This is a genomic window from Microbacterium rhizosphaerae (genome assembly GCF_034120055.1).
In the GTDB taxonomy this organism is placed as follows: domain Bacteria; phylum Actinomycetota; class Actinomycetes; order Actinomycetales; family Microbacteriaceae; genus Microbacterium; species Microbacterium rhizosphaerae.
Map to the genome: position 1 here is coordinate 2,057,045 of NZ_CP139368.1, position 57,267 is coordinate 2,114,311.

The 57,267-nt window shown below is 69.7% G+C and carries 49 protein-coding genes, 1 tRNA gene and 1 other RNA gene (2 of these 51 only partly in view); 27 read left to right on the forward strand and 24 right to left on the reverse strand.

Annotated elements, in window-relative coordinates:
* A protein-coding gene (locus SM116_RS09090) for a GmrSD restriction endonuclease domain-containing protein (protein WP_320940674.1) crosses the window boundary here: on the reverse strand, positions 1–6 show its 5' portion. It extends 1,998 nt beyond the left edge of the window; only the first 6 of its 2,004 coding nucleotides appear in the window; its start codon is at positions 4–6; its stop codon lies beyond the left edge, outside the window.
* Between the two features lie 209 nt (positions 7–215).
* Here SM116_RS09090 and SM116_RS09095 point away from each other — a divergent pair, with 209 nt between their 5' ends.
* Positions 216–989: a hypothetical protein gene (locus tag SM116_RS09095; RefSeq protein ID WP_320940675.1), complete on the forward strand. Its 774-nt coding sequence runs from the start codon at positions 216–218 to the stop codon at positions 987–989.
* Between the two features lie 69 nt (positions 990–1,058).
* Here SM116_RS09095 and SM116_RS09100 read toward each other — a convergent pair whose 3' ends face one another.
* Positions 1,059–2,987, reverse strand: coding sequence for a S53 family peptidase (locus SM116_RS09100; protein ID WP_320940676.1), 1,929 nt, complete (start codon positions 2,985–2,987; stop codon positions 1,059–1,061).
* A gap of 226 nt (positions 2,988–3,213) precedes the next feature.
* On the opposite strand from SM116_RS09100, the gene SM116_RS09105 reads away from it, so the two are divergent.
* Entirely contained in the window at positions 3,214–3,717 is a 504-nt protein-coding gene (locus tag SM116_RS09105; RefSeq protein WP_320940677.1) for a DUF3145 domain-containing protein, read from the forward strand.
* A 173-nt stretch (positions 3,718–3,890) separates the two neighbouring features.
* On the opposite strand, the gene SM116_RS09110 is transcribed toward SM116_RS09105, so the two are convergent.
* From SM116_RS09110 to aceE, 6 genes are all read right to left on the reverse strand, one after another.
* Positions 3,891–5,129, reverse strand: a complete 1,239-nt coding sequence (locus SM116_RS09110; RefSeq protein ID WP_320940678.1) for a beta-ketoacyl-[acyl-carrier-protein] synthase family protein — start codon at positions 5,127–5,129, stop codon at positions 3,891–3,893.
* Between the two features lie 55 nt (positions 5,130–5,184).
* Positions 5,185–5,433 (reverse strand): acyl carrier protein, encoded by a 249-nt coding sequence (locus tag SM116_RS09115; RefSeq protein ID WP_320940679.1) that lies wholly within the window; start codon positions 5,431–5,433, stop codon positions 5,185–5,187.
* A gap of 74 nt (positions 5,434–5,507) precedes the next feature.
* A complete protein-coding gene (locus SM116_RS09120) occupies positions 5,508–6,509 on the reverse strand; it encodes a beta-ketoacyl-ACP synthase III (RefSeq protein WP_320940680.1) in 1,002 nt (333 codons plus the stop codon).
* Positions 6,506–7,426, reverse strand: coding sequence for an ACP S-malonyltransferase (locus tag SM116_RS09125; protein ID WP_320940681.1), 921 nt, complete (start codon positions 7,424–7,426; stop codon positions 6,506–6,508). Before SM116_RS09125 ends, SM116_RS09120 begins: the two co-directional genes overlap by 4 nt.
* Positions 7,427–7,514: 88 nt before the next feature.
* On the reverse strand, positions 7,515–8,711 hold the full coding sequence (locus SM116_RS09130) for a PucR family transcriptional regulator (RefSeq protein ID WP_320944144.1): 1,197 nt from the start codon (positions 8,709–8,711) through the stop codon (positions 7,515–7,517).
* A 28-nt stretch (positions 8,712–8,739) separates the two neighbouring features.
* Entirely contained in the window at positions 8,740–11,466 is a 2,727-nt protein-coding gene (gene aceE / locus SM116_RS09135; protein ID WP_320940682.1) for a pyruvate dehydrogenase (acetyl-transferring), homodimeric type, read from the reverse strand.
* Between the two features lie 143 nt (positions 11,467–11,609).
* On the opposite strand from aceE, the gene SM116_RS09140 reads away from it, so the two are divergent.
* The 4 genes from SM116_RS09140 (at position 11,610) to rnpB (ending at position 14,524) form a co-directional block, all read left to right on the forward strand.
* Positions 11,610–11,682 (forward strand) — tRNA-Val (locus SM116_RS09140).
* Between the two features lies 1 nt (position 11,683).
* The gene (locus tag SM116_RS09145) at positions 11,684–12,415 is read left to right on the forward strand and encodes a zinc ribbon domain-containing protein (protein WP_320940683.1); all 732 of its coding nucleotides are present in this window, start codon (positions 11,684–11,686) and stop codon (positions 12,413–12,415) included.
* Positions 12,373–14,133, forward strand: a complete 1,761-nt coding sequence (locus SM116_RS09150; protein WP_320940684.1) for a bifunctional 3'-5' exonuclease/DNA polymerase — start codon at positions 12,373–12,375, stop codon at positions 14,131–14,133. The genes SM116_RS09145 and SM116_RS09150 overlap by 43 nt, the downstream gene beginning before the upstream one ends.
* A gap of 29 nt (positions 14,134–14,162) precedes the next feature.
* Positions 14,163–14,524, forward strand: an RNA gene (gene rnpB / locus SM116_RS09155) — RNase P RNA component class A.
* A gap of 148 nt (positions 14,525–14,672) precedes the next feature.
* Here the strand turns inward: rnpB and ppgK are convergent.
* Positions 14,673–15,434 carry a polyphosphate--glucose phosphotransferase gene (gene ppgK, locus SM116_RS09160; RefSeq protein ID WP_320940685.1) on the reverse strand — a complete coding sequence of 254 codons (762 nt, stop codon included), beginning with the start codon at positions 15,432–15,434 and terminating at the stop codon, positions 14,673–14,675.
* Between the two features lie 76 nt (positions 15,435–15,510).
* Here ppgK and SM116_RS09165 point away from each other — a divergent pair, with 76 nt between their 5' ends.
* The 4 genes from SM116_RS09165 to SM116_RS09180 are packed head-to-tail and all read left to right on the forward strand — an operon-like array spanning position 15,511 to position 20,656.
* Positions 15,511–15,696: an SPOR domain-containing protein gene (locus SM116_RS09165; RefSeq protein WP_320940686.1), complete on the forward strand. Its 186-nt coding sequence runs from the start codon at positions 15,511–15,513 to the stop codon at positions 15,694–15,696.
* A gap of 44 nt (positions 15,697–15,740) precedes the next feature.
* The gene (locus SM116_RS09170; protein WP_320940687.1) at positions 15,741–17,078 is read left to right on the forward strand and encodes a glutamine synthetase family protein; all 1,338 of its coding nucleotides are present in this window, start codon (positions 15,741–15,743) and stop codon (positions 17,076–17,078) included.
* A 7-nt stretch (positions 17,079–17,085) separates the two neighbouring features.
* Complete coding sequence (locus SM116_RS09175) at positions 17,086–20,085, forward strand: bifunctional [glutamine synthetase] adenylyltransferase/[glutamine synthetase]-adenylyl-L-tyrosine phosphorylase (protein WP_320940688.1); 3,000 nt, start codon at positions 17,086–17,088, stop codon at positions 20,083–20,085.
* Positions 20,078–20,656 (forward strand): pyridoxine/pyridoxamine 5'-phosphate oxidase, encoded by a 579-nt coding sequence (locus tag SM116_RS09180; RefSeq protein ID WP_320940689.1) that lies wholly within the window; start codon positions 20,078–20,080, stop codon positions 20,654–20,656. The genes SM116_RS09175 and SM116_RS09180 overlap by 8 nt, the downstream gene beginning before the upstream one ends.
* 306 nt (positions 20,657–20,962) lie before the next feature.
* On the opposite strand, the gene SM116_RS09185 is transcribed toward SM116_RS09180, so the two are convergent.
* Positions 20,963–21,331: a type II toxin-antitoxin system death-on-curing family toxin gene (locus tag SM116_RS09185; RefSeq protein WP_320940690.1), complete on the reverse strand. Its 369-nt coding sequence runs from the start codon at positions 21,329–21,331 to the stop codon at positions 20,963–20,965.
* Positions 21,328–21,531, reverse strand: coding sequence for a ribbon-helix-helix protein, CopG family (locus SM116_RS09190; RefSeq protein WP_320940691.1), 204 nt, complete (start codon positions 21,529–21,531; stop codon positions 21,328–21,330). The genes SM116_RS09185 and SM116_RS09190 overlap by 4 nt, the downstream gene beginning before the upstream one ends.
* A gap of 220 nt (positions 21,532–21,751) precedes the next feature.
* Between SM116_RS09190 and SM116_RS09195 the strand changes: the two genes are divergently transcribed.
* Positions 21,752–22,444, forward strand: a complete 693-nt coding sequence (locus SM116_RS09195; RefSeq protein ID WP_320940692.1) for a tyrosine-type recombinase/integrase — start codon at positions 21,752–21,754, stop codon at positions 22,442–22,444.
* 246 nt (positions 22,445–22,690) lie between these two features.
* Here SM116_RS09195 and glnA read toward each other — a convergent pair whose 3' ends face one another.
* Positions 22,691–24,115, reverse strand: a complete 1,425-nt coding sequence (gene glnA / locus SM116_RS09200; RefSeq protein ID WP_320940693.1) for a type I glutamate--ammonia ligase — start codon at positions 24,113–24,115, stop codon at positions 22,691–22,693.
* 148 nt (positions 24,116–24,263) lie between these two features.
* On the opposite strand from glnA, the gene SM116_RS09205 reads away from it, so the two are divergent.
* Positions 24,264–24,647, forward strand: a complete 384-nt coding sequence (locus SM116_RS09205; protein ID WP_320944145.1) for an RDD family protein — start codon at positions 24,264–24,266, stop codon at positions 24,645–24,647.
* A 21-nt stretch (positions 24,648–24,668) separates the two neighbouring features.
* Here SM116_RS09205 and SM116_RS09210 read toward each other — a convergent pair whose 3' ends face one another.
* The gene (locus tag SM116_RS09210) at positions 24,669–25,379 is read right to left on the reverse strand and encodes a DUF4191 domain-containing protein (protein WP_320940694.1); all 711 of its coding nucleotides are present in this window, start codon (positions 25,377–25,379) and stop codon (positions 24,669–24,671) included.
* Between the two features lie 121 nt (positions 25,380–25,500).
* Here SM116_RS09210 and SM116_RS09215 point away from each other — a divergent pair, with 121 nt between their 5' ends.
* Positions 25,501–26,892, forward strand: a complete 1,392-nt coding sequence (locus SM116_RS09215; RefSeq protein WP_320940695.1) for a hypothetical protein — start codon at positions 25,501–25,503, stop codon at positions 26,890–26,892.
* Positions 26,893–26,902: 10 nt separating this feature from the next.
* Here the strand turns inward: SM116_RS09215 and sucB are convergent, their stop codons facing one another.
* The 3 genes from sucB to SM116_RS09230 all read right to left on the reverse strand — a co-directional run bounded on the left by sucB (position 26,903) and on the right by SM116_RS09230 (position 31,643).
* On the reverse strand, positions 26,903–28,714 hold the full coding sequence (gene sucB, locus SM116_RS09220; protein ID WP_320940696.1) for a 2-oxoglutarate dehydrogenase, E2 component, dihydrolipoamide succinyltransferase: 1,812 nt from the start codon (positions 28,712–28,714) through the stop codon (positions 26,903–26,905).
* 65 nt (positions 28,715–28,779) lie between these two features.
* Positions 28,780–30,153, reverse strand: coding sequence for a dihydrolipoyl dehydrogenase (gene lpdA / locus SM116_RS09225; protein ID WP_320940697.1), 1,374 nt, complete (start codon positions 30,151–30,153; stop codon positions 28,780–28,782).
* A complete protein-coding gene (locus SM116_RS09230; protein WP_320940698.1) occupies positions 30,150–31,643 on the reverse strand; it encodes a leucyl aminopeptidase in 1,494 nt (497 codons plus the stop codon). The genes lpdA and SM116_RS09230 overlap by 4 nt, the downstream gene beginning before the upstream one ends.
* A gap of 87 nt (positions 31,644–31,730) precedes the next feature.
* On the opposite strand from SM116_RS09230, the gene SM116_RS09235 reads away from it, so the two are divergent.
* From SM116_RS09235 to SM116_RS09245, 3 genes are all read left to right on the forward strand, one after another.
* Positions 31,731–32,648, forward strand: coding sequence for a proteasome assembly chaperone family protein (locus SM116_RS09235; RefSeq protein ID WP_320940699.1), 918 nt, complete (start codon positions 31,731–31,733; stop codon positions 32,646–32,648).
* A 229-nt stretch (positions 32,649–32,877) separates the two neighbouring features.
* Positions 32,878–34,227: an RNA polymerase sigma factor gene (locus tag SM116_RS09240; RefSeq protein WP_320940700.1), complete on the forward strand. Its 1,350-nt coding sequence runs from the start codon at positions 32,878–32,880 to the stop codon at positions 34,225–34,227.
* Positions 34,224–34,922, forward strand: a complete 699-nt coding sequence (locus SM116_RS09245) for a coenzyme F420-0:L-glutamate ligase (RefSeq protein ID WP_320940701.1) — start codon at positions 34,224–34,226, stop codon at positions 34,920–34,922. The genes SM116_RS09240 and SM116_RS09245 overlap by 4 nt, the downstream gene beginning before the upstream one ends.
* 45 nt (positions 34,923–34,967) lie before the next feature.
* On the opposite strand, the gene SM116_RS09250 is transcribed toward SM116_RS09245, so the two are convergent.
* Entirely contained in the window at positions 34,968–35,990 is a 1,023-nt protein-coding gene (locus tag SM116_RS09250; RefSeq protein ID WP_320940702.1) for a sugar-transfer associated ATP-grasp domain-containing protein, read from the reverse strand.
* 46 nt (positions 35,991–36,036) lie between these two features.
* On the opposite strand from SM116_RS09250, the gene SM116_RS09255 reads away from it, so the two are divergent.
* On the forward strand, positions 36,037–36,729 hold the full coding sequence (locus SM116_RS09255) for an alanine racemase C-terminal domain-containing protein (RefSeq protein ID WP_320940703.1): 693 nt from the start codon (positions 36,037–36,039) through the stop codon (positions 36,727–36,729).
* A complete protein-coding gene (locus SM116_RS09260) occupies positions 36,726–37,763 on the forward strand; it encodes an alanine racemase (protein ID WP_320940704.1) in 1,038 nt (345 codons plus the stop codon). Before SM116_RS09255 ends, SM116_RS09260 begins: the two co-directional genes overlap by 4 nt.
* Position 37,764: 1 nt before the next feature.
* Here the strand turns inward: SM116_RS09260 and SM116_RS09265 are convergent, their stop codons facing one another.
* Entirely contained in the window at positions 37,765–37,989 is a 225-nt protein-coding gene (locus tag SM116_RS09265; RefSeq protein ID WP_320940705.1) for a DUF7455 domain-containing protein, read from the reverse strand.
* A 166-nt stretch (positions 37,990–38,155) separates the two neighbouring features.
* Between SM116_RS09265 and SM116_RS09270 the strand changes: the two genes are divergently transcribed.
* Both SM116_RS09270 and SM116_RS09275 read left to right on the forward strand, forming a co-directional pair.
* On the forward strand, positions 38,156–40,228 hold the full coding sequence (locus SM116_RS09270) for a DNA gyrase/topoisomerase IV subunit B (protein ID WP_320944146.1): 2,073 nt from the start codon (positions 38,156–38,158) through the stop codon (positions 40,226–40,228).
* Positions 40,225–40,692 (forward strand): GNAT family N-acetyltransferase, encoded by a 468-nt coding sequence (locus tag SM116_RS09275; protein ID WP_320940706.1) that lies wholly within the window; start codon positions 40,225–40,227, stop codon positions 40,690–40,692. The genes SM116_RS09270 and SM116_RS09275 overlap by 4 nt, the downstream gene beginning before the upstream one ends.
* Before the next feature lie 10 nt (positions 40,693–40,702).
* On the opposite strand, the gene SM116_RS09280 is transcribed toward SM116_RS09275, so the two are convergent.
* A complete protein-coding gene (locus SM116_RS09280) occupies positions 40,703–43,168 on the reverse strand; it encodes a DNA gyrase/topoisomerase IV subunit A (RefSeq protein WP_320940707.1) in 2,466 nt (821 codons plus the stop codon).
* A gap of 62 nt (positions 43,169–43,230) precedes the next feature.
* Here SM116_RS09280 and SM116_RS09285 point away from each other — a divergent pair, with 62 nt between their 5' ends.
* Positions 43,231–44,364 (forward strand): alkaline phosphatase family protein, encoded by a 1,134-nt coding sequence (locus SM116_RS09285; RefSeq protein ID WP_320940708.1) that lies wholly within the window; start codon positions 43,231–43,233, stop codon positions 44,362–44,364.
* A 6-nt stretch (positions 44,365–44,370) separates the two neighbouring features.
* Here the strand turns inward: SM116_RS09285 and sepH are convergent, their stop codons facing one another.
* Complete coding sequence (sepH, locus tag SM116_RS09290) at positions 44,371–45,486, reverse strand: septation protein SepH (protein ID WP_320940709.1); 1,116 nt, start codon at positions 45,484–45,486, stop codon at positions 44,371–44,373.
* A 232-nt stretch (positions 45,487–45,718) separates the two neighbouring features.
* Here sepH and SM116_RS09295 point away from each other — a divergent pair, with 232 nt between their 5' ends.
* Positions 45,719–46,012, forward strand: a complete 294-nt coding sequence (locus SM116_RS09295; RefSeq protein ID WP_320940710.1) for a DUF4193 domain-containing protein — start codon at positions 45,719–45,721, stop codon at positions 46,010–46,012.
* Here SM116_RS09295 and SM116_RS09300 read toward each other — a convergent pair.
* Entirely contained in the window at positions 45,987–46,484 is a 498-nt protein-coding gene (locus SM116_RS09300) for a DUF3093 domain-containing protein (protein WP_320940711.1), read from the reverse strand. The genes SM116_RS09295 and SM116_RS09300 overlap by 26 nt on opposite strands.
* 12 nt (positions 46,485–46,496) lie before the next feature.
* On the opposite strand from SM116_RS09300, the gene dut reads away from it, so the two are divergent.
* From dut to dxs, 5 genes are all read left to right on the forward strand, one after another.
* Entirely contained in the window at positions 46,497–46,952 is a 456-nt protein-coding gene (gene dut, locus SM116_RS09305) for a dUTP diphosphatase (protein ID WP_320940712.1), read from the forward strand.
* A complete protein-coding gene (locus SM116_RS09310) occupies positions 46,949–47,548 on the forward strand; it encodes a DUF3710 domain-containing protein (protein WP_320940713.1) in 600 nt (199 codons plus the stop codon). Before dut ends, SM116_RS09310 begins: the two co-directional genes overlap by 4 nt.
* The gene (locus SM116_RS09315; protein ID WP_320940714.1) at positions 47,545–48,291 is read left to right on the forward strand and encodes a DUF3159 domain-containing protein; all 747 of its coding nucleotides are present in this window, start codon (positions 47,545–47,547) and stop codon (positions 48,289–48,291) included. The genes SM116_RS09310 and SM116_RS09315 overlap by 4 nt, the downstream gene beginning before the upstream one ends.
* 139 nt (positions 48,292–48,430) lie before the next feature.
* Entirely contained in the window at positions 48,431–51,241 is a 2,811-nt protein-coding gene (acnA, locus tag SM116_RS09320; protein WP_320940715.1) for an aconitate hydratase AcnA, read from the forward strand.
* Positions 51,242–51,400: 159 nt separating this feature from the next.
* Positions 51,401–53,353 carry a 1-deoxy-D-xylulose-5-phosphate synthase gene (gene dxs, locus SM116_RS09325; RefSeq protein WP_320940716.1) on the forward strand — a complete coding sequence of 651 codons (1,953 nt, stop codon included), beginning with the start codon at positions 51,401–51,403 and terminating at the stop codon, positions 53,351–53,353.
* A 55-nt stretch (positions 53,354–53,408) separates the two neighbouring features.
* On the opposite strand, the gene SM116_RS09330 is transcribed toward dxs, so the two are convergent.
* From SM116_RS09330 to SM116_RS09340, 3 genes are all read right to left on the reverse strand, one after another.
* A complete protein-coding gene (locus SM116_RS09330) occupies positions 53,409–55,571 on the reverse strand; it encodes a 3-hydroxyacyl-CoA dehydrogenase NAD-binding domain-containing protein (RefSeq protein WP_320940717.1) in 2,163 nt (720 codons plus the stop codon).
* Positions 55,572–55,582: 11 nt separating this feature from the next.
* Positions 55,583–56,788: a thiolase family protein gene (locus tag SM116_RS09335; RefSeq protein WP_320940718.1), complete on the reverse strand. Its 1,206-nt coding sequence runs from the start codon at positions 56,786–56,788 to the stop codon at positions 55,583–55,585.
* A 72-nt stretch (positions 56,789–56,860) separates the two neighbouring features.
* Positions 56,861–57,267, reverse strand: the end of a protein-coding gene (locus SM116_RS09340; RefSeq protein ID WP_320940719.1) for a ribonuclease D. It continues 790 nt past the right edge of the window; only the last 407 of its 1,197 coding nucleotides appear in the window; its start codon lies beyond the right edge, outside the window — the gene reads right to left on this strand; the stop codon is at positions 56,861–56,863.

A 57,267-nucleotide genomic window follows, 5' to 3' on the forward strand; every position in this document is an offset into this window, starting at 1 on the left:
GGCCATCGTGGTGCTCGTCTCCCGGCTTTCGTGTGTGCTCTCCGTGCCCGCTCGCGCCGGCCACGCCGCATCCCAGTCTATTCGCGGGGATTCGCGCGGCCCTCGGTGCGCTTATTCACGGTCCATCGTTCCGGGGCCGGCAAGGACCCCGGGATAGGCTTGCCTTACCCGGGGCCTGTAAAAACTTCGCTCGCCCCCGACGAAAGGTGATCCGCATGGGTTACATCAAATCCGCAGCCCTCGAGGAGACCGGCTACGTCGTCCTCGACAGCTACAACCAGGAGCTCGACCCCAAAGAGTGGCTCGACATCGAGTACAACGACTGGAAGTCCTCCGGCGACACGCGCTTCGCGCCGCTGGCCAGCGCCTTCGGCGAGATCGAGTGCAACGGCTTCTGGAACCACAAGCCGCCGCGCACCGACAAGGACGGCGTCTGGATCCCGTCGCAGGTCGAGAAAGCGCCCAACCTCACCCGTCGCGCGCAGGAGCCGGGCGCGAACGTCGGCCGCTGCCGCGTCATCGAGCTGCAGCCCAACACGTACGGCGACTGCCTGTACAACCTGCACCAGGACGACAACAACCGCCTGAACCCGGACGGCACCGGCTGGGTCGTGCGCGGCTTCTTCAACCTCACCGACGACAAGGACAGCTTCTTCGTCCTGCGCGAGAACCGCACCGACCCGGCGGGCGAGGTGCGCATCGCCCTCCCGGCGGGCGCCCAGCTCATCGTCGACACGCAGCGTCTGTGGCACGCCGCGACCCACCCGGGCCCCGACCCGCGCTACTGCCTCATCACCTCGTGGACGTCCGGCCCGGAGCTCGACGCGTACATCGAGAAGTACCACGGAGTGAACCGGGTCGAGAGCTACCCCGTGTCGCAGGACATCCTCGACGCCGGCTACGCCGAGCAGGCGCGGAAGGATGCGGCTCGTGCCGCGTACTACGCCGCCAAGGGCCAGGCCGAGGTCCAGGCCATGAGCGAGGCCTGATCCTCGCACCCCGCGAAACGGCGGCCCCGGTCGAAAGACCGGGGCCGCCGTTCCCTGTGAGATGCGGGTCTACGGTGCCGGAGCAAGCCACCCGGCACGGGCGCTGCCCCAGCCGGTCGAGGAGTCCCAGCCGGGCCCGACGGTCAGGGACGTCGCGGCCCCGTTGAACGTGCGAACCGAGTAGAGGTACCCGCCGGATGCGTCCAGTCCGTTGGCGAAGTCGACGCGGATGTCGCCGGCATCCACCCCGGCCCCGGTGACGTCCTGGAATCCCGTGTGGTTCTTGTAGATGAGCTGGTTCAGGAGGCCGAGGCCGCCTCCGCTCGCCTGTGCCTTGATCGCCGTCATCCCGGCGAACAGCGGGGCGGCCAGGCTGGTCCCGCCGATGCGGTACGTGTCGTAGGCCGCCGTGCCGGTGAAGGACTGGGTCTGGCCGACGAGCATGCCCGTCGTCGGGTCGGCGTCCATCGAGACATCCGGCAGCGCACGCCCGCCGTTCGGGCTCACGATGCCCGCATCGGTCTGGTACGTCGGCTCGGGGAAGTTCGACGAGTAGCCGCCGCCGCCGCCGTAGAGGAAGTCGGTGACGAGTGACCAGTCGGAGGCGCCCTTCGCGAGCGAGTACTTGCTGGTCTGCCAGCCCGTCTCGCCGACGACGCCCGCCTGCGTGATCTCCGTGGACGTTCCGCCCACGCCGGTGACGTAGGGATCGGATGCCGGGAAGTCGGTCTGCGGCGAGCCGAGCGCGGTCGCCTCATCGCCGTTGTCGCCGGTGGAGAACACGTAGCTGATGCCCTCCATCGCGCCCTGCAGGAAGGCGGCCTCATAGGCCAGCGCAGTGGACGGCCGCACGTTGTCGCCGGCGTCGCCCCACGAGTTGGAGACCACGCTGACCTTGGCTTCGTCGTTGATCCGGGCGAAGGTGTCGAGGAAGTCGGTGTCGTAGCAGCTCTTGGAGGCGTAGTAGCGGATGCCGGCCGCCGGTGCCATGGCGTGCACCGCTTCGACGTCGAGCGTCTGCTCGCCGTACCACCCCGACGCGTCGCACTGGCGCTGCCCGGTGTTCACGCGCGTGAACGAGCCCGGCAGGCTCTGCGTGAACTGCCCGGGGGCGAAGGCGCTGTCGCCGGTGTCGGTCGCGTAGCGGTTCGCATCCGATTCGATGGTCGGGGATGCGTACGCGTCGACGATCGCGACGGTCACCCCCCGGCCGTTGGCGCCGGATGCCGCTCCGGCCTCGTACGCACCCCGCAGCTGCGGTCCCGTGTAGCCGCACGGCGCGAAGGCGAGCGCGGCGCCGTTGAACAGCGGAAGAGTCGTGCCGTCCGGCGTCGGCGTGTTGGTCTGCGTCTCGGATCCGTACCACTGCGAGCACGGAGTCGCGTTGCGGAAACCGTCCGAGGGAGGCGACGGCTTCTGAGTGTGCGGCACGTTCGTCTCCGGCGTCGTGTCCAATCCGGAGACCGCGAGCACGGCTCCGGCCACGGAGTCGGGTGCCTGCAGCGGACCTGTGGGAGCTTGGACGCTCAGGCCGTCGTGCGTGTAGTTGGCCATCGACACGCCGAAGGCCTTCGTCGCCGCGGCCACGTTGCCGGTGATGTCGATGTAGCGACCGTGGGGCTCGACTGCTGCGACGCTCATGCCCGCGCCGGTCAGCCAGGCGCTGACGGCGTCGACGGTGCTGGACGTCGCGTCGTAGCGCGCGTGGAAGGCCGCCGGCGAGAGGAAGTGATGATAGCTGCCGGATCGCGGCGTGGAGACCGCTGTCGCGGCGGCCGCCAGCGCGGCCAGGCCGCCGTTCGGCGAGAGGTAGACACGGGCTTGCACCGCCGCCGATGCCGAAGGGGCGCCGGTCTTCTTGCCGTGGCTGAGCCAGCCCGGAGCCGAGTCGGGAATGGTCTTCTCGGCCGGGGCGGCATTCGCCGCCATCGGTACGGAGAGCGCTGCGACGACGGCTGCGACCGCGACGAGTGCCCCTCCCATCATGGTTCTGCGCATCCAGGATCCTCCAGATGTTCCTTCAGGGCGTCGGGCGGTTGCACGACGATGCGAACGTACGCCCGTGCGGCGGGCTCATTCAGGAGTCTCGGCATTTCCATAGGGATGGAACTACATGCTTGTCATTCCCGTGTGTTCTGCGCCATAATGGCCGCGAGAACCGAACAACCGCCACGTGGCTCCGATCAGGTCGTAGGGGAAGACGCACCTGAGACAAGGAGAGAACATGGCGACGACATCAGCGCGCGGCGTGATCTTCATCCACTCCGCGCCGAAGGCACTGTGCCCGCACCTCGAATGGGCCGTCGGCCGGGTGCTGGGCCGAGGCACGAGCTTCGAGTGGGCAGACCAGCCGGTGCTGTCCGGCAGCCGGCGCGCGGAATTCTACTGGGAGGGCCCGGCGGGCACCGGCGCGGCTCTGTCCACCGCGATCCGCGGGTGGGAGCATCTGCGGTTCGAGGTGACCGAAGATCCCACGCCGCGCAGTGACGGCGGCCGTTGGCTGCACACTCCGGGGCTCGGCATCCATTACGCGCAGACCGACACGGCGGGCAACGTCGTGATCGGGGAGGACCGCATCCGCTACGCGATGGAGGTCGCCGGGGGTGACATGCGCGAGCTGGAGCGCGAACTCGACATCGCGCTCGGCGCTGCATGGGACGAGGAGCTCGAGCCGTTCCGCCACGCGAGCGACGACGCGCCGGTCGTCTGGCTTCACAAGGTGGGCTAGGCGCACGCACAGCGAACATCGAGCGAACGTCAGCAGGATTCAGGCAGGTGGAGGCGCCAGTATCGGCGGTCGGAGGACGACATTCCCGGAAGCCGACAAAACGTATCGCCTGCCTGACACGGAAGAAGCCCCCGGACAACCGGGGGCTTCTTCCGTAGGCCGGCAGGCGCGGATCAGACGTTCGTGAACGCGGCGACGGCGTTGTGGCCGCCGAAGCCGAACGAGTTGCTGATCGCCAGCTGATCGCCGGACCCGAGCTCCTGCGCCGAGCCCGACACGCGGAACGGCACGGCCGGGTCCTGCGTGCTGATGTTGATCGTCGGGGGCGCAACGCGGTCGCGGATCGCGAGGATCGTGAAGATCGCCTCGAGAGCGCCGGTGCCGCCGAGAAGGTGTCCCGTGGAGGCCTTGGTGGCCGAGACGGGGATGTCGTCGACCCGGTCGCCGAAGACCGCCTTGAGCGCCTGGTACTCGTTGGGGTCTCCGACGGGCGTCGAGGTCGCATGGGCGTTGATGTGCGTCACGTCGTCGACGGATGCGCCGGCCATGTCGAGCGCGAGATTGACGGCCCGGGCGGCGCCGTGGCCCTCGGGGTCGTTGGCGGTGATGTGGTAGGAGTCCGCGGTGACGCCGCCGCCGACGACCGCGGCGTAGATCTTGGCGCCGCGGGCACGCGCGTGCTCCTCGGTCTCGAGGATGAGCACCGCGGCGCCCTCGCCCATGACGAAGCCGTCGCGGTCGACGCTCGTCGGGCGCGACGCGGTCTCGGGGTCGTCGTTGCGGCGCGACAGGGCCTGCATGGCCGAGAACGCCGCGATGGTGACCGGATGGATGACGGACTCGGTGCCGCCGGTGATGACGACGTCGGCCTTGCCTTCGCGGATGTGCTCGATGGCGTTCACGATCGCCTCGGTGCTCGACGCGCAGGCGCTGGCGACGGTGCGCGCGTACGCGCGGGCGTTGAACTGCAGCGAGAGGTTCCCGGCTGCGGCATTGGGCATGAGCATGGGGACCGACATCGGCATGACGCGCCGGATGCCCTTCTCCTGCAGTGTCTTCCAGCCGTCCAGGAGCGTCCACAGGCCGCCGATGCCGGTGGCGAAGTCCACGCCGAGTCGCTCCGGCTCGACCTCGGGGCTTCCGGCGTCCTCCCACGCTTCGCGGGCGGCGACGAGCGCCAGCTGTGCCGACGGATCGAGGCGCTTGGCGATCGGGCGCTCCAGCACCGTGTCGGGGCGGACCTTCGCCGTCGCGGCGAAGCTGACGGGCAGCTGATACTCGTCGATCCAGTCGACCTCGAGAGTGTGTGTCCCGGACGCGCCGTCCAGGAGCGCAGACCAGCTGTCGGGGACCGTGCCGCCGAGCGGAGTGGTGGCGCCGATGCCGGTGACGACGATGCGGGAGTTGCTCATGTGGTGGAGGATCCTCGGGATCGTGGGTGGGGGCCGAAGCCCCCACCGGGAGTGACTACGCCTGGTTCGACGTGATGTAGGTGACGGCGTCGCCGACGGTCTTGAGGTTCTTGACCTCGTCGTCCGGGATGGTGACGCCGAACTTCTCCTCGGCGTTGACGACGATCGTCATCATCGAGATCGAGTCGATGTCGAGGTCGTCCGTGAACGACTTCTCGAGGGTGACCTCGTCGGCCGAGATGCCGGTCTCGTCGGTGATGAGCTCCGCGAGTCCGCCGAGGACCTCGTCGTTCGTGTATGCCATGGGGTTCTCCTGTTCGTAGGGGATCTGAGGCCTGGGGCAGGCCGGTGTTCAGTTTAGGGTCGGGGGTCCGCCGCTCAGGGAAGAACGACCACCTGCGCGCTGAACACGAGTCCGGCGCCGAATCCGATCTGCAGGGCGAGTCCGCCGCTGAGCTCGGGGTGCTCCTCGAGGAGCCGGTGGGTGGCCAGCGGGATGGAGGCCGCCGACGTGTTGCCGGTGGTCTCGATGTCGCGGCCGATCATGACGGTGTCCGGAAGCTTCAGCTGCTTGGCGAACTCGTCGATGATGCGCATGTTGGCCTGGTGGGGGATGAACGCGGCGAGATCGGATGCCTCGATCCCGGACACCTCGAGCGCCTGTCGCGCGACCTTCGCCATCTCCCAGACCGCCCAGCGGAAGACCGCCGGACCCTCCTGCCGGAGCGTCGGCCAGGGCGCCTCGCCGTCGCGGAACTCGGTGAGGGTGTGGTTCATGCCGACGACATCGGCCTTCGAGCCGTCGGAGCCCCACACCGTCGGGCCGATGCCCGGGGTGTCGCTCGGGCCGATGACGGCAGCGCCTGCGCCGTCGCCGAGAAGGAACGAGATGCTGCGGTCCGTCGGGTCGACGATGTCGCTCAGCTTCTCGGCGCCGACCACGACGGCGTAGTGCGCGACGCCGCTGCGGATGAGGGCGTCGGCCTGGGCCACGCCGTACGAGAAGCCGGCGCACGCGGCGTTGACGTCGTAGGCGGCGGCCGGCGTCGTGCCGATGCGATCGGCGACGATGGCGGCCACGGACGGCGACTGCTTGGGATTGCTGATCGTGGCGACGATGACCGCGTCGATGAGCGACGGATCCACGCCGGAGCGCTCGACGGCCTCACGGGCGGCATCCGTCGCGAGCTCGACGGCGGTCGTGTCGTGGTCGGCGCGGACGCGCGTGATGATGCCCGTGCGCTGACGGATCCACTCGTCGCTCGAGTCGATCGGCCCGACGAGATCGTCGTTGGGGACGTAGTTCTCACCGCGGGCGGCGCCGTACGCGTAGATGCGCGTGTGCGCTGCGCCGGTCGGCTGGTTCAGTGTGGCGGTCATGCATTGCCTTCCGAGAGCAGGGCGGCCGCGGCATCCAGATCATCCGGCGTCTTGACGGCGACCGAGGGGACTCCGCGCAGCGCGCGCTTGGCGAGACCCACGAGGGTGCCCGCGGGGGAGAATTCGATGATGCCGCTCACACCCGCCTGAGCGAAACCCTCCATGCACAGGTCCCAGCGCACGGGCGACGCGACCTGGCCGACGAGGAGGTCGAGCGCGCGGCGCCCGTTGTCGACGATCGACCCGTCGCTGTTCGTCCACAGTGTCAGCTGCGGGTCGAAGGCGTCCGTTTCCACTGCGGCGTCGCGCAGCGTCTCGACCGCCGGCGCCATGAAGCTCGTGTGGAAGGCGCCCGCGACCTGCAGCGGGATGACGCGCGTGCCCGCGACCGGCTGCTCGGCAAGGGCGGCGAGCGCGCCGAGGCCGCCCGCCGCGACGATCTGGCCGCCGCCGTTGTAGTTCGCCGGCGTGAGTCCGAGCTCGGCGAGGCGGGCCACGACCGACTCCTGGTCTCCGCCGACGACCGCGCTCATCCCGCTGTCCTCGACGGCCGCCGCATCCGCCATCGCCCGCCCGCGGATGCCGACGAGCCGCATCGCGTCGTCCGGGGAGAGCACACCCGCCGCGGCCAGGGCGGCGAGCTCGCCGACCGAGTGCCCCGCGACGCCCGACGGCGTCACGGATGTCCGCTCGCCGAGGGCGCCCCACGACAGGAGGCTCGCGGCCACGATGAGCGGCTGGGCGACGCTCGTGTCCCGGATGTCGTCGGCGTCCCACTCCGTGCCGGCGGCGACGAGGTCGACCTGTGCATGGTCCGAGAAGACCTCGAGGCGCTCGCGTGCCCCCTCCAGCTCGAGCCAGGGGGAGAGGAAGCCGGGGGTCTGGGAGCCCTGTCCGGGGAAGACGGCGACGATCACCTCACCATCCTGTCAAGGATTGCGGGCGTCGGCTGGCTATCGGGTCACAAGAATCCTGGAGTCGTTTGTGCTGATTCCACAGAAACGGTCAGCGCAGACGCCGGTTCGCCGGAGGCCGTCGACGCACGCCGTCGGCCCCGACCGCACCCAGGATGAGTGCGGTCTGGAGGATGAGCGCCTCCCGGGGACCCGTGGCATCCCACCCGATGACCTCCGACACGCGCTTCAGGCGGTAGCGGACGGTGTTCGGGTGCACGAACAGCTCGCGTGCCGTCGCCTCGAGCGAGCGGCCGTTGTCCAGATAGCTCCACAGGGTCGCCACGAGGTCCGGGCTGTGGTCCTTGAGCGGCCGGTAGACCTTCTCGACGAGGGTCTGCTTGGCCAGCGGGTCTCCAGCGAGGGCGCGCTCGGGGAGGAGGTCGTCCGCCTCGACCGGCCGCGGCGCCGAGCGCCACGCCTGCGACACCGCGAAGCCGGCGAGCGCGGCGCGCGCGCTCTGGCTCGCGTCGACGAGCGCCGGCACGGTCGGGCCGAGGACGAGGTGTCCGGGGCCGAAGCCCGGCTCGAGCTGCTTGGCGATGTCGGTGAAGGGAAGGTCGATGATCTCCTCGCCCGTACGCGCCGGCGGCTCGGAGCGCCCGATGACGAGCACGAGCCGCGACCCGTGCACGCCGATGAGGACATCCACGCCGAGCTTGCGGGCCGTGCGGCGCACCTGGTCGATGTCGAACTGGTGGGGTGTCGTGCCGACGAGCACGGCCACCTCGCCGTGGCCGTGCCATCCCAGCGCCGCGATCCGGCTCGGCAGCTCCTCGTCGGCCTCGCCCGTCAGGATGGAGTCGACGACGAGGGCCTCGAGCCGCGCGTCCCACAGGCCGCGCGCCTCCGCAGCGCGGGCGTACACGTCGGCAGCCGCGAAGGCGACCTCGCGCGAGTAGAGCAGGATCGCCTCGCGCAGCTGCTCGCCCTTGCCCGTGACCCGTTCCTCGGTGATCTCCACCGTGACTCGGATGAGCTGGAGCGTCTGGGTGAGGCTGACACTGCGCAGCAGCTCACGCGGAGCGGCGGCGAAGATGTCCGCGGCGATCCACGGCGTCGAGGCCGGGTCGTCGTACCACTGGATGAAGGACGTGATGCCGGCCTGAGCCACCAGCCCGACGGCGGACCGTCGGGCCGGTGGCATCTCGGCGTACCACGGGAGCGTGTCCTCCAGACGCTTGATGGTGGCCGTCGCCAGGTCGCCCGCGATGCGTCGCAGCCAGGCGAGCGTCTCGGCCTTGTCCATCGTCGGCGTACCGGCGCTCACAGGCGGGTCAGCTCTCCCCGCCGGCATTCCCGCTGGTGCCCGCGTTGACGTCGTGCAGGCGGTACTTCTCGATCGCCTGGGCCGAGAGGCCCGCGTCGACCACGCCGTCGTCGGCGAGCGCCTGGAGCGTCCGCACGACGATCGACGGTCCGTCGATCTTGAACCAGCGCCGGGCGGCCGCACGCGTGTCGGAGAACCCGAAGTAATCCGCACCGAGCGTCACGTAGCGGTTCGGCACCCACGGACGGATCTGGTCCTGCACCGCGTGCATGAAGTCGCTGACGGCGACGACCGGTCCCTCGGCTCCCCGCAGCTTCTCGGTCAGGTACGCCGTGCGGCGCTCCTCGCCCGGGTGCAGGAAGTTGTGGTCGTCGGCGTCCAGGCCGTCGCGGCGCAGCTCGGTCCACGAGGTGACCGACCACACGTCGGCGACGACGCCCCAGTCGTCCTTCAGGAGCTTCTGCGCCTCGAGCGCCCACGGCACGCCGACGCCCGATGCGAACAGCTGGGCGCGAGGACCCTCGCCTTCGCCGGTCGAGATGCGGTGGATGCCACGGACGATACCGTCGACGTCCACGCCCTCCGGCTCCGCCGGCTGGACCATCGGCTCGTTGTACACCGTGAGGTAGTACATGACGTTGGGGTCGGGGTGCTGTCCGCCGTACATGCGGTCGAGGCCCGAGCGCACGATGTGGGCGATCTCGTAGCCGTAGGCGGGGTCGTACGACACCGTCGCCGGATTGGTGGAGGCGAGCAGCTGCGAATGCCCGTCGGCATGCTGCAGGCCCTCGCCGGTGAGCGTCGTGCGGCCCGCGGTCGCGCCGATCACGAAGCCGCGCGCCATCTGGTCGCCTGCCGCCCACTGCGCGTCACCCGTGCGCTGGAAGCCGAACATCGAGTAGAAGACGTAGACCGGGATCAGCGGCTCGCCGTGCGTCGAGTACGAAGTGCCGGCAGCGGTGAACGCCGCGACCGCGCCGGCCTCGTTGATGCCGACGTGGACGATCTGGCCCTGCGGGCTCTCCTTGTACGCCAGGAGCAGCTCGCGGTCGACCGACGTGTAGTGCTGGCCGTGCGGGTTGTAGATCTTCGCCGTCGGGAAGAAGGCGTCGATGCCGAACGTGCGCGCCTCGTCCGGGATGATCGGCACGATCCGGTTGCCGAAGTCCTTCGCACGCAGGAGGTCCTTCAGCAGTCGCACGAAGGCCATCGTGGTGGCGATCTCCTGCGTGCCCGAGCCCTTGCGCGGGATGGCGTAGGCGCTCTCGTCCGGGAGGGTGATCGGGACGTGCGTCGACCGCCGCTCGGGCACGAAGCCGCCCAGGGCGCGGCGGCGCTCGAGCATGTACTGGATGGTCTCGTCCTGTGCGCCGGGGTTGAAGTACGGCGGCTGGTAGGGGTTCTCCTCGAGCTGCGCGTCCGTGACCGGGATGTGCATCGCGTCGCGGAAGTGCTTCAGGTCGTCCAGGGTCATCTTCTTCATCTGGTGCGTCGCATTGCGCCCCTCGAAGTGCGGACCGAGGCCGTAGCCCTTGATCGTCTTCGCGATGATGACGGTCGGCTGACCCTTGTGCTCCAAGGCGGCCTTGAACGCCGCGTACACCTTGCGGTAGTCGTGACCGCCGCGCTTGAGGTTCCAGATCTGCTCGTCGCTGTAGTCCTTGACCAGGGCGAGCGCACGCTCGTCGCGGCCGAAGAAGTTCTCCCGGACGTACGCGCCGTTCTCGGCCTTGTACGTCTGGTAGTCGCCGTCGGGCGTGACGTTCATGAGGTTCAGGAGCGCGCCGTCGGTGTCGCGGGCGAGCAGGTCGTCCCACTCGCGGCCCCACACGACCTTGATGACATTCCAGCCCGCGCCGCGGAAGAAGCTCTCGAGCTCCTGGATGATCTTGCCGTTGCCGCGCACGGGCCCGTCTAGGCGCTGGAGGTTCGCGTTGACGACGAAGGTGAGGTTGTCGAGCCCCTCGTTCGCGGCCACCTGCAGCTGACCGCGGCTCTCGACCTCGTCCATCTCGCCGTCTCCGAGGAACGCCCAGACGTGCGCGTCGGAGACGTCCTTGATGCCGCGGTTGGTGAGGTACTTGTTCGACATCGCCTGGTAGATGGCGTTGATGGGGCCGAGACCCATCGACACCGTCGGGAACTGCCAATAGTCCTGCATGAGGCGCGGGTGCGGGTAGGAGGGCAGGCCGTTCGGCGCGTGCGACTTCTCCTGGCGGAAGCCGTCGAGCTGCGCCTCGGTCAGGCGTCCCTCGAGGAACGAGCGCGCGTAGATGCCGGGGGAGGCGTGGCCTTGGATGAAGATCTGGTCGCCGCCGGAAGGGTGGTCCTGGCCGCGGAAGAAGTGGTTGAAGCCCACCTCGTAGAGGGCCGCGGAGGATGCATACGTCGAGATGTGCCCGCCGACCCCGATGCCCGGTCGCTGTGCGCGGTGCACCGTGATGGCCGCATTCCAGCGGATCCACGCGCGGTAGCGGCGCTCGATCTCCTCGTCGCCGGGGAACTCCGGTTCGTTCTCGGGGGCGATCGTGTTGATGTAGTCCGTGGTCGGAACCATCGGCACGCCCAGGTGGAGCTCGCGCGAGGTGGACAGCAGACTCAGCATGATCTCGCGCCCGCGCTCGTGGCCCTTGGCTGCGACGAGCTGCTGGAGCGACTCCTGCCACTCCGACGTCTCTTCGGGGTCGCTGTCGAGGGGCTCCTGGGAGTAGGGATCCTGATCGTGGACAGTCACGGGTGACCTTTCGTCGACTGGCAGATCGTGCCAGGGGTGATCTTTGCGGCGGGGTCCGGGTTGTACGGTCTCGACAAACACCGCATCAATCAGCCTACCCAGTACCGATGCCGCCCGGATCTCGCCGCATAGACTGACGTCGAGGACTTGTAGCTCAGTTGGTAGAGCGCCACGTTTACACCGTGGATGTCGTCGGTTCGAGCCCGGCCGGGTCCACGTGAACGCCAGCCCTGCCGACCAGCGCCGTCTCCTCGAGCTCGCGGAGCTCGATGTCCGCATCCGTCAGGCCGAGACGGCACGGACGTCCCCGCCGCAGGCGACCCGCGTGCAAGAGCTGATCGCGCAGCGGCAGACGCTCTCTCAGGAGCTGTCCGCCCGCCTGGGCGTCCGCGACGACGCGACGGCGGAGCTCAAGCGCATCGAGGCCGACGTGGCGGTGGTCGACGCCCGAGCGGCTCGCGACAACGAGCGCCTGCGCACGGTCTCCCAGCCGAAGGATGCCCAGGGCCTGGAGAGCGAGCTCGCCTCGCTCGCTCGCCGCAAGAGCGATCTGGAGGACGCCGAGCTCGAGGTGATGGAGCGACTGGAGACGGCCAACCGCGCGGTCGACGAGCAGGAGGCGCTCATCGCCGAGACGAACGCCGAGGGCTCGTCGCTGTCCGCGGCCGCGAAGGAGCACATCGCCGAGGCGACGGCTCGGCTCGAGGCATCCACCCGCGATCGCACAGCGGTCGTCACGACGCTTCCCGCCGACCTCGTCGCGCTCTACGACAAGCTCCGCGCGCGCAGCGCAGGTGCGGCGCTGCTGCGTCGTCAGACCTGCGAGGGGTGCCGGATGGTGCTCTCGGGCACCGATCTCGCCACCCTCCGGCAGACCGCCGAGGACGTCGTGGCCACCTGCCCGGAATGCGGCTGCATCCTCGTGCGCACCGAGGAATCGGGGCTCTGAGCCCCTCCGCAGACCCGCTGCCGCCGGCCTGGATCGTCGTCGGCCGCGAGGACGCGCGCATCGTCGCCGTCCGTCTCGACGCGCACGGCGGCCAGCTCTCGCGCACGTCGATCCCGTCCGAGGAGCTGGCGTCGCTCATCGCGGACGAGGATGCCGGGACGCGCTGGGTCTGGCACGACACGCCGGCGTGGTACCCGCAGCTTCTCGCCGCAGGGGTGCGGGTCGCGCGCGTCCACGACCTCCGGCTGTGCCACGCGATCCTGCGCGACAGCGCGACCGTGGTCGACGACGGCGGGCTCCGCGCGGCGACGGAATGGGATGCGGCCGCCGTCGTCGAACCGGCCCCGGCCGCCTTGTTCGAGCTCGATGCGGGAGCGGCGGGACCGCCGGACGACATCGCATCCGCCCTCGCCGAGTTCGCCCGCCAGCGCGCCGCACTCGACGCAGCGGACGACCGCGGCCGCCTGCGGCTGCTGCTCGCGGCCGAGTCCGCAGGCGCCCTCATCGCCGTCGAGATGCGCACGGCGGGCCTGCCGTGGGACCCGGCCGAGCACGACCGCCTCCTCAGCGAGTTCCTCGGTACGCGCCCGGCGGCCGGAGGGATGCCGGTCCGGATGCAGCAGCTGGCCGACGAGGTGCGGGCCGAGCTGGGCGACCCCGCCGCGAGCCTCGACTCGCAGCCGAAGCTGCTCCGCGCGCTCCACCGCGTCGGCATCCTGGCCGAGTCGACCAGTCGCTGGGAACTCGTGCGCTACGAGCATCCCGTCATCGAGCCGCTGATCCAGTACAAGCGGCTCGCACGCCTGTACGCCGCGAACGGCTGGGGGTGGCTGGCCGAGTGGGTGCACGGGGGGCGGTTCCGGCCCGTGTACGTCCCGGCCGGCGTCGTCACCGGCCGATGGGCGTCATCCGGCGGGGGAGCGCTGCAGATCCCGCGGCAGCTGCGCCCCGCCGTCTGCGCGGACCCCGGATGGGCTCTCGTGGTGGCGGACGTCGCACAGCTCGAGCCGCGGGTGCTCGCGGCGATGTCGGGGGATGCGGCGCTCGCGCGCGCCGCCCGCGGGCAGGACCTCTACGCGGGCATCGTCGACAGCGGTGCCGTGCCGACGCGTGCCGAGGCGAAGGTGGCGATCCTCGGGGCGATGTACGGAGCGACGACGGGTGACAGCGGACGGCTCCTGCCCGCGCTGCGCCGCACCTACCCGCGCGCCATGGCCCTCGTCGACGACGCGGCCCGGGTGGGGGAGCAGGGAGGTGTCGTCTCGACGTGGCTCGGACGGACCTCGCCCACCACGTCGGCGGGATGGCGAGACACCCAGGCCGCCGCCGCGGAGCCCGACGCATCCGGTGCCGACGAAGCGCGCGCCCGTCGGCGCGCGGCGGATCGCGGTCGCTTCACCCGCAACTTCGTCGTGCAGGGCACCGCGGCCGAGTGGGCGCTGGTCTGGCTCGCCGACCTCCGTACCCGGCTCGCCGCGATGGATCCGGTCGACGAGGATCGGGGGGCGCCGGCATCCGGTCCGGTCTTCTCCACACGGCCTCATCTCGCCTTCTTCCTGCACGACGAGATCATCGTCCACACGCCCCTCGCGCGGGCGGACGAGGTCGCGGAGGCGGTTCGGGATGCTGCGGCATCCGCCGCCCGCCTGCTGTTCGGCAGGTTCCCGGTCGATTTCCCGCTCGACCTGCGCATCGCGCAGACCGCGGCCAAGGACTGACAGACCGGCCCGTAGAATCGAAGGGCGAATGGGTCGGCCGGACGGTCGCGTCGCGAGGGTACTCGCGCCGAGGAACGTCCGGGCTCCACAGGGCAGGGCGGTGGGTAACACCCACCCGGAGCAATCCGCGAGACAGTGCCACAGAGAGCAGACCGCCTCGGCTCGGCCGAGGTAAGGGTGAAAGGGCGGTGTAAGAGACCACCGGGGTCGTGGTGACACGATCCGCACGGCAAACCTCGCCCGGAGCAAGGCCAGACAGGGGATGATGACGCGGCCCGCCGAGTCCCCGGGTAGGCCGCTGGAGCGGCACGGCAACGTGTCGCCGAGAGAGATGACCGTCGAAGGGGCTCCGGCCCCGGAACAGAACCCGGCGTACAGGCCGGCCCATTCGCCTCAGTCGGCGGCCAGAGCCGCGGCGCGGTGCTTGTCTGTCGCGGGGTTCCCCCGCGAGTTCGTGGCCGGAGGTTCAGTCGGCGGCCAGAGCCGCGGCGCGGTGCTTGTCTGTCGCGGGGTTTCCCCGCGAGTTCGTGGCCGGAGGTTCAGTCGGCGGCCAGAGCCGCCGCCCCTATGATCCCGGCATTGTTCCGATGCTTCGCCGGGACGATCGGGGTCTTCAGCGTGAGCAGGGGCAGGAAACGCTCGGGGTTCTTGGAGACGCCGCCGCCCACGACGAACAGGTCGGGGCTGAACAGGAACTCCAGGTAGTCGTAATACCACTGGAGGCGCTCCGCCCAGTCCTCCCAGGACAGATCGGCGCGCTCCTTGGCCGAGACGGAGGCGTAGCTCTCGGCATCCCCGCCGTGGTCCGCGCGCTGGAGGTGTCCGAGCTCGGAGTTCGGCACGAGCAGGCCGTTGTAGATCATGGCCGAGCCGATGCCCGTGCCGAGCGTCGTGAGGATCGTGAGCCCCTTCGCGCCCTTGGCGGCGCCGTAGCGGACCTCGGCGACCCCGGCGACGTCGGCGTCGTTCGCGAAGTGGATGCGACGCCCCAGGCCCTTCTCGAAGAACGTCTCCGCCGCGAAACCGATCCACTCGTGCGACACGTTCGCGGCCGATAGCGTGCGCCCGTCCTTGACGATCGCCGGGAACGCCACGCCGAGGGGCACGGAGGAGTCGACCACTCCGAGCGTCTTGACGACCTCGTGAACGGCGGCGAGAACATCGTCCGGACGTGCGCCCTCCGGCGTCGACACGCGCACGCGGTCGCTGACCAGCTCGCCCTTGGTGAGATCGACGAGACCCGACTTGATCCCCGTTCCGCCGATGTCCACGCCCACCGCGAGAGTCGCCTTCGCTGCCATGGCCACAGCCTATCCAGAGGCACTCGCGGGGTCGCTAGGATCGAGCACACGGACACGGTGCACGAGGGAGGACGTCATGACCAGCGGAACTTTCGACGGCGACGAGAAGTACTGGTACAACCTCAAGACCGGTGACGTCGAATTCGGGTACAAGACGCCCGCGCCCGACCGGGCGGGCCCCTTCGACACGGCGGAGGAAGCCGCGCGAGCACCCGAGATCATCAAGCGACGCTCCCAGGAATGGGCCGACGAGGACGACTGACCGCCGGATCGGCGCCCGCCGGCCGGACGTGGGGAGAGGCATAGATGGACAAACAGCGTGACTTCGTCCTGCGCACGATCGAAGAGCGGGGGGTGAAGTTCGTCCGCCTGTGGTTCACCGATGTCGTCGGCACCCTGAAATCGGTCGCCATCGCACCCGCCGAGGTCGAGGGCGCCTTCAGCGAGGGTCTCGGGTTCGACGGGTCGGCCATCGAGGGGCTGACCCGCTCGTACGAGTCCGACCTGCTCGCGCATCCCGACCCGACGACGTTCCAGATCCTGCCGTGGCGGGGCGAGGTCGACCCCACGGCGCGCATGTTCTGCGACATCACGACGCCCGACGGTGAGCCGGCCGTCGCGGATCCGCGTCATGTGCTCAAGCGCACGCTGGCGAAGGCCAGCGATGCGGGGTTCACGTTCTACACCCACCCCGAGATCGAGTTCTATCTCCTGAAGTCGTCGCAGTTCGGGCCCGACGGCCCTGAGCCGGTCGACTCGGCGGGGTACTTCGACAACGTACCCGGAGGCACGGCGCACGACTTCCGTCGGCGTTCGGTCCGGATGCTCGAGGACCTGGGGATCTCGGTGGAGTACAGCCACCACGAGGGCGGCCCCGGCCAGAACGAGATCGACCTCCGCTACGCCGACGCGCTGTCGACGGCGGACAACATCATGACCTTCCGCACGGTGATCAAGGAGGTGGCGATCGAGCAGGGCGTGTATGCGACGTTCATGCCCAAGCCCCTCGGCGGCCACCCCGGCAGCGGCATGCACACCCACATGTCGCTGTTCGAGGGCGAGACGAACGCCTTCTACGAGGAGGGCGGCCAGTATCAGCTCTCCACGATCGGGCGGCAGTTCATCGCCGGCCTGCTGCGTCACGCCAACGAGATCGCGGGAGTGACGAATCAGTTCGTCAACTCCTACAAGCGTCTGTGGGGAGGCGACGAGGCGCCGAGCTTCGTGTGCTGGGGTCACAACAATCGCTCAGCCCTCGTGCGCGTCCCGCTCTACAAGCCGAGCAAGGGCCAGTCCTCGCGCGTCGAGTACCGGGCGCTCGACTCGGCCGCCAACCCGTACCTCTCGTACGCGCTCATCCTCGCGGCCGGCCTGAAGGGCATCGAGGAGGGCTACGAGCTTCCGCCGGAGGCGGAGGACAACGTCTGGTCGCTGACGGATGCCGAACGCCGCGCCCTCGGCTACGAGCCCCTGCCGGCGAGCCTCGACCATGCCCTGGAGTACATGGAGGAGTCCGAGCTCGTCGCCGAGACCCTCGGGGAGCAGGTCTTCAGCTACGTGCTCCTGAACAAGCGGCAGGAGTGGCAGGAGTACCGCGCGCAGGTGACGCCGTTCGAGCTCAAGCGCAACCTCGAGATGCTCTGACCGGCGGATGACGACGGGTGATCGCTCCGGCGGGCTGACCGGCCTCGCCCGCCTCGGCTTCAGCGGGCTGCAGGCGGCCGACGCCGCCCTCACTGAGCTGGAGTCCACCCTCGGCGCGAGCCGGGGTGTCCTCCTCACGGGCGCTGCACGTGCCGCAGACCCCGACGCCGCGCTCGACGCGCTGCTGCGGATCGCGCGGCGACGCTCTGAGCCGCTGCGCGCGGTGCTCGCCGACGCACGCGCGCGAGCCGCCGCGTGGGCGATCCTCGGCGCCTCGCACGGCTTCGCGGACTTCTACCTGCGGCATCCCGAAGAGCTCGCCGACCTCACGACCGCGGGCAGTGCACTGCCGTCCGCGCAGACGTTGAACGCCGAGCTCTTGGACGCCGTCGGGGCGGTGGACGGCTTCGCGACCGACGGCAGCGAGGACGCGTGGGACGCGCTGCGCGTGCGCTACCGGCGACTCCTCGCGCGGATCGCGGCATTCGACCTCCTCAGCGAGGACCCGGTCGAGGTCCTGCCCGCAGTGTCGGCCCGATTGGCGGATGCGGCGGCCGCGGCACTCGAGGCATCCCTCTGCGTTGCGCGCACACGCATCTCGGGCGGCGCCCCGGGCGCGAAGTTCCCCCGCGACCAGGTCGCGGCCACCCGGCTCGCGATCATCGGGATGGGCAAGACCGGCGCCCGCGAGCTGAACTACGTGAGCGACGTCGACGTCATCTTCGTGGGCGGCGCGGATGACCGAACGCTCGCCGACGTGGGCGAGAGCCGCATCATCGACATCGCGACGAAGCTCGCGTCCCACACGATGCGCGGCATCTCGGGAGTCGAGCGGGAGCCGCCGCTGTGGGAGGTGGACGCCAACCTGCGCCCCGAGGGCAAGCAGGGTGCGCTCGTGCGCACGCTGGAGTCCCATCTGTCCTACTACGACCGGTGGGCGCGCAGCTGGGAGTTCCAGGCGCTGCTGAAGGCCCGGCCCATCGCGGGCGACGCGGATCTCGGACACCGATATGTCGCCGCCGTGCAGCCGAAGGTCTGGACGAGCGGCGCGCGCGAGAACTTCGTCGACAGTGTGCAGCGGATGCGCGAGCGCGTGACGGAGCACATCCCGGCGGCCGACGTCCCCTTCCAGATCAAGCTCGGACCCGGCGGCATCCGGGATATCGAGTTCACCGTGCAGCTGCTGCAGCTCGTCCACGGACTCTCGGACGACCGCATCCGTCAGCGCGGCACGCTCGAGGCCCTCGACGCGCTCGTCGCGGAGGGCTACATCGGGCGCGCGGATGCGGGCGCCTTCGCACGCGACTATCGGATGCTGCGCGTCCTCGAGCACCGCATGCAGCTCAGCGCCCTGCGCCGGACGCACCTCATGCCCTCGCGGCCCGAGGAGCAGCGCGTCCTCGCGCGCGCGTCCGGCCTCGCCGAGAGCGGCGAGGCGGTGTGGGCGTTGTGGGAGTCGATCAAGCGCGAGGTGCGCGAGATCCACGTCCGCCTGTTCTACCGGCCGCTCCTGTCCGCCGTCGCCGCGCTCCCCGAGGAGGAGCGGACGCTGTCCGCGACCCAGGCGCACGATCGCCTCGCGGCGATCGGCTTCACCGACCCGGCCGGCGCGCTCCGGCATATCGGGGCGCTCACGAGTGGCCTCAGCCGGACCGCGACGATCCAGCGGCATCTGATGCCCGTGATGATCCGCTGGTTCGCCGACGGGGTCGACCCGGACTACGGCCTGCTGGCATTCCGCCGCATCAGCGAGCGTCTGGGCGACACGCCATGGTTCCTGCGGATGCTGCGCGACTCGTCCGGCGCGGCGGAGAGTCTCACGCGTGTGCTGTCGAGCTCCCGGTTCATCGGCGAGCTGATGGAGTGGATTCCCGAGTCCGTCGCCTGGCTCGACTCGGAGGAGCAGCTGCGGCCGCGCTCCGGCGTCGCGCTGCAGGAGGAGGCGCGCGCCATCCAGACGCGTCACCACACCGTGGACGAAGCCATGAAGTCCGTGCGCGCACTGCGGCGCCGCGAGCTCCTGCGCACCGCGATGGCGACCGTGCTCGGCATCCTGTCGCTCGAAGAGCTCGCCGAGGCGCTCACCACGATCACCGAGGTGACGATCCAGGCGACGCTGCGCGCCGTCCGCCGCGAGGTCGTGCCGCCGGAGGACGAGGCGCTCGACTTCTCCGTCATCGCGATGGGACGTTTCGGGGGAGCGGAGCTCGGATTCGGTTCGGATGCCGATGTCCTCTACGTCTACCGCCCGAACGGCGTGGACGAGCAGCGCGCGCACGAGCTCGCTCTGCAGCTCGTCGCCGCCCTGCGCCGCCACTCCGAGGACCACCGCGTACCCCTCGATCTCGACGCCGATCTGCGACCCGAGGGCCGCAACGGCCCCGTGGTGCGTTCCATCGAGGCGTACACCGAGTACTACCGCAGGTGGTCGCTGTCATGGGAGGCGCAGGCACTCCTGCGCGCCCGCGGTGTCGCCGGCAGCGTCAAGCTGATCGGCGAGTTCATGAAGCTCGCGGACGAGGTGCGGTATCCGGCGGATGCAGGCATCCAGGCCCTTCGCGAGATCAAGCGCATCAAGGCCCGCGTGGAGAACGAGCGCCTGCCGCAGGGCGTCGACCGCCGCCGCCATCTGAAGCTCGGACCGGGCGGCCTCAGCGACGTCGAGTGGCTCGTCCAGATCACCCAGCTCGCGCACGCCCACGCCGTGCCGGCGCTGCGGACGACCTCGACGCTCGGGGCGCTGGCCGGCGCGGTCCAGGCGGGGCTGATTCCGGATGTCGCGGCATCCCGCCTCGCCGAGGCCTGGCGCCTTGCGAGCCGCCTGCGATCCGCCAACACGCTGCTGTCCGGGCAGACGAGTGACGTGCTGCCGACGGACCGGCGGCGGCTGGACGGCATCGGGCGCCTGCTCGAGTATCCACCGCGATCGGCGACGGCTGTGGACGAGGACTGGCTGGGTGCCTCCCGACGCGCGCGCCGGGTCTTCGAGAAGCTGTTCTATGGGTGACGCCTGGTCACGCATGGGGGAGCCGCTCGGCGCATGGCTGCGGGCGCAGCCGACGCTCACCGGCGCCGCGCCGGCGTTCGATGCCGGCGCCGCTGCGGAGGATCCCGTCACGCTGTTCCGCGAGTGGCTCCGCGCGGCCGCCGGTGCAGGCGTCGCCGAGCCGCATGCCATGACTTTGGCGACCGTCGACGCTGACGGCATCCCGGACGCCCGCACGCTGATCCTCAAGGACGTCGGCGCAGAGGGCTGGGCGTTCGCGGGCACGACGTCGTCGCGCAAGGGCCGTCAGCTGGCTGTGCATCCGGCTGCCGCGCTCACCTTCTGGTGGCAGCCTGTCCTCCGGGCTGTGCGGGTCCGGGGACCCGTCGCGGAGGCCTCCCGGGCGGACAGCCTCGCAGACCTCGCCGCCCGCTCGCCCGCGGCGCGCGAGGATGTTGATTCCGACGAGTGGGCGCTGTGGCGGGTCGTGCCGACACGCGTGGAGTTCTGGCAGGGCTCCATCGACCGACGGCACCTGCGTCTCGTCTACGAGCGCGAGGACGGACGCTGGATCCACAGCGCCTCGCGCTGACATCCTGCCGACTCACGACGATCCGCCGCGACTGACGAGCGACGGACGAGTTCCGGGCTCGCGGGCGGGCGCCACGGGAAGGGAAGAGCCCCCCGAGCGCAAGCTCGGAGGGCTCTCCACCCGCTGGAACAGATCAGACGCCGTAGTACAGCTCGTAGTTTCCTCCGCCTGACGGCAGTGATTGTGTGTGCGTGGTTGCTCCGCGTGACCGGGACTTTTCTCGAAGTGAGTGCAAGTCGGTCATGGGCGGTTGTTGAGACTTCTGCGGACTTCCTGCGGACTCAGCGCACAGTCGACGCATGAGCCTCACAGCCTGTCCGAGTGTGCTTCGACCCAGTCGACAACCTCGATGAACTCGAGCCTGTGATCGGCGATCCCGCGTACGAACGCGTCGCCGTCCGCCACGCTATCCGCGACCAGGTCATGGCCGTTGAGGGCGAGGAGGGCTTTCGTGAGAACCCACGACAGGCGCTTGTTGCCGTCGAAGAGCGGGTGGTTCTGATTGATCGCGATGATCAGCGCAGCGGCCTTGTTGTAAAGCCCCAGGTAGACCTCCTCGCCAAAGACGGGGAGGGGCGCCGAGAGCGCTGAGAGCAGGAGCCCCCGGTCGCGCACGTGAAAACCCGCCGACGCGATGAAATCATCGACGTCGGCGGGTTCGAGGTACTCGGTCACTTAGACAGCGCGTCCAGCAGGTCAGCATCCTCCTGAACGATCCGCTCAAAGATCGCGCGCGTGCGGGCGCTCTTGTCGGTCTTCGATGCGCGCTCTTCGATCGCGAGTTTCAGAACCTCAGTCTTCGAACGGCGCTCCTGCGCGGCTAGCGCGTCGAGCAGCTCATCATGGGCGGCGTCCAGCCGCAGATTCATTGCCATGGTTCCTCCTCTCTCTCTGTTTCAAAAATCGTTCTGGCCTGTTCCCAACAGTACCACGGTGTACCACCTGGTACGACCAGGTACCAGAAACTCAAATGTAACGATTACAACGACGACGATTACGAGAACGACGAGAGATGACGAGCGATGACGACTATGACGACGACGACAACGATGACTGATCAGTCCGCGGACGGGTCGATCAGGCCGCCGGCCTCGCGTGCGAGGGCGCGCACCGAAACAGCGACCGTACGTCGCGACCACCGCGCAGATCTGGGCGCTCTACGACGCCCTGCCGCCGAGCTACCGGAACATGCTGCTCCTCGGCGCCTTCGCGGGCATTCGCGTAGGCGAGATGGCCGCCCTCACCGTCGACGACGTCGACTGGACCCGCGGCATCGTCACACCCACCGCGCAGCACGACGACGAAGACCTCAAGACCGACGAATCAGCGAACAGCATCCCCATCCCGCTCGAGCTCGTCGACATGCTGCGTGCCGACGCCGGCACGCGCATGGTCGTCCCCGGCGTCTTCGGCAGGGGAGTGTCCGCCTACCAGCTGAACCGCGTCTGGATCGACGCGAGATCAACCGTGCCCGGCCTCCCCGACGGTTTCAGGATCCACGACCTGCGCCACTACTTCGCCTCCATGCTCATCGCCGCAGGCCTCGACGTGAAAGTCGTCCAGGCGCGGATGCGGCACGCCTCGGCCACCGTCACCCTGAACACGTACGGGCACCTGTGGCCCGACAGCGACGACTCATCGCGCGCCGCGGTGGCCGCTGTCATCCGGCTACACGCGCAGAACAAGGCCCCGGGTAAGGTCCCCGTCGGTCAAGAGATCCACGAACACGATGCCGGCTTCGGCAACGATCGGGAGAGCGAGCGGGGCGCCGACGGCGACGTTCGCTAGAACGTCACGATCGGCAGAGAGTGCGACCACCCGCACCATGCCATCGGCGAGTGGCTGGAACTCCACAACATGTAGTCGCGGATCGCGCGCAACGTCGGAGAGGGCGTTCATGATCGCGACGTTATCGGCGCTCGAGGAGGCAACGAAAGAGCCCCCCGAGTGCGGACTCGGAGGGCTCTCCCGGAAATTCTGCGGACTAAACGCGGACTAGAAGCCGCTCAACCCCCGGAATCCCGCTGGAACGGGTCAGACGCCGTAGTACAGCTCGTACTCGAACGGGTGCGGGCGCTGGGCCATCGGCAGGATCTCGTTCTCGTACTTGTACGAGATCCAGGTCTCGATGAGCTCCTCGGTGAACACTCCGCCGGCGAGCAGGAACTCGTGGTCCTCACGCAGGGCGTCGAGCGAGTCGAGCAGCGAGTTCGGCACCTGCGGGATGTTGGCGGCCTCCTCCGGGGGCAGCTCGTACAGGTCCTTGTCGATCGGCTCGAGCGGCTCGATGCGGTTCTTGATGCCGTCGAGGCCGGCCATCAGCTGCGCGGCGAAGGCGAGGTACGGGTTGCCCGAGGCATCCGGAACGCGGAACTCGATGCGCTTGGCCTTGGGGTTGGAGCCGGTCAGCGGGATGCGGACGGCCGCCGAGCGGTTGCCCGCGGAGTACGCGAGGTTGACCGGAGCCTCGAAGTGCTTCACCAGGCGGTGGTAGCTGTTCAGCGTGGGGTTCGTGAACGCGAGCACGGCGTGAGCGTGCTTGAGCAGGCCGCCGATGTACCAGCGCGCGATGTCCGACAGGCCGCCGTAGCCCTTCTCGTCGTAGAAGAGGGGCTTGCCCTCGCTCCACAGCGACTGGTGCGTGTGCATGCCCGAACCGTTGTCGCCGAACAGCGGCTTCGGCATGAAGGTGGCCGTGCGGCCCCACTGCTCGGCCGTGTTCTTGACGATGTACTTGAACTTCAGGATGTCGTCGGCGGCGCTGACCATCGTGTCGAACTTGTAGTTGATCTCGCCCTGACCGGCGGTACCGACCTCGTGGTGAGACCGCTCGACCTCGAGGCCGGCGTCGATCAGCTTCAGCACGATGTCGTCGCGCATGTCGGCGTGCTTGTCGACCGGCGAGACGGGGAAGTAGCCGCCCTTGAACGGGGTCTTGTTGCCGAGGTTGCCGCCCTCTTCGGTGCGGCCCGAGTTCCAGGCGGCCTCGGACGAGTCGACCTCGTAGAAGCTGCGGCCCTGACGCACCTCGTACCGCACGTCGTCGAAGACGTAGAACTCGGCCTCGGGCGCGAAGAACGCCGTGTCGGCGATGCCGGTGGATGCGAGGTACTTCTCCGCCTTCTTCGCGACCTGGCGCGGGTCCTTCGCGTAGATCTCACCCGTGCGCGGGTTGTAGATGTCGAAGACCATGATGAGCGTGGTCTCCTCGCGGAACGGGTCGACGTAGGCCGTCGTCACATCCGGGATGAGCTGCATGTCCGATTCGTGGATGCTGGCGAACCCGCGGATCGAGGAGCCGTCGAACAGCTGACCGACGGTGAAGAACTCCTCGTCGACAGTGGCCGCCGGGATGTTGAAGTGCTGCTGCACACCAGGGAGGTCGGTGAACCGGATGTCGAGGAACTTGACATCGTTATCCTTGATGAACTTCAGCACCTCGGATGAATCTTTGAACATGGAGTCTCCAGGATCGGGGTGCGGAACTCGCCTGCGAGTGGCAGGCTCGCACTGAAACTAGCCGGGGGGCGTTGCTCGGTGGTATCGCCCATGTTTCCGGCATGTTACACGGGCGCATTAGGCTCGAAGGGTGCCCGACTCCGACATCATGAGCTCGTACCCCGGCGAGCGGCTCGGTCTTCCCGAGTCCGGGCCGGGAAGCGTGGGGCGCCTCGGACGTCGTATCGCCGCGATCGCGATCGACTGGGCGTGCGCGATGGTCGTCTCGCTGGCGTTCTTCCACTACGACGGGTTCGCCACACTGACGATCTTCGCGATCGTCCAGATCGTCTTCATCCCGACGATCGGCGGCAGCCCCGGTCACCGCATCATGCGGATGCGCGTGCAGCTGGCCCACGGGGGATGGGCGGGCCTCTGGCGCCCGATCGTGCGCACAGCCCTGCTGTGCATCGTCATTCCGGCGGTCATCTGGGATGCCGACCACCGCGGCCTGCACGACAAGATCGCCGGGACGGTGCTCGTCAGATCCTGACCGATCGTTCGGCACCGCGGCTCAGCGCGGGCGCGGGGCGCGCGCCTTCGTCGGATCGATGCCCTTGGGAATGGGCAGCGAGGCCAGCGACTGCGAGACGGAGTCGAGGCGCTTGATCACGGCGGCCTCGGTGCCGCGGTCGACCTTCTTCGGGAGCTTCTTGATCGCCTTGGCGAGCTGGTCGATCGGCACCTCGCCCTCACCGTGCCCGACGTAGAAGACCGTCACGGGGACGCCGGACGCGACGCGCTGCACCTTCGAGCGCTCGTCGTTGATCAGCCGGGTCAGGCGGCTGCGCGCACCCTCGCCGACGATCGCCACACCGCCCCGGCCGACAGCTCGGTAGACGGCCTCCTGGGTCTTCGGGTTGACGCCGACGGGCATCTCGCTGGCCCGCCAGTTGCGGCCGAGCGAGGTCGACAGGACCTGGCCGGCGGCACCCGGCATCCCGTCGATCTTGATGTACATCGCCTTCGTCGACAGCCGCGTGAGCGTCATCATCGCGCCGAGGACGCCGAGGAGCAGACCCGTGATCGCCCACAGGATGACGCTCCAGACGGCGACCGGCGGGATCAGGAATCCGACTAGCACGCCGGCCCAGACTCCCACCACGAGGATGCCGGCGAGCAGCCACGGCAGCCACCGGAACTCCTTCTGCGTGAAGGTGTACAGGGAGCGGATCTGCGAGAAGAATCCGGGACGCTTCTCGGGCGTGGACGTGCGCGATGCCATAGGTTCCAGCCTACCTTTCCGGGACCGTCGGCGTTTCCTGCACAACGTCGGCTGCGGCTGCGCATTCCTCCGGCCGCCCGGCGCTCCGGAACGTTCGCAACACCGCGCCGAGACTGGCGGGGTGAGCGAGGAAGCGAAGGCGATGGATGCGGGCTACCACCCGATGCGGCACGTGACCGCGGGGGAGTCGCCGTGGCCGGGGATGCTCGTTCGGGACGCCGGCGGTGACAGCCGGCTCCTCGTGGATGCCGCCGCTGTGGACGGCTTCGCGGGCTGGGATGCCGACCCCGCCGGTCACGTCCTCGCTCCGCTCGACGTCGTGCGGCGCAGGGACGGCCACGACCTCTTGCTCCCCGCCTGCTCCGAGCGCCTGGATGCGTTCCTGGCGAGGCGCCGCGATCGTCGTGTGCCGCCGACGTCGGGGGAGCGCGTGACGATCGCGATCAGCCTGCTGCGCGGTCTGCACGAGGCGCACGAGCGGACGGCCGAACCCTGCGGAACCTGGTGGCTGACGACCGATGGCCGGCCCGTGATCGCCCTCGCGACGACGGAAACGCAGGCGGCCGACAGCGCATCCGCGTGCACGGCGCGTCTGCTGAGCGGGCTGAGCGTCGGCGCCGAGGATCGCCTCGGTCGGGTCCTCGCACGCGCGGCGGCGCGCTCGGAGCACCCGCGAGCGTTGGCACGCGAGGCTGACGAGCTCGAGGCCGACCTCTTCGCCTGTGCGGCGCCCGAGCCGCTGGCGACCGCCGGCGTCGTGCCGGCCGGGGAGCGGCCAAGCCTGCGTGTCGCCGACGAACTCGAGGTCGAGGAGTCGCCGACCGAGGACGCGGGCCTGTGGGCGCGCATCACTCCGTTGGTGGATGCGGGGCTGGCGGATGCGGCATCACAGGTGCTGAGCTCGCTCTGGCGGCGGTTCCGCCGTGCAGGCGAAGCTCCACCCCGTGGGCGAGCCGGCCGGAAGAAGCGCGGTCCGGTCCTGCTGGCCGGTGCGACGGTGGCCGTCGTCGTCGGCATCGGGATGGTGTGGCCAGGCGGTCCGGCCAGTCCGGCGCAGGCCGGCGCCGACCGACCCGCGGCATCCGTTCGGGCCATCGAGCATCCGGGGACCGAGCCCATGTCCGGCCCTGCACCGTCGCCGAGCACGTTGGCGGAGGAGCCGGCCGACATCGCGCGCGTGGTGGACGCGCTGCTCACGAAGCGCTCGACGTGCGGAGCAGACGAGACGTGCCTTTCCGCCGTGCAGGAGGACCCGCGCCGCAGGTTCGCGCGTGGCGCTGCCGATCTGGAAACCGGCCAGCGCCGCATCACGCTCCTGGATTCCTTCGGCGGAGCCGCCGTGGCCAAGGTCGAGGCAGCCGGGAGCGATCAGAACGCGGGAGAGCCGGTCTTGTCTACGGACGCAGGCGCGCCCGCTGCCGAGGCAGCGGGCGCGCAGCTGGTCGTCGTCGTGCGGGACGGCGACCGGTGGCTGCTTCGCGATGTCTATGGCGCGCAGCAGCAGCAGCCGTGAGGTGTCTCGCTCAGATGCCGAGGTTGCCCTCGAAGTTCGCGGCCTCGAGACGAGCCTTGACGGCGGCGAGATAGCGAGCCGCATCCGCGCCGTCGATGATCCGGTGGTCGTACGAGAGCGCGAGGTACACGTACGAGCGGACCGAGATCGCGTCCTTGCCGTCCACCGTCACGATGCCGGGCCGCTTGACGACGGTGCCGGTGCCGAGGATGGCGGCCTGCGGGAGGAAGACGACCGGGGTGTCGAACAGCGCGCCGCGCGAACCGGTGTTCGTCAGCGTGAACGTGCCGCCGGCGAGCTCATCGGGCTTCAGCTTGTTGTCGCGTGTGCGCGCGGCGAGGTCGGCGATCTCGTGGGCGATGGCCGCGAGCGTCTTCGACGCCGGATCGCGCAGGACCGGCGTCAGCAGGCCCCGCTCGGTGTCGACGGCGATCGAGAGGTTCTCGACGGCCGGGTAGACGATCTGGTCGCCGTCCACCGTGGCGTTGATCACCGGGTAGGCCTGCAGCGCCTCGGATGCGGCGAGCGCGAAGAACGGCAGGAACGAGAGCTTGTCGCCGGTCTTGGCCTGGAAGTCGCCCTTCACCTTGTCGCGCAGGTTCGACAGCTTGGTGACGTCGACCTCGACGACCGTCGTCAGCTGTGCGGTGGCCTGCATCGACGCGACGGCGCGCTCTGCCAGCACCTTGCGCAGTCGCGACATCGGCTTCGTGGTCCCGCGCAGCGGCGAGACCTCGAGCGGAGCCGGTGCGGCGGGCGCAGCCGCGGCGGGAGCGGCGGCAGCGGGGGCGGCGGCCGCGGCGAGGACGTCCTCCTTGCGGATGCGGCCGCCCACACCGGTGCCCTTGACCTTCGCGAGGTCGATGCCCTGCTGCTGTGCGAGGCGGCGGACCAGCGGCGTCACGTAGGTCGGACCCTCGTCGTCCGACGCCGAGAGCGAGCCTGCCGCCGGCGCGGCGGGCGCGGCCTGAGGAGCGGGCGTCGGCGGCGCGGCGGGCGCCGACTGAGGGGCCGGCGCGGCCTGAGGGGCCGGCGCGGCCTGAGGTGCGGGGGCCGCGGGCGCCACCTGAGCCGGTGCTGCCGGAGCCTGGGCGGGGGCGGGGGCGGCCGGAGCCTCAGCCGGGGCGGCCTGCGGCGCGGCGGCCTGCGGCGCGGCGGCTTCCGCTGCGGGAGCCGGAGCGGAGCCGATGCGGCCCAGCGTGGAGCCGACCGCGACTGTCTCGTCCTCGCCGACGAGGATCTCGGTCAACGTCCCGGCGAACGGCGACGGGATCTCGGTGTCGACCTTGTCGGTCGAGATCTCGAGGAGGGGCTCGTCGACGGCGACCTCGTCGCCGATCTGCTTCAGCCAACGGGTGACCGTTCCCTCGGTGACGCTCTCGCCGAGCTCAGGGAGCACGACATCCTTCGCATCGCCGCTCGGGGCGGCCTCCGGAGCGGCTGCAGGGGCCTCGGTGGACGGCTGGGTCGGGGCTGCAGCCTCGGCCTGAGCGGGGGCTGCAGCCTCGGGCTGAGCCGGCGCTGCCGCTTCCGCCGGGGCGGGGGCAGCCTGCGCAGGCGCCGCAGGAGTGCTGCCGGCTCCGCTTCCGTCGCCGATGCGGGCGAGGATCGCCCCGACCTCGACCGTCTCGTCCTCCTGGACGAGGATCTCCTCGACGACTCCGCTGACCGGCGACGGGATCTCGGTGTCGACCTTGTCGGTCGAGATCTCGAGCAGGCCCTCATCCTCCCTGACGGAATCGCCGACCTGCTTCAGCCAGCGGGTGACCGTCCCCTCGGTGACGCTCTCACCGAGCGCGGGAAGGACCACGGAAGTGCTCATGGACAAATCTCCTTCGGAATTCCGATGTCGTTCTAGCTTACTGATACCGGCCTGACGGCCGGGCGTCACAGAGCGTGGAGGGGTTTGCCTGCGAGCGCGAGGAACGCCTCTCCCAGAGCCTCGCTCTGAGTCGGGTGCGCGTGGATGAACGGCGCGATGTCCTCTGGATGCGCCTCCCAGCCTACGGCGAGCTGGCCCTCGGTGAGGAGTTCGCCGACACGATCGCCGAGAAGGTGCACGCCGATGATCGGCCCATCCTTCAGGCGGACGACCTTCACGAGACCGGCGGTGCCGATGATCTCGCTCTTCCCGTTTCCCGCGAGGTTGTACTCGTACGCGACGATGCGATCCGCGCCGTGCTCGTCGGCGGCCTTCGCCTCGGTGAGCCCGACGGACGCGACCTCCGGGCTCGAGTAGGTGATCTTCGGGATGAGCGTCTCGGGCACCACGATGGGACGCAGGCCCGCGATCTCCTCGGCGACGAAGATCCCCTGCTGGAAGCCGCGGTGCGCCAGCTGCAGACCCGGGACGATGTCGCCCACCGCCCACACACCCGGGAGGTTCGTCCTCAGAAGTTCGTCGGTGATGACGAAGCCGCGCTCCATCGCCACGCCCGACTCGGCGAAGCCCGTGCCATCGGTCGCCGGTCCGCGGCCGACGGCGACCAGCAGATAGTCGGCCTCGAACGTCTTGCCGTCCTCGAGCGTCACGGTGACGGCATCCTGCGTCTGCGTCGCCGATGCGAACCGCACGCCGAGCGAGTACGCGATGCCGCGCTTGCGGAAGGCACGCTCGAGTCCTTTGCTGAGCGCGATGTCCTCGTTGGGCACCAGGTGGTCGAGTGCCTCGACGATCGTGACCTCGACGCCGAACGAGCGCCACACGCTCGCGAACTCGACGCCGATCACGCCGCCGCCGAGGATGACGACGCGCGCCGGAATCTCGGCGAGATCGAGCGCCTGCTCGCTCGTGAGGATGCGGCCGCCGATCTCCAGGCCGGGCAGGCTGCGGCTGAACGATCCGGTCGCCAGGATCACATCCGCTCCCCGGTACACATCGTCGCCGACCAGGACGGAGCGGTCGGGCTGCAGGACGCCCGTGCCCGGCACCGTCGTGATGCCGCGGGTCTTGATGAGGCCTTCCAGCCCCTTGAACTTCTTGGCGACGATGCCTTCGCGGTAGGCGCGCAGCCCCTCAGGATCCACGCCGTCGAAGCTCGCGCGGACGCCGACGTGCGACGCATCCCTCGTGTGATCGGCCACCTCCGCGGCGTGCAGCAGCGCCTTGGTCGGGATGCAGCCGCGGTGCAGGCACGTGCCGCCCACCTTGTCCTTCTCGATGAGTGCGACCGACTTGCCCAGCTCGGCGGCCCGCAGCGCGGCGGCGTAGCCGCCGCTCCCGCCGCCCAGGATGACGATGTCGAAGGTCTGCTCGGTCATGCCGCGTCCTCTCCCTTGAGGAGGGCGATGAGCGATCGCACGCTCGCCCCCGTGGGTCCCTTGCCCGTGAACCCGTATGCCGAGCCCTTGTCGTTGTCGCCGCTGCCGGCGATGTCCAGGTGCACCCATGGGATGCGGGGAGCATCCTCGGCGTCCGAGGTGCGTCCGACGAAGCGGCGCAGGAACAGGCCTGCGAAGAGCGACCCGCCCGCCGGCTCGCCGATCTTCGCGTTGCGCAGGTCCGCGATCTGGGAGTCCAGCTCGTCCTCCATGTGCGCAGGCAACGGCAGCGGCCACGCGAGCTCGCCGGCGCTGCGCGCTGCGGCGAGGTACTCCGCGACGGCATCCTCCTCGCCCATGACGCCCGTGTGGCGTGTTCCGAGTGCGACCAGGATCGCGCCGGTGAGCGTCGCGACGTCGACGATCAGGTCGGGGTTCTCCCGGCTCGCCGCGACGAGTCCGTCGGCGAGGACGAGCCGGCCTTCCGCATCCGTGTTGAGCACCTCGATGCTCGTTCCATCGAGTGCGCGCAGCACGTCACCGGGGCGGATGGCGCGCCCCGACGGCATGTTGTCGGCGACGCACATCCATCCGGTCACGTGCACGGGCAGCTTCAGCTCGGCGGCCGCTCGAACGACGGCCAGCACCGTCGCGGCGCCGCACATGTCGTACTTCATGCCGACCATGGATGCCGGCTGCTTCAGCGACAGGCCGCCGGTGTCGAACGTGATGCCCTTGCCGACGATCGCGACGTGACGCCGGGCGTCTGCGGGCGCGTAGTCGAGGCGCACGAGGCGCGGGGGCCGGTCCGACCCCTGCCCGACGCCGAGGATCGCGCCGTAACCCTGCTCCGCCAAGGCGGTCTCATCGAGCACCGTGACCTCGACGGGCAGATCTGCGACCTCGGCGACGGCGCGGTCGGCGAGCTGCGCGGGTGAGAGCCACTCGGCGGGCGTGCTGCCGAGGTCCTTGACGAGGGCCACCGCTGATGCGGCCGCGGTGGCCGCCGCGAGCACGTCGTCCTCGACATCGATGCCATGGAGCACGACCCGCGATGCACGACGAGAGGGCTCGGACGTCTTGTAGTCGGCGAACGCGTAGCCGCCGAGCGCGGCGCCCTCCGCAGCGGCGGCGCTGTGCTGGCCGTCCGCGAGGGGCAGAACGAGGGCGACGGTCTCGAAACCGGTGAGCTGACGGATGCCGGCGCCCACCGCATCCCGGATCGCATCCCGGTCGGGGGAGGCGCCGGTGCCGACCACTGCGAGCGGCGTGGTCGTGACATCGGGAAGCGGGACGCGCACGAGCACGCCGTTCGCGCCGGTGAACCCGACGGCGCGCAGCGCGCCCGCGAGGCCGGGCCAGTCGGGAACCTCGACGGGGTCCGCGTCGTCGCGGTCCGGTGGGGTCAGCGGGGGGAGGGCGATCAGTATCGCGTCGACTTCGGATTCACGGATCGGCGCGCTCGAGCGCGCGAGCTCGGGAAACGGCATGGCCTCCATCCTAGGGACGTGGCCGACGTCTGTTCGCTGTCAGCGGCAAGGGGCGCCCGCGGTGCGGGCGGCTCGTAGAGTGGACGCATGCCGTTCTCCCTGCCGCTCTACGAGTGGTCGACGTCTGCGCCGCCGGTGGCCTCCGGGCTGCCGCTCGTGATCGCGCTGACGGGGTTCACGGATGCGGGCGGTGCCGTCTCCGGCCTCATCGACTACCTGCGGGACGAGCTCACGTCGCGCGAGCTCGCGACCTTCGAGAACGACATCCTCCTGGACTACCGGGCGCGCCGGCCGCTCGTCACATTCGACGAGGACCACCTGACGGACTGGACGCCGCAGCGGCTCGAGCTGACACTCACGTCCGACACGCTCGGGCAGCCGTTCCTCCTGCTCGCCGGCTACGAGCCGGACTTCGCGTGGAACGCGTTCGCCGACGCGGTCGTGTCGCTCGCCGCCAACCTCGCGGTGTCGTCGGTGACCTGGGTGCACGCCATCCCGATGCCCGTACCCCACACTCGACCCGTGCCGACCACGGTCAGCGGCACGCGCGACGAACTCACGGCGGCGCACTCCGTGTGGCGGCCCCGTACGCAGGTGCCGGGAACCGTCGCGCATCTGCTCGAACTGCGGATGGCGGATGCGGGTCTGCCCGTCGCAGGGTTCGCCCTCCTGGTGCCGCACTACCTGGCCGACTCCGAGTACCCGGCGGCGATCCTGGCGGCGCTGGACAGCATCGCCGTCGCGACCGGACGGGTGTTCGCCGGCGACGACCTGCGCGAGCAGAACCGCGAATACCTCGACAAGGTCACCGAGCAGGTGTCCGGCAACGACGAGCTGATGGGCATGCTCCATGGCCTCGAGGAGCGATACGACTCCTATATGGCGGGATCCACCCAGGCCACGCCCATCATCCACACCGGCGACCTGCCGAGCGCCGACGAACTGGCCGCCGAATTGGAGCGCTTCCTGGCGAATCGGCCGAGCGACGACGACAAGCGCGGCTGAGGCATCCGTCCGCTCGGCGGAATACCCGCCGGCGTGAACCCGTTGTACCGAGGGCGAGACGTCGCGCCTCCGTGCGGTCACACCGGCGGGGTATGCGACAATAGAGCACCTGACCCGTTGTCTGCGGGCGTTCGAGGCATTCTCGGCCGCTCCGACTTGACAAGGGTCTTACTAGTGTCCGAAACGAAACGGCGCCGCGAGGCCCGCTCGTACCGGTGAAAGGCGAGACGTGACCGCAGCGAAGACGAAGACCCGCGCGCAGGACGCCGAGACCGAGGAGACCCCCGAGACAGAGGCGAAGGCCCCGGCCAAGCGCACCGCGACCCGCAAGCCGGCCGCCAAGAGCGCGGCGAAGCCCGCAGCGAAGGCTCCGGCCAAGGCCGCATCGAAGAGCAAGGCGAAGTCCGAGGACGACGACGATGAAGAGCTCGACGTCGATGCCGTCGCGGAGGAGCTCGAGGTCGAGGTCGACACCGACGACGTCGAACACGAGGGCGAGGTCGAGGAGGCGCCGGCGGCCGCCAAGGAGGAGCCCGAGGACGACGACGAGGACGAGGAGGGCGCGGCGAAGCCTGTCTTCTCCGAGCCGCTGCCGACGGGCGCCATCGTCATCTCCTCGAGCGACGACGAGGACGTCCCCGTCTATTCCGCGCAGATCACCGGCGCAACCGCGGACCCGGTCAAGGACTACCTGAAGCAGATCGGAAAGGTCGCGCTGCTGAACGCGGCCGAAGAGGTCGAGCTCGCGATGCGCATCGAGGCGGGCCTGTTCGCCGAGGAGAAGCTGTCGCACATGTCGGCGGCCGAGAAGTCGTCTCAGTTGGGGCTGGATCTGCAGTGGGTGGCCCGCGACGGCCAGCGTGCGAAGAGCCACCTGCTGGGTGCCAACCTGCGCCTCGTGGTGTCGCTGGCAAAGCGCTACACCGGTCGCGGCATGCAGTTCCTGGACCTCATCCAGGAGGGCAACCTCGGCCTCATCCGTGCCGTCGAGAAGTTCGACTACACCAAGGGCTTCAAGTTCTCGACCTACGCGACGTGGTGGATCCGCCAGGCGATCACCCGCGCGATGGCCGACCAGGCTCGCACCATCCGCATCCCGGTGCACATGGTCGAGGTCATCAACAAGCTCGCGCGCGTGCAGCGCCAGATGCTGCAGGACCTGGGCCGAGAGCCCACGCCCGAGGAGCTCAGCCGTGAGCTCGACATGACCCCCGAGAAGGTCATCGAGGTGCAGAAGTACGGCCGTGAGCCGATCTCGCTGCACACCCCGCTAGGCGAGGACGGCGACAGCGAGTTCGGCGACCTGATCGAGGACACCGAGGCCGTCGTTCCGGCGGACGCGGTGGGCTTCACGATGCTGCAGCGCCAGCTCGAGTCGCTGCTGGACTCCCTGAGCGAGCGCGAGGCCGGCGTGATCCGCATGCGGTTCGGTCTGGGCGACGGTCAGCCCAAGACGCTCGACCAGATCGGCGACACCTTCGGCGTCACGCGCGAGCGGATCCGCCAGATCGAGTCGAAGACGATGGCGAAGCTGCGCCATCCGTCACGTTCGCAGTCGCTGCGGGATTACCTCGAGTGAGCGGCGAGGCGAACGAGGGCAAGGCGCTCACCGCGACACTGGACGGGACCCGATACGCGCGGATCCCGATCCGGACGCGGGTCGTCATGCCCGGTGACGACCTCGATGCATTCGTGCGCGAGTACGCCGACGGCAAGCTGCAGGGCGGCGACATCCTCTTCGTCACGGAGAAGATCGTCGCCATCACGCAGGGCAGGTCGTACCTCGTCGAGGAGATCACGCCGCGCAAGCTCGCCTACTTCCTCTCGAAGTACGTGACGCGCACGCCCCACGGGATCGGCCTCGGCATGCCCGAGACCATGGAGATGGCATTGCGCGAGTGCGGGCCGATCCGCATCCTGTTCGCGGCCGCCGTGGCGGCCGTGACCAAGGCGTTCGGCCGCAAGGGCGACTTCTATCGCATCGCCGGTGACAAGGCTCGCGCGATCGATGGTCCGACGAGCGGCACGATCCCGCCGTACAACAAGGCCGTCGTGCTCGGACCGGAGCGTCCCCGCGAGGTCGCGCAGCGCCTGCAGGCGCTGCTCGGCGGCGTCGCGGACGTCGCGGTCGTCGACATCAACGACCTCGGCGGCAACATCCTCGGGTCGACGCTCGACAAGTCGGGCGAGAAGCGCCTCGTCGCCATCCTGAAGGACAACCCTCTCGGCCAGGGCCACCAGTCGACTCCTCTGGGGATCGTCCGGCCCTCCTGACGGCGAACGAGTACGCCCCCGGCTCGTGCCGGGGGCGTTCTCGTGTCAGAAGCCGATCGCCTGGCGGTAGCGGGGCTTGTTGCCGGTGCGGATGCCGGTCACGCTGGGCTTGTTCTCGTACACGCCGGCACCCCAGTTGCCCTCGACGAGGACCGGGCCCTCGGGAGTGACCACGATGTCCCAGCCCACGTACTGCACCTGCGGCACGACCCGCGCGACCTGATCGACGAACGTCTTGACCTCGTCGACCATCGGCAGCTGGAAGTCCGCGATGCGGAAGCCCGAGTCGGGATGGAGCTCGTGCACGTTGGCGTGCGAGTCGTAGCCCGCTCCCATGGCATGCCCGTTCTCGTCGAGCATCGTGTAGAAGCCGCCGAACGTCATCTGGTCGCTCACGGCGCCGCGCCCGAACTTCTGCGCCATCGCGAGGATGTGCGTCTGCTCGCCGTCGAAGAAGGCCGTGACGCGCGTCGTGTTCACCGTGCCCGGGCACACCGCGGCGAGGTCTTCGTGCTGCACGATGACTTCTTCGATGAGGATCTCGCCGCGCTGGAGCAGACCGCGGTGGAAGGCATCCCAGTCGTCCACGTCCGCCGCGTGGTAGCGATGCACACCCGTGCCCGCCTGCCCGACGGGCTCCTTCGTCACGACCGTGCCCTGGCGCTCGGTGAAGGCGCGCACCTCGTCCGCGTTGCCCGCCTCGACGACCATCCACTCGCGCTTCAGGTAGTCGCTGAAGACCCGGTCGAAGGCGACTTTGTCGTGGAACAGGTGCCGGAACGCCGGATCGTCGTATCGCTGCGAAAGCTGGTTCGAGACGGGATGCGTCATGTACGTGGCGCGCTCGTCGCGATTCAGGATGGCGAAGTCGAAGTCGATGTAGTCCTGGAAGCCGACGTTGCGGAAGCCCGCCTGCCACAGCATGTCGGCGACGATGGCGGGCGTCCACTTGCCGTGCTGCTCCGACGCCTCCTTCGCGCGCTCCACGACCGAGCCGACATCGATGCGGCGGGCCCGGGCGGCGAGATAGCGGAGGCGGGGGGTGAGGCCGAGGCCGTTCTGAGGCAAGTCGTACTCCGGGTCGTGGGGCGGGGACCCGGATAGTCTAAAGGGCGTGACGGCGGTGAACCTGGGCGACGATGCGCCCGACGCCGTCGGCACGTCGGCTCCGCGCGTCCGCCTCTCGCGTGCCGCACTGCACCGCAACGCCCTCGCTCTGGGCGGCCGTCCGGCCGATCTGCGCCGCGATGCGTGGGGTCATGGCATCCTCCAGGTCGCCGCGGTGCTCGTCGACGCCGGGGTGCGCGCGGCGCTCGTCGACGCGGGCGATGAGGATGCCGTGGCGATGGCCGGACTCGAGCCTCGACTCACCGGCTCAGCCGTCGGTGACACGGTGTACGGCGTGGCGTCCGGCACGAGCGCCGTCATGGCGCTCGAGGGCACCGTGCTGTCGACCAAGGCGCTTCGCACCGGGGAGGGCGTCTCCTACGGCTTCCTGCACCGTGCCGCCGCGGACACGCGCATCGCGCTGGTCACCGGCGGCTATGCCCAGGGTGTGGTGCGCTCGCTGGGCGGCCGGGCATCGGTGCTGATCGCCGGACATCGTCTTCCGATCGTCGGCCGCGTCGCCATGGATGTGTGCGTGGTGGATATCGGGGATGCCGACATCCCCCGCGGGACGACGGCCACGTTCTTCGGTGGCACCGGCGCCCCGAGCGTCGCCGAGTGGGCCTCGGCCACCGGTCTTTCCGCCGCCGAGATCCTCACGGCGGTAGGCCTGAACGCCACGAGGGAATGGATCGCATGACCGCACGGCTCGACGTCGATCTCGACCTCTTCGCCGCGAACCTGCGCGCCGTGCGCGAGCGCATCGCGCCGGCCGAGCACATGCTGGTCGTGAAGGACGACGCGTACGGACACGGGCTGGTGCCCATCGTCCGGGCGGCTCGGGCCGAGGGCGTGCGCTGGTTCGGCGCCTTCGACATCCCGACCGGGCTGGCGGTGCGCGACGAGGCTCCCGACGCGCGGGTCTTCTCGTGGCTCGTCGGCTCGGCGGACGAGGCCAGAGCCGGCGTCGACGCCGACCTCGACCTGGGAGTCGGCGATACGGCGCTGCTGGAGGAGGTCGCGGCGGCGGGACGCGAGGCCGGCCGGCCGGCGCGCGTGCACCTGAAGATCGACACCGGTCTGCACCGCAACGGCATCCGTCCCGAGGAGTGGGATGCAGCGGTCGCTCGCGCCGCGCAACTGGAGCAGGCGGCATCCCTCATCGTGGAGGGCGTGTGGAGCCACATCGCCGAGGCGTCCGACGCCGAGGATGACGCCGCGCGAGCGGTCTTCGACGACGCGGTGCGCGCGGCCGAGCGGGCGGGCCTGCAGCCGCGTCTGCGGCACCTCGCGGCGAGCGCGGCGGCGTTCGCACGTCCCGAGTTCCGCTACGACCTCGCTCGGGTCGGCGCGTTCGCCTATGGCATCCGTCCCGCGGGCGGTCCGGGGGAGGACGAACTCGGCATCCGGCCGATCGGCGCCCTGCGGGTCGACGTGCGGTCGGTGGTCGACGACCGGGCGATCCTCGGTCTGGGAGCGCTGGACGGATTCCCGTCTTCGCTGGCAGGTCTCACCCACGTCGGCACGCCCGCCGGACGGGGCGAGGTCGTCTCCGTCGATCTGGACACGATGACCGTGACGGGCTGGGCGGATGCTGCGCCCGCCCAGACGGTCACGGTGTGGGGAGCGGATGCGCCGTCGGTGACGGATCACGCCGAACTCATCGGGTCGATCGGCGAGGAGATCGCCGTGCGGCTCTCGCCGCTCGTGCCGCGCGTCTACCGCGCGGAATGAATCAGTCGTTCGTCTCGTGCAGACGGTCGCTCTCGTCGTGCCACGACGTGGCGACCGCGCGGAGCTTCTCTTCGAACTTGCGGCCGTGGTGGGCGCAGTAGAGCAGCTCGCTGCCGTTGACGACGGCGATGATGTACGCCTGGGCTCCGCACGCATCGCAACGGTCCGCTGCGGTGAGACGGCGCTCGAGGACGGCGGGCTCGTTCGGTGTCGATAGCGTGGTCATCTCGGTGCCTCCTCGGTGTCGTCGTGTCAGTGCCGGTCACCACATACAACCACGCCGACGTTGCGGTAATGCCACGATCGGCCGTGAGTTCGCTGACCGCGTACGGTGGCCGGTCGCGAGCCGTGTTCATGACGGGGCGCGTCGGCCCTCCCGATTAGGCTGGAAGATCGTGACCTCCGAATATTCCGCGCACCACCTCCAGGTCCTGGAGGGGCTCGAGGCCGTCCGCAAGCGGCCCGGCATGTACATCGGGTCGACGGACTCGCGCGGACTCATGCACTGTCTGTGGGAGATCATCGACAACTCCGTCGACGAGGCCCTCGCCGGGCATGGAAACCGCATCGACGTCATCCTGCGCGCCGACGGCAGCGTGGAGGTCGTCGACCGGGCACGCGGCATCCCGGTCGACATCGAGCCGCGCACGGGTCTGACCGGTGTCGAGGTCGTCTTCACGAAGCTGCACGCGGGCGGCAAGTTCGGCGGCGGGTCCTACGCCGCATCCGGCGGTCTCCACGGCGTCGGCGCATCCGTCGTCAACGCCCTCTCGGAGCGGCTCGACGTCGAGGTGGACCGCGAAGGCAAGACGTGGGCGATGTCGTTCCATCGCGGCGAGCCGGGCATATTCGCGAACGGCTCGCCTGACTCGGGCTTCACCCCCTACCTCAATTCGAGCGAGCTGCGCACGGTGGGCAAGGTCGCCAAGGGCGTCACGGGATCCCGCATCCGGTACTGGGCGGATCGGCAGATCTTCACGAAGGATGCGACGTTCAACCTCGACGAGCTCGAGCAGCGGGCGCGCCAGACGGCGTTCCTGGTCCCGGGGCTCGAGATCGTCATCCGTGACGAGCGCGACGGCGAGCCGCGCACGACCGCGCACAAGTACGACGGCGGCATCTCGGAGTTCGTCGACTTCCTCGCGCCCGACGGCGCCGTGACGGACACGTGGCGGCTCATGGGCGACGGCACCTTCCGCGAGACGGTCCCCGTGCTGCAGGACACCGGAGCGATGGTCCCCACCGAGGTCGAGCGGGTCTGCCACGTCGACATCGCGCTGCGCTGGGGCACCGGCTACGACACCACCACCCGGTCATTCGTCAACATCATCTCGACGCCGAAGGGCGGCACCCATCAGCAGGGCTTCGAGCAGGGCCTCATGAAGGTCCTGCGCGCCCAGGTCGATCAGAACGCGCGGCGCCTGAAGGTCGGCACCGACAAGGTCGAGAAGGACGACATCCTCGCCGGGCTCACTGCGGTGCTGACCGTGCGTCTGCCCGAGCCGCAGTTCGAGGGACAGACGAAGGAGGTTCTGGGCACGCCCGCCGTGCGCCAGATCGTCACGAACGTCGTCTCGCAGGAGCTGACCGCCCGCTTCACGTCGACCAAGCGGGACGACAAGGCGCAGACCGGCCTCCTCCTCGACAAGATCGTCGCCGAGATGAAGGCGCGCATCTCCGCGCGGACGCACAAGGAGACGCAGCGCCGCAAGAACGCACTGGAATCCTCATCGCTTCCGGCGAAGCTCGTCGACTGCCGGTCCAACGACGTCTCGGACTCCGAGCTGTTCATCGTCGAGGGCGACTCGGCGCTCGGCACCGCGAAGCTGGCGCGCAACAGCGAGTTCCAGGCGCTCCTGCCCATCCGCGGCAAGATCCTCAACGTCCAGAAGGCGTCGATCAGCGACATGCTCGGCAACGCCGAGTGCGCCTCGATCCTCCAGGTCGTGGGGGCCGGGTCCGGCCGGACGTTCGACCTCGACGCCGCCCGCTACGGCAAGATCATCCTGATGAGCGACGCCGACGTCGACGGCGCGCACATCCGCACGCTTCTGCTCACCCTCTTCTTCCGGTACATGCGCCCGCTCATCGAGGCCGGCCGCGTGTTCGCCGCCGTACCGCCGCTGCACCGCGTGATCGTCATGAACCCCGGCTCGAAGCCGAACGAGACCATCTACACCTACAGCGAGCAGGAGCTCCACGCACTGCTGGCCAAGCTCACGAAGGCGGGCAAGCGCTGGCAGGAGCCCATCCAGCGGTACAAGGGTCTGGGCGAGATGGATGCCGAGCAGCTCGCCTCGACCACGATGGACCGCGCGGGGCGCACCCTCCGGCGCGTGGGTGTCCAGGATGCGGAGGCCGCCACCTCCGTGTTCGAGATGCTCATGGGCAACGACGTCGCTCCGCGACGGGAGTTCATCGTCACCTCCGCCGACCGCCTGGGTCGCGAGAACATCGACGCGTGAGCGCGGAGCTTCCCGAGGGCGTCTCGCTCCGGCCCGCGACGACCGACGACATCGACGCCATCGCCGCGCTGAAGGAGCGCGTGCTGCGGCTCGATCTCGAGTCACTCGAGGGCTGGGACCCTGCCCGCTCGCGGGAGCGCGTCATCTCGCACTTCTCCCCGGACCACACGCGGATGATCCTCCTCGACGGCGCCGTGGCGGGCACGATCACGCTCCGAGAGGACGCGGACGCGCTCTGGCTCGAGATGTTCTACATCGACGAGGCATACCAGGGGCGCGGCATCGGCACCGCCGTCCTCCGGAAGGTCCTGGCCGACGCGCCGGACGATCGCCCCCTCCGACTGCAGGTGCTGGTCGGGTCTGCGGCGCGGCGACTCTACGAGCGGCACGGATTCGTCGCCGAGAACCAGGACGCGGTCGACGTCTGGATGCGCCGGCCCGCGCGCCTCGACAGGCGCTTCTGAGCGGGTCGCCTCAGCGGACGGCGGTGCCGATGACGCCGACCACGGCGTCGAGCGGCGTACCGGATGCATCGCGCTTGGCGCCCGCAGCTGGCAGCTGACGCGCCGCGCCGTCCGTTCCCACAGCACGCGGCTCCGATCCCACCCAGGCGAGCGCGATCGTGTCCTCGCCGCGCAGGAAGCGCTGCGCGCGGACGCCGCCCGTCGCGCGCCCCTTGGCCGGGAACTCCGTGAAGGCGGAGACCTTGGCGGTGCCCGCATCCGTGCCCGCAAGCGCGGTGCTGGAGCCGGCGACCGTGACCACGACCGCATCGAAGTCAGACGGGCCGACCACATCGAAGGCGACGACGCGTGCGCCATCCGACAGGCGGATGCCGGCCATGCCGCCCGCCGAACGACCTTGCGGCCTCACCGATGACGCGTCGAAGCGCAGCAGCTGTGCGTCGCTCGCGACGAACACGAGCTCGGCGCCGTCAGATGCCGGGGCGGCGCCGATCACGCGGTCGCCGTCCTTCAGCGCGATGATCTCGACGTCGTGCTTGGTGCCGAGCTCGCTCGCCGCGACCCGCTTGACGACGCCCTGCTCCGTGCCGAGTGCGATCGGCGGCCCGTCGACGATCGGCACGATCGCGACGACGTGCTCGCCCTTCTCCAGGGGCAGGTACTGGTCGGCGCGCGTCCCCGCGGCGAGCTGCACCGAGTTGCCGGGCACGGAGGGAAGATCGACGGGGGAGAAGCGGATGAGACGTCCCGCGCTCGTGACGGCGCCGATGTCCCCGCGGGTGGTCGTGTCGACGGCCGAGCGGATCGCATCGTGCTTCGACCGGCGCGCGGGGGGCACGATTCCGTTGCCCGGCGTATCCGTCGCGAGTTCGGCGCGCACCATGCGTCCCGTCGCCGACAGGAACACACGACAGGGCGCGTCGGCGATCTGAAGGTCGACGGCGACCGCAGCCGCGCGCGAGCGCGGCTGGACCGGCCCGCCGTTCAGCAGCAGCGTGCGGCGCGGAGTGCCATACGTCTCGGCGGCGGTGTCGAGCTCCCGCGCGACCTGGGCGCGCAGCATCCCGTCGTCGCCGAGCAGCTCGACGAGCGCCGCGATCTCGGCCTGGAGCGCGTCGCGCTCGGCCTCGAGCTCGATGCGCGAGAACTTCGTGAGGCGACGCAGGCGCAGCTCGAGGATGTACTCGGCCTGCACCTGCGAGAGGTCGAACACCTGCTGCAGTCGGCCGCGCGCCTGCTCGCTGTCGTCCGAGGTGCGGATGACCTGGATGACCTCGTCGATGTCGAGGATCGCGATGAGCAGGCCCTCGACGAGATGCAGCCTCTCGCGCCGTCGGGCGAGACGGAATTCGCTGCGGCGGGTCACCACGCTGATGCGGTGGTCGAGGTAGACGCGCAGCATCTCGCGCAGTCCGAGGGTCTGCGGCTGCCCGCCGACAAGAGCGACGTTGTTGATGCCGAACGAGTCCTCGAGCGGCGTCAGACGGTAGAGCTGCTCGAGCACGGCGTTCGGATCGAAGCCCGTCTTGATGCCGATGACGAGCTTCAGGCCGTTGTGACGGTCGGTGAGGTCGGTGACATCCGAGATGCCCGTCAGCTTCTTGGCGGTGACGGCATCCTTGATCTTCTCGATGATCCGCTCGGGGCCGACGAGGTAGGGCAGCTCGGTGACGACGAGTCCGGTGCGCCGCGGGCCGAGCTGCTCGACCGCGACCTTCGAGCGGGTGCGGAAGCTGCCGCGCCCGTTCGCGTAGGCGTCCTTGATGCCGTCGAGTCCGACGATGATCCCGCCGCCGGGCAGATCGGGCCCGGGGACGAACTCCATGAGCTCTTCGACGGTCGCGTCCGGGTTGTCGAGCAGATGGATGGCCGCGGCCACGACCTCGATGAGGTTGTGCGGCGCCATGTTCGTCGCCATACCGACGGCGATGCCGGCCGCGCCGTTGACGAGCAGGTTCGGGTAGGCGGCAGGCAGCACCTCGGGCTGCTGGAACTGCCCGTCGTAGTTCGGGATGAAGTCGACGACGTTCTCGTCGAGGTTCTCCGTGAGGGCGAGCGCGGCGGGCGCGAGGCGCGCCTCGGTGTAGCGCGGAGCCGCCGGGCCGTCGTCCAGCGAGCCGAAGTTGCCGTGCCCGTCGATCAGCGGGACCCGGAGGGTGAACGGCTGCGCCAGCCGCACGAGGGCGTCGTAGATGGCCGTGTCGCCGTGGGGGTGCAGCTTGCCCATCACCTCGCCGACGACGCGCGCGCTCTTGACGTGCCCGCGGTCGGGGCGCAGGCCCATGTCGGCCATCTGGAACAGGATGCGCCGTTGCACGGGCTTCAAGCCGTCGCGTGCGTCGGGCAGCGCCCGCGAGTAGATCACCGAATACGCGTACTCGAGGTACGAGCCCTGCATCTCCGCAGAGACGTCGACGTCCTCGATGCGTTCGACGGGACCGTCGTCGGTGGGCGAGGAGGAGCGCGATGCGGGCATGTGCTGTGCGTGACCTTCGGGTGTGCGGGGCTGGGTTCGGACGCATGTGCGACACTGAACCGATGTCCCTCAGCCTACCGGCGGACCCGCCGCGTGCCCGGAGCCTGGTCCGTGTCCTGCCCGAGGTGATCGATGCGCTGTCCGGCTCCTCGACGTGGTTCGCGCCGGCGCGCAGCGCGATCCTGCTCGTCGTCGACGGCCTGGGGGCGGCGAACCTCGCCGCCCGCAGCGGGCACGCGCGCTTCCTCGCGACCGCCGGCGGCAAGAGGGACGTGGCCCGGACGGTCTTCCCCTCGACGACGGCGGCCGCCCTCACCAGCCTCCTGACCGGTGCCGCCCCCGGCGAGCACGGCATCCTGGGCTACCGGGTCCGAGTGCCTGGCGCGCAGGACACCGTGAACCAGCTGAAGGGCTGGGAGACCGACGGTCTCGATCCGCACTCGTGGCAGCGACTGGAGCCGCTCCTGGCCCGCGAGGCCAAGCGCGGCCGGCCGTGCTTCGTCGTCTCCCACGCGAAGTACGCCGGCACGGGCTTCACGGAGGCGATCCTCCGCGGCGCGGAGTTCGTGGTCGCCGCGGACATCGCGGATCGGGCGCTCCTCGCCGCGGATCTCGCCGCGTCCCACCCGGGCGCTCTCGTCTATCTCTACGCCCCTGACCTCGATTCGGTCGGCCACAAGCACGGCTGGGAGAGCGAGCGTTGGACAGCTGCGCTGGAGAAAGTGGATGCGGCGGCCCGCTCGCTCAGCGACGCCCTCGACGGCGGCACCGGCGTCGTCGTCACAGCGGATCACGGGATGATCGATGTGCCGAAGCAACGGCAGGTGCTGCTGGAGGCAGGGGACGCCGTCCTCGACGGGGTCGACATGATCGGCGGCGAGCCGCGCATGCTCCATCTGTACGCGGAGCCGGGAGCCGCCGAGGGCCTGCTGGAGGTGTGGCGGTCGACCGAGTCGGGCCGCTCCTGGGTGGCCTCGCGCGACGAGGCCATCGCGGCCGGCCTCTTCGGGCCCGTGGTCGACCCGGCGGTGCGAGAACGCATCGGGGACGTGGTGGTCGGCGCGCGGTCCGGCATCGTCTACTACGACGACCGAGCGGCCGACAAGGGTCCCCAGCGCATGGTCGGCCAGCACGGCTCGCTCACCGACGAAGAGCGGATCGTCCCCTTGCTGCGCCTCGGCGCGTTCGCGGGCTGAGGCCGGTCACTCGTCGGTACGCGCTCCGAACACGATCTCGTCCCAGGACGGCATCGACGTCCGGCCCTTGCGGCGGCCGGATTCGGCGGTCGCGCGGCTCGGCTCCGCCGTCGTACGAGGCGGCTCTGCGGCCGCTCGAGCGGGCTTCGCCGCGGCGTGGGCCGGCTCCGCGCTGTGCGCGGGCTCCGGAGCGGCAGACGTGGCCGCCGAGGTCTCGAGCGCGGGTTCGAGGGCGTCGAACAGGGCCACGGGGGAGTTCTGCCGGTGGCTCACCGGCAGCTCCACGTCGTCCGCCTCTTCGGGCATGCTCTCGCGCTGACCGCGCCGCCGGCGCAGGGCCTCGAGGAGGTCCGCGGTCTGGCTCGAGGTCTGACTGGTCTCGGGCGCGCGCTTGATGGCGGCGTCCTGGACGGCGGCCGGCGCAGGCTCGTGCATCGCCGGGGACTCGAGATCGGCCTCGGGGTCCGGCATCCGTCGCGGTCCGAATGCGCCGCTGTCGAAGCGGCTGTCGTCCTTGAGGGGCGTGTCGAGCGCACGCAGCCGGGGGATGAGGCTGTCGGGCAGCGACCCCTGCCGTGAGAGCTGGATCGCGTCGGGGTTCAGGGGAGAGAGGATGCCGCGGCGGGGGTCGAAGCCCCAGCGGGCGTCGCGGTCGACCTCGGCGGCTGTGAACTCCAGCTTGACGATCCAGCCGGTCTGCTCTTTCCAGCTCGTCCAGCGCTCACCCGTCGCGCCGACGTCGGCGAGCTTGGCGCGGACGGCCGAGCCGAAGGTGGGCGGCGCGTCGCTGTCGAAGTCCGTGCCGAGCAGCACGGGAACGGCGAGCGCCTGTCCCACGACGTGCTCGCGCTCCGCGAGCACAGGCCCCTCGAAGCGGGCGACATCCTCGACTCGGGCGCCGAGGAGCGCTGCGACCTCCTCGGTCGACAGACCGGCGCGGATGTGCGCCTGCACCTCACGGGGACTGGGACGCGCGGTGCGATCGCCCGCCTCCCGCTCCCGGCGGGCGCGGCGCAACTCGGCGCGCAGCACGTCGTCCACGGGGAGGGTGAATCGCTCCCCGGACTCGGTTGCGAGGACGAGCTTTCCGTCCTCCTCGCCGACGACTCTGAGCTGTTCCATGGGAAGAGCGCCTCCGATCTGGGGTCCTGCCCTATCGTGGCACGGCGGGCCCGCACGGCCGGGAATATCCCGCGCGCGCCGCCCGTTTCGTCTACGCGGTTTCGGTGAACCTGCGAATCCGCAGAGGACATTTGCGAAATGTCATACGGTCGTGCAAACTATCGCCGCCCGTACCGGCGGACCCGCATACCGCCGGGGGCGACAGCACTCAGGGAAGTAGAGAAACTCAGGCATGGCAACGGACTACGACGCACCCCGCAAGAACGAGGACGAAAGCGAGTCGATCGAGGCCTTCAAGGAGCGCGTCCCGGACAGCTCCTCCGCTTCGATCGACGTCGAGGACGCCGACAACCCCGCGGGCTTCGAACTGCCCGGCGCAGATCTGTCGGAGCTCGAGCTCGATGTCGTCGTCCTTCCGCCACAGGAGGACGAGTTCACGTGCGTCAACTGCTTCCTCGTGAAGCACCGCTCTCAGATCGATCACGACACGGCGTCGGGCCCTATCTGCGTGGAGTGCGCGGCGTAACCTGCGCACGGCGGATGGCCGCCGCAAGCCGATCCGGCGTCCGGGTGGAGACGATCCACACGGGCGTCGGATCGTCTTCATCCAGCACCGGGATGCGGAGCACCCCGTCGATTCCCCCTCGGACGATGTGCCACGCACGCGGGTCGAGCTCGCGGCCCCGCGCGATGCGCGCGTCGTCCCCGGTGAGGATCTCCGGCTCGCCCAGAAGGTGGGCGTCGATGTGAGCTCGACCGGCGACGAACTCGCCGCCCCGGACGGCGACCGTCGGTGATCCGGCGATCAGGAGCCACACGACGCCGACTCCGACGACGGCACCGCCGATGAGTGCGACGGTCGCGTCGAAGGGCGCCAGGACGAGCGCCGCCATGGGACCGCAGACGGCTGCCGCCACCAGGAACCAGAGCGATGGGCTGAGTCTCTCGCGGTAGATGACGCCGCTGTCGGCGGGAGCACCGCTCACTGTGTTCTGCATTACCCTCGATGAGTGACCGAAACCGTGGACGTCCTCATTATCGCCCCCGAGCTTCCGGCCTACGCCCACCCCGGGGATGCCGGGGCAGACCTGATCGCCGCCGAAGCCGTCCGTCTCGCGCCCGGCGAGCGGGCGCTCGTGGGCACCGGCGTGCGCATCGCGCTCCCCGAGGGGCATGCCGCCTTCGTCGTCCCGCGCAGCGGACTGGCGGCCAAGCACGGCATCACGATCGTCAATTCGCCCGGGACGATCGACGCCGGCTATCGCGGCGAGATCAAGGTCGCGCTGCTGAACACCGATGCTCGAGAGCCCTACGACATCGCGGTCGGCGATCGCATCGCTCAGCTCATCGTGATGCCGGTGCCGCGTGCGCGCTTCATCCCGGTCGACGAACTCCCCGACAGCCTGCGCGGTCACGGCGGGTTCGGCTCGACCGGCTACCAGAACCACGGAGGGAGCAACGCATGACCGATGCGTCTGCCGCACCAGAAGAGCCCAAGTCGGCACCCGAGGACCGCGCGACGGCCGGCCCGTTCGACGACTCGGAGGCGAACCCCGTCCGCCCCTACATCGACCTCGGCGGCATCAAGGTCCTGCCGCGGGAGGGGCTGAACCTGCGCCTCGAGGTCGAGGAGCAGACGAAGCGCATCGTGGCCGTCGGTCTCGATTACGCCGACTCGACCCTGCAGGTGCAGCCCTTCGCGGCACCGCGCACCGCGGGACTGTGGGAGGAGACGCGCGAGCAGATCCGCCAGCAGATCCGCCAGCAGGGCGGACGCGTCGAGGAGCGCGAGGGCCCGCTCGGCCCCGAGCTGCTCGCCGAGGTGCCCGTGATCGCCGGCGCGGACGGCGCTGCAGGCAAGCGCCTCGCGCGCTTCGTCGGCGTGGACGGGCCCCGCTGGTTCCTCCGCGGCGTGATCGGCGGAGCTGCGACGAGCGACATGGATGCCGCGGCCCAGGTCGAGGATCTCTTCCGGTCGATCGTCGTCGTGCGCGGCGGCAGCCCCATGCCCCCGCGCGACCTCATCCCGCTGAAGATGCCGTCCACTCCGGGCGTCGCGTGAGCGACCCGGACGACGGAGCATCGAAGGATGCCGCGGAGCCGCAGCCCTCGGCATCCGAACTGATCGGCGCCGCCCTCGGTGAGGCGGCCCGACGCGCGGGGCTCGATCCGGCGCAGTCCCGCAGCGCCGGCCACGTCGTGTGGCATGCCATGGGGGGCGTACGCGGTGTGCTGGAGTCCATCCTCCCGAGCCTCGCGTTCCTCATCGCGTACACCGTGACGGCCGACCCGGTCACGCACCAGGGCGATCTGTGGCTCTCGCTCGCGGTGTCGGTGGGATTGGCCGTCGTCTTCACGGTGATCCGGATCGTCATGCGCCAGCCGGCCGCAGCGGCCCTCGGCGGGCTCATCGCGGTCGTCGCGGCTGCAGCGCTGTCGCTGTTCACCGGCCGCGCGCAGGACAACTTCGTCTGGGGCTTCATCACGAACGGGGCGTACGGCACGGCGTTCCTCGTCTCCGCGCTCGTCGGATGGTCGCTGATCGGGCTCGCGGCCGGGTTCCTCATGAACGAGGGGACCGCCTGGCGGCGGAGTCCGCGCAAGCGGCGCGTGTTCTTCTGGCTCGCCATCGCGTGGGCGGCGCTCTTCGCCGCGCGTCTGGCCGTGCAGCTCCCGCTCTACTTCGCCGGCAACGTCGCAGCGCTCGGAACGCTCAAGCTCCTCATGGGCCTGCCCCTGTTCGCGCCCCTCGTCGCGGTCACGTGGCTCGCCGTCCGGGCGCTCTATCCCCACCGCGCGAAGTGATACATTTATCTCGACATCAAGATAAATTTCCCCCGCGCGAACGGTTAGGCCAGCCTCACTAGCCCCCGGCGCTCGGGCGGGGGAGGATGGGAATCGCGGGTACCGCGCCCGCTCCCGCCGCCGATGAAGGAGACGACACGTGTCCACGGTTGACAGCTTCGGTGCGAAGAGCACCCTGACGGTCGGCAGCACCGACTACGAGATCTTCCGCATCGACTCGGTCGACGGCTACGAGAAGCTCCCGTTCAGCCTCAAGGTCCTCCTCGAGAACCTGCTGCGCACGGAGGACGGCGCCAACGTCACGAAGGCGCAGATCCAGGCGCTGGGCTCGTGGGATGCCGCGGCCGAGCCCGACACCGAGATCCAGTTCACGCCGGCGCGCGTGGTCATGCAGGACTTCACCGGCGTGCCCTGCATCGTCGACCTCGCCACGATGCGCGAGGCGATGGAGGCGCTCGGCGGCGACCCCGCCAAGATCAACCCGCTCTCGCCGGCCGAGATGGTCATCGACCACTCGGTGATCGCCGACCTCTTCGGCTCGGAGAACGCACTCGAGCGCAACGTCGAGATCGAGTACGAGCGCAATGGCGAGCGCTACCAGTTCCTGCGCTGGGGCCAGACCGCGTTCGACGACTTCAAGGTCGTCCCGCCGGGAACCGGCATCGTGCACCAGGTCAACATCGAGCACCTGGCCAAGGTCATCTACGACCGGAACGTGGACGGCGTCCTGCGCGCTTACCCCGACACGTGCGTCGGCACCGACTCCCACACGACGATGGTCAACGGCCTCGGCGTCCTGGGGTGGGGCGTCGGCGGCATCGAGGCCGAGGCGGCGATGCTCGGCCAGCCCGTCTCGATGCTCATCCCGAAGGTCGTCGGCTTCAAGCTGAGCGGCACGATTCCCACGGGGGTCACGGCGACCGATGTCGTGCTCACGATCACCGACATGCTCCGCAAGCACGGGGTCGTCGGCAAGTTCGTCGAGTTCTACGGCGATGGGGTCGCATCCGTCCCGCTCGCCAACCGCGCGACCATCGGCAACATGAGCCCCGAGTTCGGCTCGACCGCCGCGATCTTCCCGATCGACGGCGTGACGATCGACTACCTGCGCCTCACGGGCCGCAGTGACGAGCAGGTCGCTCTCGTCGAGAAGTACGCCAAGGAGCAGCACCTCTGGCACGACGCAGCGCACGAGCCGGTTTTCAGCGAGTACATGGAGCTCGATCTGTCCACGGTCGTCCCATCGATCGCCGGCCCGAAGCGTCCGCAGGACCGCATCGAGCTGACGCGGTCGAAGCAGCAGTTCGAGAAGGATCTGTGCAACTACGCCGAGGTCGATCATGACCTCGTCGACCTCGAAGGATCCGAGTCGTTCCCCGCCTCCGACCCGCCCGGAAACTCGCCCGAGGACGAGTACAACCGCCACGAGCACCACCACCACAGCCACGCTCCGGCGACGGCGTCCAAGCCGACGCACGTCGTGCAGGCCGATGGCACCGAGTACACGATCGACCACGGCGCGGTCACGATCGCGGCCATCACGTCGTGCACCAACACGTCGAACCCGTCGGTCATGCTCGCCGCAGGCCTGCTCGCGCGCAACGCCGTCAAGAAGGGCCTCAAGGCGAAGCCGTGGGTCAAGACGACCCTCGCGCCCGGGTCGAAGGTCGTCACCGACTACTACGAGAAGGCCGGCCTCACACAGGACCTCGAGGACCTCGGCTTCTACACGGTCGGCTACGGCTGCACCACGTGCATCGGCAACTCCGGCCCCCTCATCGAGGAGGTCTCGGCGGCCATCAACCAGAACGACCTGGCCGTGACCGCGGTGCTCTCGGGCAACCGCAACTTCGAGGGCCGCATCAACCCCGACGTGAAGATGAACTACCTGGCGTCGCCGCCGCTGGTCATCGCCTACGCGCTGGCCGGTTCGATGAACTTCGACTTCGAGGTCGACCCGCTGGGCACGGACAAGGCCGGCAACGACGTGTTCCTCCGTGACATCTGGCCCGACGCTGCCGAGGTGCAGTCCACGATCGACTCGTCGATCGACAAGGACATGTTCGTCTCGCAGTACGAGAGCGTCTTCGCCGGCGACGAGCGCTGGCGCACGCTGCCGACGCCCGAGGGCAAGACGTTCGAGTGGGATGCCCAGTCCACCTATGTGCGGCGTCCTCCGTACTTCGAGGGCATGACCATGGAGCCGTCGCCGGTCAGCGACATCTCCGGCGCCCGCGTCCTGGCCAAGCTCGGCGACTCGGTGACCACCGACCACATCTCGCCGGCCGGCTCGATCAAGGCGGACAGCCCCGCGGGCCGCTACCTGACGGAGCACGGTGTCGACCGCAAGGACTTCAACTCGTACGGCTCGCGCCGTGGCAACCACGAGGTGATGATCCGCGGCACGTTCGCGAACATCCGCCTGAAGAACCAGCTGCTCGACGGCGTCGAGGGCGGGTACACGCGCGACTTCACCCAGGAGGGCGGGCCGCAGTCGTTCATCTACGACGCGTCGCAGAACTACCAGGCGCAGGGCACGCCGCTCGTCATCTTCGGCGGCAAGGAGTACGGCTCCGGCTCGTCGCGCGACTGGGCGGCCAAGGGCACGAGCCTTCTCGGCGTCAAAGCGGTCATCTCCGAGAGCTTCGAGCGAATCCACCGGTCGAACCTGATCGGCATGGGCGTCGTCCCGCTGCAGTTCCCGGCCGGCGAGTCGGCCGACTCGCTGGGCCTGGACGGGACCGAGGTCGTCTCGATCAGCGGGCTGTCCCAGCTCAACGAGGGCGCCACGCCCAAGACGGTGCACGTCGTCGCCGAGCCGAGCGAGTTCTCGCCCGAGGGCAAGGAGGTCGTCGAGTTCGACGCCGTCGTCCGCATCGACACCCCCGGCGAGGCCGATTACTACCGCAACGGCGGCATCCTGCAGTACGTGCTGCGCCAGCTCGTCTGAGCTCGGATGCGGCAGAACGGGGCCGGCGGCGCGCACGCGCCGCCGGCCCCGTTCTCTTCAGGGCGCGGGAGATCCGAGGGGCCTCACGGATCGCTGACAAAGCGCTCGGCGGGCCTGGGGGATCTGCTCGCTCGAGACCGCCTCGCGTAGACTCGAGGGATGAGCCTGCTCGAGACGATCACGGGTCCGAGAGACCTCGATGCACTCTCAGATGAGCAGATGGACCTCCTCGCCGCCGAGATCCGGGACTTCCTCGTCGCCAACGTCGCGCGGACGGGCGGCCACCTCGGCCCCAACCTCGGCGTCGTCGAACTGACCCTCGCCATCCACCGCGTGTTCTCGTCGCCGCGCGATGCGGTCGTCTTCGACACGGGGCACCAGTCGTACGTGCACAAGCTGTTGACCGGCCGGCAGGACTTCTCGACGCTCCGGCAGACCGGCGGGCTCGCGGGCTACCCCCAGCGGGCCGAGTCGGTGCACGACATCGTGGAGTCCTCGCACGCGTCGAGCTCGCTGTCGTGGGCGGACGGCATCTCCAAGGCGTTCGAGATGACAGGGCAATCGGACCGGCACGTCGTCGCCGTCGTGGGCGACGGCGCACTCACCGGCGGCATGACGTGGGAGGCGCTCAACAACATCTCCGACGACAACACGCGCAAGCTGATCATCGTCGTCAACGACAACGGACGCTCCTACGCGCCGACCATCGGCGGCATGGCGCGGTTCCTGAACTCGGTGCGCACGAAGCAGACCTATCGCAACCTGCACCTGTCGAGCAGTCGCGCGTTCGAGCGGCTCGGCGACCCCGGCAAGGCCTTCTACAACGGTGTGCGCGGCGGCCTGCACGGGTTCCTCGCGCGATTCACGGACAATGAGGCTCTCTACTCGAACCTCGACATCAAGTACGTCGGGCCCGTCGACGGGCACGATGAGCACGCGATGGAGTCCGCGCTGCGGCAGGCGAAGAACTACGGGGCCCCTGTGATCGTGCACGCGATCACCGAGAAGGGGCGCGGCTACGAGCCCGCTCGCCAAGACGAGGCGGACCAGTTCCACGCGGTCGGGATCATCGACCCCGAGACCGGCGAGCCGCTGGAGAGCTCGTCGGCGCCATCGTGGACGTCGGTGTTCGCGGATGCTCTCGTCCGCGAGGCGGAGCGCGATCCGCGCCTCGTCGGCATCACCGCCGCGATGCTGCAGCCCACGGGCCTGCACCGCATGGCCGAGCGCTTCCCCGACCGGGTCTTCGACGTCGGCATCGCGGAGCAGCACGCGGTCACCTCGGCCGCGGGCCTCGCGTTCGGGGGGCTGCATCCGGTCGTCGCGGTCTACGCCACCTTCATCAACCGCGCGTTCGATCAGGTGCTGATGGATGTCGCGCTCCACCGTGCGGGCGTGACCTTCGTGCTCGACCGGGCGGGTGTCACCGGCCCGGACGGGCCGAGCCACCACGGCGTGTGGGACCTCGCGATCCTGCAAGTCGTGCCCGGCATCCGCATCGCTGCTCCCCGGGACGCAGAGCGCATCGTGGAGGAGCTCGCCGAGGCCGTCGTCGTGCAGGACGCCCCCACGGTGATCCGCTTCCCGAAGGGTGCCGTCGGCGCTGAGCTGACCGCTGTCCGCCGCACGGACGACGGCGTGGACGTCCTGCGCGAGGCCGATGTGAAGGACGTGCTGATCGTGACCGTCGGCCCCATGGCCGTCACGGGTCTCGCGGTCGCCGACCTCCTGGCCGCGCAGGGCATCGGCGCGACCGTGATCGATCCGCGGTGGGTGGTCCCCGTCGCCCGCAGCGTCGTCGAGATGTCGGCGGCCCACCGGCTCGTCGTCTCGATCGAAGACGGAGTGCGTGTCGGCGGGATCGGCACCCGCATCCGTCAGGACCTGCGTGAGGCGGGCGTCGACACCGCCGTCACCGAGCTGGGACTGCCGGATGAATTCCTCGAGCATGGCGCTCGGGGCGACATCCTCGCGCGCGTCGGCCTGACGCCGCAGCAGATCGCCCGGGACGTCACGGCCATGGTCTCCGGTGCGAAGCTGCCGTTCGCCCGCGGCGTGTCCGGAGACACGGGAGTGCTGCCCGTGGTCCGGCCGATCGAGCCCAGGAACTGAGTCCACGACGAAGGGCGGCTCCCGGTGGGGGAGCCGCCCTTCGTCGTTCCGTGGATCAGCCGTTCGCGATGCCGCGGATCACGGGGTGGTGGAAAGTGTCGCCGAAGACGCGCTCCGACGCGCCCTCGCGGTCGAGGTAGGGCGATGCCCCGCCGTCGATGAAGGGCCAGCCTGCGCCGAGGATGAGGCAGAGGTCGATGTCCTCGACCTCGGGGACGACGTCCTCGTCGAGCATGAGCTTGATCTCGTGCGCGAGTCCGTCCTGCACGCGCCGGAGGATCTCCGCTTCGGATGCGGCGTCCGAGCCGACGGCGCCCTTGAGCGTCTTCTCCGCCGCCTTCGACCAGCCGCTGACGCGGCCGCTCTTGTCCTTCTCGACGACCTCCGGCAGCTCGGCGAGCGCGTGGAAGTTCTCGTTGGCGTAGAAGCGGTCCGGGAATGCGTGCGCCATCGTGTCCTGGACGTGCGCCGCGACCTTCCAGCCGACGAGGTCGATGAGCTGGAAGGGCGTCATGGGCAGCCCGAGTGGTGCGAACGCCTTCTCGACCGTGAGGAGCGGAGTGCCCTCGTAGACCGCACGCGCGGCCTCGCCCATGACCTTCGCGAGCAGACGGTTCACGACGAAGCCGGGCGCGTCGGCGGTGAGCACCGCGTTCTTGCCGAGGCCCTTCGCCACGACGAACGCGGTCGAGAGGGCCGCATCCGTCGTCGTCGGCGCCTTCACGATCTCGATGAGGGGCATGACCGCCACCGGGTTGAAGAAATGGAAGCCGACGAGCCGCTCGGGGTGCGTGAGCTTCGCGCCGATCTCTTCGACCGACAGCGACGACGTGTTCGTCGCGAGGATCGCGTCCTCGGCGATGATCGGCTCGATCTCGGCGAACACCTGCTGCTTGACACCGACCTCCTCGAAGACGGCCTCGATGACGAAGTCGCAGTCCGCGTACTCGCTCTTGTCGGTCGTGCCGTGGATGAGCGCGCGCAGCCTGTTCGCCGCGTCGCCGTCGAGGCGACCCTTGGCCTCGAGCTTGGCGATCTCGTCGTGGATGTAGGCCACGCCCTTGTCGACGCGCGCCTGGTCGAGGTCGGTGATCAGCACCGGCACCTGCAGCTTGCGCACGAACAGCAGCGCGAACTGGCTGGCCATGAGGCCGGCGCCGATGATGCCGACCTTCGTCACGGTCTTCGCGAGCGTCTTGTCGGGGGCGCCGACCGGACGCTTCGCGCGCTTCTGCACGAGATCGAACGCGTACATGGATGCGGCGAACTGGTCGCCGGTCACGAGGTCGGCCAGGGCGTCGTCCTCCCGGGCGAAACCCTCCGCCTTCGTGCCGCCCTTCGCCTTGTCGAGCAGCTCGAGGGCGGCGTACGGCGAACGGGGAACGGTCCCGATGCGGCTCTCGAGCATGCCGCGGGCCATCTTGATGGCGATCGGCCATTTGGTGAGGCGTTCGAGCTTGCCCGGCTCGTTCTTGCGCTCGACCTTCAGGGTGCCGGTGAGCACCTTGTCGGCCCACAGAAGCGAGTCCTCGAGGTAGTTCGCCGGCGGGAAGATCGCGTCGAAGATGCCGTAGTCGAACGCCTGCCGGGGTTTCAGCATGCGGTTCTGCTTCAGCGGGTTCGAGATGACGACCTCGAGGGCGTTCTCGATCCCGATGAGGTTCGGCAGCAGGTAGGCGCCACCCCAGCCGGGGATGATGCCGAGGAAGACCTCCGGCAGCGCGATCGCGGCGGCCGAGGCATCCACGGTCCGATACGTCGAGTTGAGCGCGATCTCGAGGCCGCCGCCGAGTGCGAGCCCGTTGACGAAGGCGAACGAGGGGACACCCAGCTCCGACAGCGAGCCGAGGACCTTGTGCCCGAGCTGCGCGACGAGCTTGGCGTTCTCCTTCGACCCCACACGCGAGATGTCGCTGAGGTCGGCGCCCGCGGCGAGGATGTACTGCTTGCCGGTGATGCCGACGGCCTGGATCTCACCCGCCGCCACGCGGGCCTTGAGCCCTGCGAGGGTCTCGCCCAGCCGGGTCATGGTGGCCGGGCCCAGCGTGTTCGGCCGCGTGTGATCGCGGCCGTTGTCGAGCGTGATCAGCGCGAGCACCTTGCCCGAGGGCAGCCGGATGTCGCGGACGGTGGAGTTCGTGATCACCTCACCGTCGGTGAGGGCCTGGATAGGCGAGAAGTCGATCTGCGCGTACTGATCAGAAGCGGTGTTCGTCATCCTTGCTTTCCCTACTTCTTCCGCTTGCCGTTGTAGTGCGGGTTCTCCCAGATGACCGAGCCGCCCTGGCCGAGGCCGACGCACATGGCGGTCAAGCCGTAGCGGACATCCGGGCGCTCGGCGAACTGGGCCGCGAGCTGGATCATGAGGCGCACGCCGGACGCGGCGAGCGGGTGGCCGATGGCGATCGCGCCACCCCACTGGTTGACGCGCGGATCGTCGTCGGCGATGCCGAAGTGGTCGAGCAGCGAGATCACCTGGATGGCGAAGGCCTCGTTCAGCTCGAACAGCCCGATGTCGTCGATCGTCAGGCCGGCCTTCTTCAGAGCCTTCTCAGTCGAGGGGATCGGGCCGATGCCCATGATCTCGGGCTGGACGCCGGCGAACGCGAAGGAGACGAGACGCATCTTCGGCTGGAGGCCGAGCTCCTTGACCGCCGTGCCGCCGGCCAGCAGGCCCATCGTGGCACCGTCGGTCAGCGGGGAGGACGTGCCCGCCGTCACCCGGCCGTGCGGGCGGAAGGGGGTCTTCAGCGCGGCGAGGCCTTCCATCGTGGTCTCGGGTCGGCGCCCTTCGTCCTCGGTGGCGAGGCCCCAGGCGCCGTCGGCATCCTTGATGGCGACGGGCACGAGGTCGGGCTGGATCTTGCCGGCGTCGTACGCCGCCTGCGCCTTCTGCTGGCTGAGCATGCCGTAACGGTCGGCGCGCTCCTTCGTGAGCTGCGGGAATCGGTCATGGATGCGCTCGGCGGTGACGCCCATGTTCAGAGCACCGGGGTCGACCATGCGCTCGGCGACGAATCGCGGGTTCGGGTCGGCGTTGGAGCCGATGGGGTGACGACCCATGTGCTCGACGCCGCCGGCGAGGGCGAGGTCGTACATACCCACGCCGATCGAACCCGCCATCGTGGTCACGCTCGTCATCGCACCCGCGCACATGCGGTCGATGGCGAAGCCGGGCACCGTCATCGGCAGGCCGGCGAGGATCGCCGCGGAGCGACCCAGGGTGAGACCCTGGTCGCCCGTCTGCGACGTCGCGGCGATCGCCACGTCGTCGATGCGCTCGCCCGGGACGTTCGGGTTGCGCTCCATGAGCCCGATGATCGACTTGACGACGAGGTCGTCAGCGCGGGTGTTCCAGTACATGCCCTTCTCGCCGGCGCGCCCGAAGGGCGTGCGCATTCCATCGACGAAGAAGACGTCCGAAATCTCGGCCACTCTGCCTCCAAAGCTAGGGGTGAGCCCAGCCTAGGAGTGCGCTCCGACCGCCCGGAATCGGTTGGATCGAACCTACGAAGCGGTTTCCGTCGCCTCGTCAAGGCCGTGCACGGAATCCACAAAGGCATCGGCGATCAGCTGTGCAGTCTGCGCAATCTGCCAGTCGCGCGCACCGAGGTCGGCGAGCTCGCGCCCGATCGAGTCCGCATCCATCGGATCCGGCGGGTGCCAGGCGACGCGACGCAGGAGCTCCGGAGTGAGGAGATTCTCGGTCGGCATGTTCAGCTCGGCTGCGCGCTGCTCGACGAGCGGTCGTGCGGCCTTCAGCCGCGCATCGGCGGCGGGATTGCGGTCCACCCACGCGCGCGGCGGCGGGGGAGAGTCGCTCGGCACGCGCTCGACCGGAAGGTCGGTGGCGGCGCGGCCCTCCTCGATCGCTGTCCACCATCGGTCGAGCTGTGTGCGGGAGGCGCGGCCGT

What these genes read in the sequence shown, in the direction of transcription:
- SM116_RS09170 (WP_320940687.1), top strand. Translation starts at nt 15,741, where the DNA reads ATGGACAAACAGCGTGACTTCGTCCTGCGCACGATCGAAGAGCGGGGG.
- lpdA (WP_320940697.1), bottom strand. Translation starts at nt 30,153, where the DNA reads ATGACCGAGCAGACCTTCGACATCGTCATCCTGGGCGGCGGGAGCGGC.
- SM116_RS09110 (WP_320940678.1), bottom strand. Translation starts at nt 5,129, where the DNA reads ATGAGCAACTCCCGCATCGTCGTCACCGGCATCGGCGCCACCACTCCG.
- SM116_RS09235 (WP_320940699.1), top strand. Translation starts at nt 31,731, where the DNA reads ATGCCGTTCTCCCTGCCGCTCTACGAGTGGTCGACGTCTGCGCCGCCG.
- SM116_RS09210 (WP_320940694.1), bottom strand. Translation starts at nt 25,379, where the DNA reads ATGGCATCGCGCACGTCCACGCCCGAGAAGCGTCCCGGATTCTTCTCG.
- SM116_RS09120 (WP_320940680.1), bottom strand. Translation starts at nt 6,509, where the DNA reads ATGACCGCCACACTGAACCAGCCGACCGGCGCAGCGCACACGCGCATC.
- dxs (WP_320940716.1), top strand. Translation starts at nt 51,401, where the DNA reads ATGAGCCTGCTCGAGACGATCACGGGTCCGAGAGACCTCGATGCACTC.
- SM116_RS09295 (WP_320940710.1), top strand. Translation starts at nt 45,719, where the DNA reads ATGGCAACGGACTACGACGCACCCCGCAAGAACGAGGACGAAAGCGAG.
- SM116_RS09105 (WP_320940677.1), top strand. Translation starts at nt 3,214, where the DNA reads ATGGCGACGACATCAGCGCGCGGCGTGATCTTCATCCACTCCGCGCCG.
- SM116_RS09300 (WP_320940711.1), bottom strand. Translation starts at nt 46,484, where the DNA reads ATGCAGAACACAGTGAGCGGTGCTCCCGCCGACAGCGGCGTCATCTAC.
- ppgK (WP_320940685.1), bottom strand. Translation starts at nt 15,434, where the DNA reads ATGGCAGCGAAGGCGACTCTCGCGGTGGGCGTGGACATCGGCGGAACG.
- SM116_RS09130 (WP_320944144.1), bottom strand. Translation starts at nt 8,711, where the DNA reads ATGGACAAGGCCGAGACGCTCGCCTGGCTGCGACGCATCGCGGGCGAC.
- SM116_RS09095 (WP_320940675.1), top strand. Translation starts at nt 216, where the DNA reads ATGGGTTACATCAAATCCGCAGCCCTCGAGGAGACCGGCTACGTCGTC.
- SM116_RS09115 (WP_320940679.1), bottom strand. Translation starts at nt 5,433, where the DNA reads ATGGCATACACGAACGACGAGGTCCTCGGCGGACTCGCGGAGCTCATC.
- SM116_RS09260 (WP_320940704.1), top strand. Translation starts at nt 36,726, where the DNA reads ATGACCGCACGGCTCGACGTCGATCTCGACCTCTTCGCCGCGAACCTG.
- glnA (WP_320940693.1), bottom strand. Translation starts at nt 24,115, where the DNA reads ATGTTCAAAGATTCATCCGAGGTGCTGAAGTTCATCAAGGATAACGAT.
- SM116_RS09100 (WP_320940676.1), bottom strand. Translation starts at nt 2,987, where the DNA reads ATGCGCAGAACCATGATGGGAGGGGCACTCGTCGCGGTCGCAGCCGTC.
- SM116_RS09190 (WP_320940691.1), bottom strand. Translation starts at nt 21,531, where the DNA reads ATGGCAATGAATCTGCGGCTGGACGCCGCCCATGATGAGCTGCTCGAC.
- sucB (WP_320940696.1), bottom strand. Translation starts at nt 28,714, where the DNA reads ATGAGCACTTCCGTGGTCCTTCCCGCGCTCGGTGAGAGCGTCACCGAG.
- SM116_RS09230 (WP_320940698.1), bottom strand. Translation starts at nt 31,643, where the DNA reads ATGCCGTTTCCCGAGCTCGCGCGCTCGAGCGCGCCGATCCGTGAATCC.
- SM116_RS09180 (WP_320940689.1), top strand. Translation starts at nt 20,078, where the DNA reads ATGGGTGACGCCTGGTCACGCATGGGGGAGCCGCTCGGCGCATGGCTG.
- SM116_RS09150 (WP_320940684.1), top strand. Translation starts at nt 12,373, where the DNA reads ATGCGGCTGCATCCTCGTGCGCACCGAGGAATCGGGGCTCTGAGCCCC.
- SM116_RS09175 (WP_320940688.1), top strand. Translation starts at nt 17,086, where the DNA reads ATGACGACGGGTGATCGCTCCGGCGGGCTGACCGGCCTCGCCCGCCTC.
- SM116_RS09165 (WP_320940686.1), top strand. Translation starts at nt 15,511, where the DNA reads ATGACCAGCGGAACTTTCGACGGCGACGAGAAGTACTGGTACAACCTC.
- SM116_RS09205 (WP_320944145.1), top strand. Translation starts at nt 24,264, where the DNA reads ATGAGCTCGTACCCCGGCGAGCGGCTCGGTCTTCCCGAGTCCGGGCCG.
- SM116_RS09285 (WP_320940708.1), top strand. Translation starts at nt 43,231, where the DNA reads ATGTCCCTCAGCCTACCGGCGGACCCGCCGCGTGCCCGGAGCCTGGTC.
- SM116_RS09330 (WP_320940717.1), bottom strand. Translation starts at nt 55,571, where the DNA reads ATGACGAACACCGCTTCTGATCAGTACGCGCAGATCGACTTCTCGCCT.
- sepH (WP_320940709.1), bottom strand. Translation starts at nt 45,486, where the DNA reads ATGGAACAGCTCAGAGTCGTCGGCGAGGAGGACGGAAAGCTCGTCCTC.
- SM116_RS09280 (WP_320940707.1), bottom strand. Translation starts at nt 43,168, where the DNA reads ATGCCCGCATCGCGCTCCTCCTCGCCCACCGACGACGGTCCCGTCGAA.
- SM116_RS09310 (WP_320940713.1), top strand. Translation starts at nt 46,949, where the DNA reads ATGACCGATGCGTCTGCCGCACCAGAAGAGCCCAAGTCGGCACCCGAG.
- SM116_RS09265 (WP_320940705.1), bottom strand. Translation starts at nt 37,989, where the DNA reads ATGACCACGCTATCGACACCGAACGAGCCCGCCGTCCTCGAGCGCCGT.